This is a genomic window from Streptomyces manipurensis, from assembly GCF_049570255.1.
Taxonomy (GTDB): domain Bacteria; phylum Actinomycetota; class Actinomycetes; order Streptomycetales; family Streptomycetaceae; genus Streptomyces; species Streptomyces manipurensis.
The window spans coordinates 110,508-153,387 of the sequence record NZ_CP186951.1; the positions used below are offsets into that span (position 1 = coordinate 110,508).

Here is a 42,880-nt window from a genome sequence, read left to right on the forward strand (position 1 = left end):
AGCCGCCTCCGACGCGGCCGAGGACGGCGCTCTTGGGGACGCGTACGTCGTCGAAGAAGAGTTCGCTGAGCGGTGAGGTGCGCAGGCCCATCTTCTTGAGGGGTTTTCCGGCGGTGAGTCCGGGGGTGTTGCTGTCCACCAGGAAGGCGGTGGTGCCCAGGGGGCCGCCGTCGGGGTGGGTGCGGGCGTAGACGACGATCACGTCGGCGATGGGGCCGTTGCTGACGAAGACCTTGCTGCCGTTGATGACGAAGTCGTCGCCGTCGCGGACTGCTCTGGTGGTCATGGCCATGGCGTCGGAGCCGCCTTCGGCCTCGGTGATGGCGTGGGCTCCGATGGCTTCTCCGGAGCAGATGTGGGGCAGGTAGCGCTCCTTCTGTTCGATGGTGCCGAACTGCTGGAGGGGGATGCCGGTGGAGCAGATGGAGGTGGTGATGCAGAAGCTGAGGCCGGCGTCGCGGTTGTACTCGCCGAGTCCTTCCAGGACGTACATGGTGGTCAGGAGGGACTGGCCGAGGCCGCCGTGGTCCTCGTCGAAGGGCAGGCCGAGGATTCCGGTCTTCTGGACGAGTTTCCACTTGTCGTGGGAGAAGGCGGCCTGGGCGTCGAGTTCGATGTGGTCTGCGCTGAGTGCGTCTCCCCATCGTTCCAGGCCTTCGCGCAGTTCGGCCTGGTCGGCGTTCCATCGGATCACGAGGGACCCCTTTTGTGGATGCGGTGGCGGGCGGGCGGGCCGGTGGTGGCCGGGTGCCTCTAGTAGGCGGAGGAGGAGTGGGCGTCGAGGCTGTGGACCTCGTCGCCGCGCAGGGCGGGTGAGAAGACGCAGACCAGGCGCAGGTCCTCGTGGGGGCTGGCGACGAGGTAGTGGGCGTCGTGCTGGTCGAGTGCGTACATGCGGCCGGGGACGATCTCGTGGGAGGTGCCGTCGAGTTCGATGACCTCGCCGGAGCCCTCGATGCAGTAGCAGGCCTCGAGGTGGTTGACGTATTCCAGGCGGGACTTGGTGCCGGCCAGGACGGTGGTGTCGGTGAGCGAGTAGCCCAGGCCGTCCTCGGCGAGGAGGAAGCGGCGGCTGAGGCCGTTGCCCCACTCGACGGTCTTCACGGACTCGATGTCGCGAACGATCATGGGATTCTCCCGGTGTGTGGGTGGTTCTGGGTTTTCGGATGAGGGGTGGAGCTCTCTTTCGTGCCGGTCAGGCGGTGTGGTGCGGCTGTGCGGGCAGGACCTGGCGGACGAAGGTCCGCATGGCCTCGGTGACGTCGGTGCCGCTTTCGCGGGCCCGTTCGACGGTGGCGACCGCGGCGGAGCCGATGATCGCGGCGTCGGCGCCGGCTGTGCCGACGGCTTCGACGTCCTGCCGTGTGCTGACCCCGAAGCCGACGGCGATCGGGGAGTCGGTGTGTGCCCGCAGGGCGGTGACCGTTTCGGCCAGTGCGGCGTGGCCGGTGGCGGGGGCGGTTCCGCTGCGTCCGTAGTGGGCGACGAGGTAGAGGTAGGCGGTGGCTTCGGCGGCGGCCTGGGCGCGGGTGGCGGGCGGGCTGTTGGTGTAGCAGGTGGTGACGAGGGGCAGCCCGGCGGCGAGGGCGGATGCGCGGTAGGCCGGGCGCAGGCGCGGGGGCAGGGCGTGGACGAGGAGTCCGTCGGCTCCGGCTGCGGTGATCCGGGCGGTGGTGGTGGCCGGGTCGAGGTGTTTGAGGGTGTGGCTCCAGTCGGCGAGGAGGGCGATGCGCAGCCGGCGCAGGTGGGGGCGTACGTCGGCGATGAGGGTGAGGACGTCGTCGAGGCCGGCGCGGCCGGTGTCCAGGGCGCGGCGGGCGGAGCGGCGGATGACGGGGCCGTCGGTGACGGAGTCGGGGAAGGGGACGGCCAGTTCGAGGCAGTCGACGCCTTCTTCGTCGAGCATGGGGAGCAGGTCGCGCAGGGCGGGCAGGGGCGGGTCGCCGGCATTGAGGAAGAGGGCGAGTCCGGGTGCGGTGCCGGGGCGGCGGGTGGGGAAGAAGGGGGCGGGGCCGGTCGTGGGGGTCGGGGCCGTGGTGGTCCCCGCCCGGGGGGCGGCCGGCGGGGCCGGGTCGTGGGCGGTGCCGGGTGCGGTGCCCCGTGCGGTGGCGGTGGCGGTGGCAGCGCCGGGTGCGGTGGCGGTGGCGGGTGCGGGTGCGGTGGCAGCGCCGGGTGCGGTGGCGGTGGCGTTGGCGGGTGCGGTGGCGGTGGTGGGTGGGGTGGTGGTCCTAGGCACCGGTCACCGCCAGGGTGCGGCGGCCGGGGGTGGCGGCGAGGCGGCGGGCGAGGTCGTGGGCGGCGCCGGAGTGGACGGCTTCCTCGGCGACGGCGACGGCGGAGGGCCAGTCGCGGCGGGCGCCGGCGGCGACGACGAGGGCGGCGGCGCCCAGGCAGACGGTGCGGGTGGCGATGCGGCCGGCGGTGCCGGCCAGGACGGACAGGAAGTGGGGGGCGGCGGTGGCGGGGTCGGCGGGCCGCAGGTCGGCGAAGGAGCCGTCGCCGGGGGTGAGTTCGCCGGGCCGGATGATGCGGGTGAGGCTGTCGTGGCCGTGGATGGTGTTGGTGGCGAAGGGCAGCAGTTCGTCGGCGCCGGTGTCGTTGGTGGTCAGCCAGATGCGGCGGGAGGTGGTGCTGCGGGCGAGTTCGCGCAGGGTGTCGAGGGGTGCGGTGGCGGAGACTCCGGTGACCTGTGCGGTGACGGGGAGTTCGGCGAGGAAGGGGCCGAGTGCGTTGAGGAACCGGCCGAAGGGTTTCATGCTGTGCGGGGCCACGGTGCGGGCGATGCGGGTGAGCTGGGTGGGGTAGACGTAGGGGCCGGCGAAGGCGATGCCGTGGGTGGCGAGGGTGTCCTCGGTCTGGGTGTGGGTGGAGGTGAGACGGACACCGAGCCGTTCCAGCAGGTCGACGGAGCCGAGGGAGCTGGTGTAGGCGCGGGAGCCGGTTTTGACGACCTTGACCCCGGCCGCCGCGGCGACGAACGCCGCGGCGGTGGAGATGTTGAAGGTCTTGGGGCCGCCGCCGGTGCCGACGACGTTCACGGTGCCCTCCCAGCCGGTCGCCGCCGTGGCGGGGCGGCGTTCGGCGAGGGAGTCCAGCAGGTGGCGCAGGGTCTGGTGGTCGGGCAGCCGGCTGGTCAGTGAGGCCAGCAGGGCGAGGACCTCGGCTGTGTCGAGGGTGCCGTCGCCGAGCAGGTCCCACCAGGACCGCCAGGTGTCGCGGCCGACCGGGGTTCGCTGCTCCAGCAGGCCGGTGAGTGCGTCGTGCACGGTCGGTCTCCGTCTCGTCGTGCGTCGGGTGGTCAGGCGGCCGCGGTGCGGCGGGAGGTGGTGATGAAGGCGTCGATGGCCTCGACGCTGCGGAAGTTGTTGGGGTCGAGGTCGGCGTCGCCGATGGCGAGGTCGAAGCGGTCCTCGACCCAGGCGATGAGCTTGAGGACGCCCAGGCTGTCGATGACCCCGTCGTTGAGGAGGTCGTGGTCGGCGGCGAGCTCGGAGGCGGCGGTGCCGGGGAGGAACTCGGTGATGACGAAGTTCTTGATGGTGTCGACGTTGCTCATGACGGGATTCCTTCGGCGAGAGGTGCGGCGGCGGGTGCCGGCGCGTGTGTGGTGGTGGACGGGGTGACGAGCGTGTGCAGTGCCTTGCGGTCGACCTTTCCGGTGGCCGTCTTGGGCAGGGGCTCGTCGGTGACGGTGAGCTGGTGGGGTACGGCGGCCCTGGGCAGGTGGCGGGCGCAGTGGGTGCGCAGCTGCAGGGCGGTGAGGGTGGTTCCGGGGGCCCGGTGGACGCCGGCGAGGAGTTTCTTCCCGGCGATCGGGTCGGGCTGGGCGGCGACGCCTGCTTCGAGGACGTCGGGGTGGTCCTGGAGGACGCGTTCGATCTCGGCGGTGTTGACGGCGACTCCGCGGACCTTGACCTGGAAGTCGGTGCGTCCGGTCAGGTGCAGGGTGCCGGCGGCGTCGCGGTGGACGAGGTCGCCGGTGCGGAACCAGCGGCGGTCGTCGAGGCCGAGGGGGTGGGGGGTGAACTTGTCGGCGTGGCGGGTGCGGTCGAGGTAGCCGCGGGTCTGGAAGGGGGTGGAGACGTACAGTTCGCCGCTGCCGGGTCCGTGGACGGCCTGTCCGGTGTCGGGGTCCAGGAGGAGGGCGTGGACGCCGGGCAGGGGGTGCCCGATGGGGACGGGGGTGGTGGCGGGCCGGGTGGGGTCGACCTCGTGGACGAAGCTGTCGTTGGTCTCGGTGCAGCCGTAGATGTTGTGGATGCGGGCGTGGGGGAAGAGGCCGGGCAGGGCGGTCAGGGTGCGTTCGGCGATGGCGTCGCCGGTGAACATGACGTGGTCGACGCCGGGGAAGGTGTCGCCGGTCTTGGCGGCGGCGTCCTGGAGGAGTCCGAAGGCCATGGGGACGGCCTGGATGACGTCGACGTCGTGGCGCAGGACCAGGTCGCGCAGGTGGCGGCCGTGGGCGGCGAGGGCGGGGTCGACGAGGACGACGCGGGCGCCGCGGGCGAGGGAGGTCCACACGTCCAGGAGGCAGAGGTCGAAGTTGAGGGGTGCGTAGTTCAGGACGGTGCGGCCGGGTCCGATGGTGAAGGCGCCGGCGGCCCAGCGGGTGAAGCGGTCGACGGCGTCCAGGCCCAGGGGGACGATCTTGGGGAGGCTGGTGGACCCGGAGGTGGTGAGCATCAGGGCCGTGCGGGCCGCTTCGGCGGGCGGGAGGGGGCGGGCGGGGGTGTCGGGGTTGGGGGTGACGCGGGCCGCCTGGCCGCCGGGGGCCAGGACGTGGGTGCAGCCGGCCTGGGCGAAGAGGTCGGCCAGGAGGGTGTCGGCGAGGGCGGGTGAGGGCAGCAGCAGCGGCCGGTGGGACAGCAGGCAGGCCAGGACGAGGGCGACGGCGGCCGGGGACTTGTCGGCGAGGACGCCGACGGGGGTCGTGGGGTCGAGGTCGAGGCGGGCGAGGCGGTCGCGTTCGCGGCCGGCCTGCTCGTACAGCTCGCGGTAGGTGGTCTCCTGGCCGTTGAAGAGCAGGGCGGTGGCGTGGGGGCGGTCGCGGACCTGGGTGAGGAATCCGCCCAGGAGGCCGAGTTCGACGGTGGGGGCCGGGGTGTGGGGTGTGCTCATCGCGGGCCTGCCTGCGCGGGGTCGGCGAGCTCGATCCAGCCGGACTTCACGGCGGTGCCGGCGGGGGTCTTGGCGGTGAAGCGGACGACGCGGGCGGTGGTGTCGGGCTGCAGGGCGATCTCGAGGGGGACGCCGGGGGGCACGGGGGCGGAGAAGCGGCAGCCCAGGCCGCGGACGCGGGCGGAGTCGCCGGCGGCGAACCGGTCGACGCTCTCCTCCACGGCGAGGGCGACGACGCTCATGCCGTGGGCGATGACGGTGTCGAAGCCGGCGGCGCGGGCGGCGTCCTCGTCGAGGTGGATGGGGTTGAGGTCGCCGGAGGCGTGGGCGTAGGAGCTGATCCAGTCGGTGGTCAGGTGGTGTACGGCGCTCTGGGGGGTGCCGGCTCCCTGCGGGGCGGGGGCGGGCGGGGCGGCGGTGACGTCGCCGAAGGGTTCCAGGGTGCTCGCGCCGACCAGGAGGGCGGAGATGACCAGTTCGGCGAAGGGTGCCGGGCCGTCCTCGCCGGTGAGGCGGACGTGCAGGGCGATGCGGGCGCCGCGGGGCTCCTTGCGGATGCCGGCGACTTCGAGGGCGACGGTGACCTGTTCGCCGGGGCGGACCGGGCGCAGGGTGCGGATGTCCTGGCCGAGGTGGACGACGGAGACGGGTCCGGGTTCGGCGGCGGTCAGGGCGGCGACGGTCTGTTCGGCGACGGTGTGGGCGAGGACGAAGGTGTGGACGGGGGACGCCTGGCCGGGGCGGGCGGTGGGCAGGCCGGGGCGGGCGGCGCCTCGGTAGTCGGTGATCTCGGGTTCGGTGACGGTCAGGGTGCGGACCGGGCTGGGCAGCGACAGGAGGGTCATACCGGCGTCACCACCAGGGAGGAGTTGTGGCCGCCGAACCCGAAGGAGTTGGTGAGGGCGGGTCCCGGGCGTACGGGGCGGGGTGTGCCGTGGACGACGTCGATGTCCATTCCTGGCTCCTGCTGTTCGTGGTTGGCGGTGGGCGGGACCTCGCAGTGGCGCATGGCCTGCACGGTGGCGACGAGTTCGACGGCTCCGGCGGCGCCGATGAGGTGGCCGATGACCGACTTGGGTGCGGTGACGGGGGGTTGGGCGGTGCCGAAGACCTTGGTGAGGGCGGCGGCTTCGGAGCGGTCGTTGTAGGGGGTGGAGGTGCCGTGCGCGTTGACGTGGACGATGTCGGCGGGGGTGAGTCCGGCGTCGGCGATGGCGCCGGCCATGGCGGCGGCGGCTCCGGCGCCGTCGGGCAGCGGCATCGCGAGGTGGTGGGCGTCGGCGGTGGCGGCGTATCCGGCGACCAGGCCGTAGGTGGTGGCGCCGCGGGCGCGGGCGTCTTCGAGGCGTTCCAGGACGACGAATCCGGCTCCTTCGCCCATGACGAATCCGTCGCGGTCCTTGTCGAAGGGGCGTGAGGCGTGTTCGGGGTCGTCGTTGCGGAAGGAGACCGCGCTGAGGTTGCCGAATCCGGCCAGGGTGACGGGGGTGAGGGTGTGTTCGGTGCCGCCGGCGATGACCAGGTCGGCGCGGCCGGTCTGCAGGAGCATCAGGGCGTGGCCGATGGCGTCGGCGCCGCTGGCGCAGGTGTTGGCGACGGTCAGGGCGGGTCCGCTCCAGCCGAGCCGGATGGCGATCTGGGCGGCGGCGGCGTTGGGCATGGTCATCAGCGGCATGAGCGGGTTGACGCGGGCCGGGCCGCCTTCGGTGAAGTGGGCGGACTCCAGGTCGCTGGTGGCGCGTCCGCCGACGGCGTTGCCGACGACGATCGCGGTGCGGCCGGGTTCGGCGGTGGGTGATCCGGCGTCGGCGTGGGCGGCGAGGGCGGCGGCGGTGCCGTAGTGGGCGAAGGGGTCCATCCGGCGGGCGTCCTTGGCCGGGACGAGTGCGGTGAGGGTCTCCAGGCCGCGGACGCGGCAGCCGATGCGGACCCGGTGGCGGCTGAGGTCGATGTGGGTGAGGGCGGCGGCGGTGGACCGGCCGGCCCGCAGCGTGTGCCACAGCTCGTCCGGGGTGCACCCGCCGGGGGTGACCACGCCCATGCCGGTGATGGCGACGGGCGGTTGGGTCGAGCTGCCCCTGGACGGTCCAGGCATGTCTGCTCCCTTGGGCGGACTGGGTGGTGCGGGGTCTGGGGGTGGTACGGCGTGCCGGGGGTGCGGGGTGCCGGGCGGGGGTCAGATGATGCGGCACTCGCGGGCGGAGTCGATGAGGGCCTCGGCGGCGAAGGTGATGTCGGAGGCGGTGTGGGCGGCGGTGATGGCGATCCGCAGCCGGGCCAGGTCGTTGGGGACGGCCGGGGTGACCACGGGCAGTCCGATCGCACCGTTCTTGCGGTAGGTGGTGGCCAGGTCGTAGGCGGACTCGTCGGAGCCGGCGATGACGGGGACCACGGCGGTCTCGCTGTCGACGGTGCTGATGCCGGCGTCGTTGAGCAGGCCGCGGAAGCGGGCCGACTCGCGCTGGATGAAGTCCACGCGCTGGGGTTCGCGCTGCATGATGCGCAGGGACTCCAGGGCGGCGCCGGTCTGTGCTCCACCGAGGGCGGCGGAGAAGAGGAAGGGGCGGGCGGCGTAGCGCAGGTGGTGGATGAGTTCGGCGGATCCGGCGACCCAGCCGCCCATGGAGGGGATGGCCTTGGAGAGGGTGCCGAGCTTGATGTCGACCTTGACCTCGTGGTGGAAGTGCTCCTCGATGCCCTTGCCGGTGGCGCCGATGACGCCGAGGGCGTGGGCCTCGTCGACCATGAGGAGGGCGTTGTGGGCGTCGCAGACCTTGCGCAGGTCGACCAGGGGGGCGATGTCGCCGTCCATGGAGTAGACGCTGTCGACGATGACGAGGCGGACGCCGGTGTCGGGGGCGGCGGCCAGGCGGCGCTCGAGGTGGGCGACGTCGTTGTGGCGGAAGCGGGTGACGGTGGCGCCGGAGAGCTTGCAGCCGTCGACGATGCTGGCGTGGTCGTACTTGTCGATGAAGACGGTGTCGCCGGGGCCGACGATGGCGCCGACGGTGCCGACGTTGGCGGCGTAGCCGGAGCCGAAGACCAGGGCGCGTTCGCGGCCGGCGACCTTGGCGACCTCGGCCTCCAGCTCCTCGTGCAGGGGGGTGGTGCCGGCCAGGGCGCGCACCCCGTGGTTGCCGGTGCCGTAGCGGTCGACGGCGGCCTTGGCGGCGGAGACGACCCGCTCGTCGCCGGCGAGGCCGAGGTAGGAGTAGCCGGACATCATCAGCAGGCGGCGGCCGTCCTGGTCGGCGTAGGCGGAGTCCCGCTCGGCGGTGTAGGCCACGAAGCTGTTCTTGCGGTTGGGCTCGTACTCCAGGGACCGGACGCGGTCGCGGAAGTAGGCCAGCTTCGGCTGGAGCCGCTCCCATGCTTCGGATGCGTTCACGTGTTTCTCCTCGTCGCGATCGTCCGGCGGAGACGGAGACTCCATCGGCGCCCCGTCGTTTCTCCGGCCGGGCTCTAGTGGAATTCCATTAAGGCTCGGGGGGCGCAATAGCGGCGCAAGAGCGCGGCCACAGGCGGGCTGGAGCGTGGCCGGAGCCGTCCTCGAATTGCGAAGGGGAATGCGTCGACCTGGGGTTTTGTGGGGTGGTGACGGTTCGTCGGCTGCTGTTGACATGCCGAGAAGTCCCGCCGGTATCCTTCGAATCGCACGAACTTATGGGGGACACGGCCGGAAGCCGACCGTTTCGGAGAGTGCATAGTGCTGATCAGACTCATAGGTCTTGTCACGATCGAGCCGGACGGAGCACCGCCTCAACACCTCTCGAGCGCACAGGCGCAGGTCGCGTTCGCCCGGCTGCTCCTGGAGCGGGCCGGCGGTACCGACCGTGACCAGCTGGCCGAAACCGTCTGGCCCGAGGGCCTGCCGGACACCTGGGCGTCGGCGTTGCGGAGCCTGGTGAGCCGGGTGCGTACGTTCGTGACGACGCCTCAGGACCGGCCGGGGGTCACTCCCCTGGTCGCGCAGGGCGGCCGGTACATCCTGCGGGTGCCGCAGGACGCCGCGGTGGACGTGGAGGTCGCCGAGACCGCGGTGAGCGAGGCCGCGGAGGCGTACGCGGAGGGTGCCTTCGCGGTGGCGCAGCAGCTCGCGGCGGGTGCGGTGTCGAACCTGCGGGGTTCGTTCCTGCCCTCGCACGAGGGCGAGTGGGTCGACGCGGTGCGCGAGCAGCTGGAGGAGCTGCGTCTGAAGGCTCTGGAGACGGCGAGTCTTTCGTCGTCGGCGCTGGGTGACGAGCACCATGCGCTGCGGTACGCGGAGGAGGCGGTGCGCCGGGCTCCGTTCCGTGAGAGCGCTTACCGGTGCCGGATGGCCGCGCACACCAGGGCGGGCAACCGGGCGGAGGCGCTGCGCAGTTACCAGCAGTTGCGGGAGGTGCTGGCGGAGGAGCTGGGAATCGATCCGGCGCCGGAGACGGAGGCGGCGTATCTGGAGTTGCTGCGCACTCCGGAGCCGCGGCCGGCGTCGCGTGCGGTGACGTGTCTGGATCCGGTGCTGATGGGGGTGTTCGAGATGGACCACCGGGTGCCGGTGCCGCGGCCGTGTTCGCTGACCGAGCACGGGTGTGTGACGCACCGGGTGGGCTCCTCCCCCGCTGCCTGATCCCGGTCCGGGAGGCGGGAAGCCGCCGTCGCGCTGGTGCGCGGCGGCGGCTCGGTGTGCCCGGGCGCCCTGCCCCACCGCGGCCCTGTGCAGGCTTGCGGCCGGCGGGCCGTCAGGGGCGCCTGCGGGCGGGGCGGGCAGGTGTGCGGGGCGGGTACGGGTCGGCCCCGGCCTCCCTCGTGGGGGTGGGGGGCCGGGGCCGGGGAGGGTGCGGTGGGGCTCAGGTGATGGAGACTCCGCTGTCGATGGAGAGGACCTGGCCGGTCATGCAGTCCTGGTCGAGGAAGAGGCCGATGCTGCGGGCGACCTCTTCGACGGTGACGAAGCGCGGGATCGGCGCCTTGTCCTCCATGCCCTCGATCACCCGGTCGGGCAGGGTGTTGGTCATGCCGGTGATCATGAATCCGGGGGACAGTGCGTTGACGGTCACGCCGCGCCGGCCGCATTCGGCGGCGAGGGTGCGGGTGAAGCCGATCAGGCCCGCCTTGGACGCGGAGTAGGCGGTCTGGCCGGCGGTGGCGATGATCCCGGACGGCGAGACGACGTTGACCACCCTGCCCCACCTCCGGCGCAGCATGTGGGGCACGCTGGCGCGGGCGGTGTGGAAGGAGCCGATGAGGTTGGTCTGGATGACCTGTGCCCAGTCGGCGGGGTTCTGCATGGCCATGAGGCTGTCCTTGCGGATGGCCCCGTTGTTGACCAGGACGTCGACGGGTCCGAGTTCGGCGGTGATCTGCGCGTGGATGGCCTGGGTGGCCTCCCACGAGCCGACGTCGCCGGTGACCAGGACGGAGGGGTTGGTGAGTTTGTCCCGGACGGTTTCGGCGCCTTCGCGGGAGCTGTTGTAGTGCACCGCGACCCGGCAGCCGAGCGCGTCGAGTTCCAGCGCCAGGGCCTGGCCGAGGCCGCCGGAGGCGCCGGTGACCAGGGCGACCGGGGAGTCGGGCCGTACGCCCGCACCGTTCTTGCTCATGCCGCAGCACCCCACTCCATCAGGATGGAACCCCAGGTCATTCCGGCGCCGAAGCCTGCGAGCAGGACCTTGTCGCCGGTTTTGATGCGGCCCTCCTGGAGGGCTTCGCACAGGGCGATCGGGATCGACGCCGAGGCGGTGTTGCCGTACTTGTGGAGGTTGGTGATCAGTGCCTCCTGGCGCAGGCCGGTGTGCGAGAGGATCGAGTTGATGATCCGGATGTTGGCCTGGTGCGGGACGACGTGGTCGATGTCGGCGGCGTCGACCTTGGCGCTCTCGAGGGTCTCGCGGACGGTGCGCACGGTGTAGCGGACGGCGTTGAGGTAGATCTCGTTGCCGTTGATCTGTGCGTAGTGCAGGCCCGCGTCCAGGGTTTCCTGGGTGGTGGGCATGCGGCTGCCGCCGGCGAGGACCTTCAGGGAGCCGGTGCAGGAGCCGTCGGCGCCCAGGTTCCAGGCCTTGACCCGGTTCTCGGGGCCGGGCTGGATGACGATGGCTCCGGCGCCGTCCCCGACGAGGATGGACAGGTCCCGGTCGGCCGGGTTGGCCGTCAGGGTGTGGGTGTCGGAGCCGATGAGCAGGATCGGGCGCGGGTCGAGGGCGATCAGCGCCATGGCGGAGACGAGCCCGTAGACGAAGCCCGCGCACTCGGAGTTGACGTCGTGCGCGCTGCCGGCGATGCCGAGTTCGTGGTGGACGAACGCGGACGTCGCCGGGGAGGGCTGCTCGGGCGTGGCGGTCGCGACGATGAGGTGGGCGATGTCCGCGCCGGTCAGGCCCGCCTTGTCGAGCGCGCGCCGGCCGGCCTCGACGGCCAGGGAGGCGGTGGTCTGCCCCGGGTCGACCGCCCGCCGCTCGCGGATGCCGCAGCGGCTGACGACCCAGTGCTCGTCGACGCCGAAGCGTTCCGCGAGTTCGGAGCTGGTGACGATGCGTTCGGGTACGGACATGCCCCACCCGGTGATGTCGAAGCCGGTCACGTCACCCCCCGCTACGCCTGGGCCGGGACGAGGTCCACGATCTTCGCGTAGACGTCGCGGAGCGTGGTGGTGTCGTCGAGGTCGGCGAAGAGGGACTCGTCGGCCGGAATGTGCGGGTACTGGTTCTGGAATCCGTACAGCCACTCCATCAGGTCCAGCGAGTCGACGTCCGCGATGTGCTGGAGCGGGGCGTCGGGGCTGACCTCCGCGGCACCCGAGACGGCCTCGAGCTGGCTCGCCAGTTCTTCGATGGTGGGCAGCGACATGGGGTCGGTCCTCTCTCGGCAATGCAACTCGGCAGTGCGTGTCTGGTTTTCGAGAGTGATGAAATCCCCGGGGCCGCAAGGAACGCGCAACACGGGCGGGGCGGGTGTCCGGGGGGCGTCTTGCGCGGGCTTTGCGGGCGATCGGGTTTCCTCATCGCGAATTCGGAAAACGACGGCCCGCCGGACACGCAGGAAATGAGGATCAGGATGACAACGGTCGCGCCCAAGTCGGTGGACCCCGAGGTCGATGCGATCAGGCACCACTACGAGGTCAGCAACGATTTCTACCGGCTCCTGCTGGGCCCCACGATGATGTACTCCGGCGGTTACTGGGAGGACGGCGAGGATCTGGTCGCCACCCTGGACGAGGCGCAGGAGCGCAAGCTCGACAAGTTCGCCGAGCTCGCGGGTGTGGCCGCCGGCCGGACGCGGCGGGTGCTGGACATCGGCTGCGGGTGGGGGACGATGCTCAACCGTCTGACCACCGTGCACGGTGCGGAGCAGGCGGTGGGTCTGACCCTGTCGCGTACCCAGGAGGCGTTCATCGCCGGCCTGGACAACCCGCGGATCACGACGCTGGTGCAGAGCTGGGCGGACTACAAGGTCGCCGATGACAGCGAGAAGTACGATGCGGCGTTCTGCATCAACGCGCTGGAGCACTTCGTGTCCTCCAACCTGCCGCCGAAGGAGCGCACCAAGCGCTACCGGTACTTCTTCCAGCAGGTCGCGGGCGCGCTGAACCCGGGTGCGAAGTTCGTGCTGCACACGATGACGGCCGAGGCGCTGCCGATGAACCGGGGGCTGCTGGACGACCTGAAGTTCCTGCAGCGTTCGGAGTTCGAGGGCTGCCACATCCCGCACCTGAGCGAGCTGAGTGCGGCGGCGGAGGGTCTCTTCGAGATCGACGAGATCGTCAACGAGCGCGAGTCGTTCGCGATGGCCTGCCGGGCGTGGCTGGTGCTGCTGGCGGAGCGCCGGGACGAGGCGGTGGCGATGGAGGGCGAGGAGGTCGTCTCCCGTTTCGAGCGCTACCTGGACATCTTCGCGTACACGCTCGAGGACAAGTTCTTCAACAACTTCCGCGTCACCATCACGCGCCGCTAGGGAGGCCGACGTGACGAGCATTCTCGAGCCGGCCAAGGACGGCGGGGCACGTACGGGCGCCGAGGCGCGTTCCGGTGGTCAGGGCCCGACCCGGCATCTGCGGGTCGCGGTCATCGGCACCGGGTTCTCGGGGCTGGGGACCGCCGTGCGGCTGCTGCAGTCGGGCATCGACGACTTCCTGGTGTTCGAGCGGGCCGACGAGGTCGGCGGCACCTGGCGCGACAACAGCTATCCGGGTTGTGCGTGCGACGTCATGTCCCACCTGTACTCGTTCTCCTTCGCCCGGAACCCGAACTGGAAGTCGACGTTCGCCTCGCGGGACGAGCTGTATGCGTATCTGCGGGACACCGCGGACCGTTTCGGGGTGCGTCCGCACATCCGGTTCGGGCACGAGCTGGTGGCCGCGCGCTGGGACGAGGGCGAGCGGCACTGGAGGATCGAGACCTCCCAGGGTGAGTACACCGCGCAGTTCCTGGTGACGGGTACGGGCTACCTCAGTGAGGCGGCGGTGCCGGACGTCAAGGGGCTGGCGGACTTCGAGGGGAAGGTGTTCCACTCCTCGAACTGGGATCACGATCACGATCTGGCGGGCCGGCGGGTCGCGGTGATCGGTACGGGCGCCTCGGCGATCCAGTTCGTTCCCGCGATCCAGCCGGAGGTCGGGCATCTGGACCTCTACCAGCGCACTCCCCCGTGGGTGGGTCCCAAGCCGGACAAGGTCAACAGTGCGCTGCACACGTCGCTGTTGCGGTCGCTGCCGGGTTACCAGCAGTTCCGGCGGGGCTTCAACATGTGGGGCCGGGAGATCCTGGCGTTCTTCTGGAAGCGGCCCAAGCTGGCCGAGAAGGTCCAGAAGATGGCCAGTGACCATCTGGAGAAGTCGGTCGCGGACGAGGCGCTGCGGGCGCGTCTGACGCCCGACTACCTGGTGGCGTGCAAGCGGCTGTTGTTCTCCAACACCTGGTACCCGGCGATCCAGCAGCCGAACGTGGAGATCGTCAGCGAGGGCATCGCCGAGGTGCGGGCGAAGTCGATCGTGGGTGCGGACGGGGTCGAGCGCGAGGTCGACACCATCATCCTGGGCACCGGTTTCCAGGCCACCGACCGTCCGGTGGCGCGGCGGATCTGGGGCCGTGGCGGTGTGCAGCTGCGGGAGGCGTGGAAGGACGGGATGTCCGCGCACCGCGGGACGACCGTCGCCGGGTTCCCGAACCTGTTCATGCTGCTGGGCCCGAACACCGCGCTGGGGCATTCCTCGCAGACGGTGATGATCGAGGCGCAGGTCCGCTATGTGGTGGACGCGCTGCGGCAGGCCGAGAAGCGGGGGCTGGCGAGCATCGAGGTGCGGCGTGAGGCGCAGGACGCCTACAACGACCGGCTCGACAAGCACCTGGAGGGCACGGTCTGGCTGTCGGGCGGCTGCCGCAGCTGGTACCTGGACGCCAACGGCCGCAACACCTCGGTGTTCCCGACGTACACCTGGCGCTTCCGCCGGGGCACCAAGCGCCTCGATCTGAGCGAGTACCAGCTCGCTTCCCAGGTGCGCAGCACCAAGCCGGTACCTCACCAGTAGGAGACGCAGTCAGATGAGCAACACCCACAGAACCGAGGCGGGCACTGCCGCCGAGCCGTCCCGTCGCCGGGTCCTGGGCGGGATGGCGGCCACGGCCGTCGCGGTCGTCGGCTGGAACACCGTGAGCCAGAGCTGGGCGACGGCCGCGGAGGCCGCCGGCAGCGCGAACGTCGTGCCGGTGCCGGGGCTGATCGGCACGCTGGAGACGACCCCGGGCGTGGTGGATTCGTTCGCCAACGACTTCGGGCATCTCTTCGACGGTGCTGCGAGCAAGCCGTGGGCCGTGCTGCGGCCGGGCGGTGTCGAGGACATCGTCACGATCGTCAACTACGCCCGTGCCAACGGCATCAAGGTCGCGGTGAACGGGCAGGGCGGTACCGGCCAGGACATCGAGTCGCACTCGGTGTACGGGCAGGCGCGGGTGCCGGGCGGTATCTCCATCGATGCCAAGGGCATGTCGAGGATCCTGTCGATCGGTGGCGACCACGCGGTGGTCGAGGCCGGTGTGACCTGGGGTCAGCTGACGGACGAGGCGCTGAAGTCGGGCAAGACGCCGCCGGCGTTGCCGGACTACCTGTACATCTCGGTGGGCGGGACGATCAGCATCGGTGGTATCGGCGGGACCGTGCAGAAGTACGGTCTGCTGTGCGACACGGTGCAGTCGATCGACATCGTCACCGGGGACGGCAAGCTGGTCACGGCGAGTGCGCAGGTGCGTCCGGAGCTGTTCAACGCGGCGCTGTCGGGCGGCGGGCAGGTCGGGATCATCGTGCGGGTGAAGGTGCGGCTGGTGCCGGCGCCGAAGCGTTCGGTGATCTTCAGCCTGTTCTACTCCACGGTCGAGGCGTATCTGGCGGACTCGGAGAAGGTGCTGGCCGAGGGCCGGTTCCAGGTCCATGCCGGGGAGATGATGCAGAAGCCGGACGGGTCGGGCTGGCGGTACAAGCTGGAGGTCGGTGCGACGTACAACACGACGCCGCCGGACCGGGAGAAGCTGCTGTGCGGTCTGCAGGACGTGCGGGCGGACGCGGTCATCGAGGACGTGTCCTACCGGGACTACATGTTCCGTCTGGACGCCTACGAGGCGGTGCTGAAGGAGGGCGGTCACTGGTACACGCCCAAGCCGTGGCTGAGCATGTTCCTTCCGGCGTCGAAGACCAAGCAGTTCATGAAGCTGGTGGAGCGGGAGCTGGACGCGAGTTCGCTCGGTGGCGGGTTCCTGCTCTTCTACCCGTTCTTCTCCTCGAAGATCAAGCGGCCGCTGGCGGTGATGCCGAACGAGTCGGTGGTCTACCTCTTCGACCTGCTGCGTTTCCCCAACCCGGGTGAGCCCAACATCCAGGGGATGATCGACCAGAACCGGCGGCTGTACGACATCGCGGTGGAGCTGGGTGCCAAGCGGTACCTGGTGGGTTCGATCCCGATGTCGCCGGCGGACTGGAAGAGGCACTTCGGGAACCGGTGGAGCGGGTTCGTGAACGCGAAGAAGAAGTTCGACCCCCAGAACCTCTTCACTCCCGGGCAGGGCTTCTTCGCCTGACGGCGGGGTGTGGGCGGTCGTGAAGTGCCGGCGGCGGGGGTGGGGGTCGGTCCCCCTCCCCCGCCGCTTGTCCTTTTTTCCAGTGACGAAAGGGGTTTTCCCGATGACCACGTACGACCTGATCGACGAGGCGGTGATCGACGCTCCGGCGGACGCCGTGTGGGAGGCGCTCGTCGCGGAGTTCCGCGGTGCCGGCCAGTGGTGGGTGCCGCACAACACCTTCACGGCCGTGTCCGGGGCGCCGGACACGGTGGGTGCCCGGGTGGGGGTGACGGTGCACACCAAGGGGGTGGACAAGGGCGGTCTGAAGCTGCGTTTCACCTCGCGGACGGTGGCGGTCGAGCCGGGCCGCCGGCTGGACATCGAGTACGTGGACGGGGTGTTCCGTGGTCCGTCGACGTTCCTGCTGGAGCCGTTGGAGGGGGGACGTACGCGGATCTCGATGCATTTCACGGGGCGGCCGCACGGCTGGCTGAAGGTGCTGGCGAAGGTGGCCGATCTGGGGGCGGAGCACTCCCGGGGCACTCTGGCGGCGTTCGAGTCGCTGAACCGGCAGCTGTCGGCGGTGGGGCGGTGACGACGGCCGGGGAGGTCACCCACGAGCTGAGGGTCCTGACCGACGACGGTGCGGAGCTGGCGGTGAGCGTGCTGGCTCCGCTGGCGGGCACGGCGGCGGCCGGGGACGTGGTCCTGGTGCACGGCTGGGCGCATTCGCGGCGGGCGTGGGGGACGGTCGCGGACCGGCTGATCCGGGCCGGGCACCGGGTGGTGCTCTACGACCAGCGCGGTCACGGCGCGTCCACGCTGGGGCGTGCTCCGGTGTCGGTGGAGCGGCTGGGTGCGGACCTGGCGGCGGTGCTGGGCGAGACCGGTGCGCGGGAGGCGGTGGTCGTGGGGCATTCGGGCGGCGGGTTCGCCGCGTTGTCCTACGCCTCGACGTCGCCGTCGGCGGGCCGGCTGCGGGGTCTGGTGCTGCTGGGTACGGCGGCGCACGGGCAGGACACCCCGGACGGGGAGGTGAAGATGATGGGCAGTGCGGTGTTCTCGCGGGCGTTGCGGGTGCCGTGGCTGGGGCGCCGGCTGCTGGGGTCGACGACGGGTGCCGCGGTGGATGCGGTGGTGCGGGACGTGAACCGGCAGATGTTCGCCGCGGCGGCGCCCCGGGTGCGGGCGGAGTTCTTCCGCTGTACGCGGGGCTGGGACGTGCGCGGTGCGCTGGCGTCGGTCGTGGTGCCGGCGGTGGTGCTGCACGGTGAGGCCGACAAGGTGATCGATGTCGCGTTGGCGCGGGTGATGGCCGAGGCGTTGCCGCAGGCGCGTCTGGAGACGGTGCCGGGGGCGGGTCACATGCTGCCGCTGGAGCGTCCGCTGCTGGCGGTGGGTGCGGTGGCCGAACTCGCCGCGCGATGATCGAGGAGCTTCTCCCGCCGGGCGTCGCGTCGTCGGAGGCATTCGACGACGAGGCGCCCGCTGTGCTGTTCACGGCGGAGGCGGCGTTGATGGAGGGCCGCCGGGAGCGCAGGCGGGCGCAGTTCGCGACGGCGCGGGCGTGTGCGCGGCGGGCGCTGGCGGGGCTGGGGCGGGAGCCGGTGGCGTTGCTTCCGGGGCCGGGGGGTGCGCCGCAGTGGCCGTCGGGGGTGGTGGGCAGCATCACGCACTGCGAGGGCTACCGTGCGGCGGTGGCGGCGCCGGCGGGGGTGGTGGCGGCGCTGGGCATCGACGCGGAGCCGGCCGGGCCGTTGCCGCGGGGGGTGCTGGGGCTGATCGCCTCGGCGGGTGAGCGGGCCGCTCTGGCGTCCCTGGCCGCGGCGGACGGCTCGGTGCCGTGGGAGCGGATCTTCTTCTCCGCGAAGGAGGCGGTGTACAAGGCGTGGTATCCGGCGACGGGGATCTGGCTGGGGTTCCGGGACGCGGAGGTGGTGCTGTCGCCCGCGGGGACGTTCCGGGCGGTGCTGCGTCCGCCGGTGCCGGTGCCGGTGGATCCGGTGTACGAGGGGCGGTGGCTGGCGGGCGGTGGTCTGGTGCTGACCGCGGTGGCACGGACGGTGGCGGGCCGGGCCGCGGGCCCGGCCGCGGCGGAGGCCACGGCGGGGGCCACGGCGGGGTCCGCGGCGGGGTCCGCGGCCTGGTAACGGCCGGGTCCCTGCCGTGGCCTGCGCGGCGGGCGGGTGCGGCCGTGGCCCCCGTGACGACTGCGGCCCTGTAGCGGCCGTGGCCCCGTGACGGGCGGGTGTCCGGGGTCAGGCGGGCAGGACGACGGTGCGGGGCGGGCGGGGGGCCTGGGGGGCGGTGGCGGGGGTGGTTCCGGTGCGGAATTCCTGGGGGCTGATGCCGCGGACCCGTTTGAAGGCGGTGGACAGGGCGAAGCCGGAGCTGTAGCCGACGCGGCGGGCGACGCCGGCGATGGTGGCGTCGGGTTCGCGCAGGAGGTCGGCGGCCAGGGCCAGGCGCCAGCCGGTGAGGTAGGCGACGGGGGGTTCGCCGACGACGTCGTTGAAGCGGCGGGCGAGGCAGGCGCGGGAGACGCCGACTTTGAGGGCGAGTTCCTCGATGGTCCAGCCGTGGGCGGGGTTTTCGTGCAGGAGGCGCAGTGCGGGGCCTGCGACGGCGTCGGACTGGGCGCGGTACCAGGCGGGGGCGCCGCTGGAGGGGGCGGCGAGCCAGGTGCGCAGGACGCCGATGAGGAGGAGGTCCAGGAGGCGGTCGAGGACGATTTCCTGGCCGGGTTCGTCTTTGGAGATCTCCGTGGTCAGGAGGGTGACCAGGGTGTTGTCGGCGGCTTCGGCGGGGCGGACCAGGAGGGTGGGCAGGGCGCCCAGGAGGCGGCGGCCGATTTCGCTGGGGGCCTGGTAGGTGCCGCTGAGCATGACGGCGGTGCCGGCGTCCTGGAAGGTGTCGCCCCAGGTGCGTACGCCCAGGGACATGGTGTCGGTGACGTCTTCGCCTTCGCGGGTGCTGCAGCGCTGTTCGGGGCCGACGGTGATCTGGACGGGGGTGTCGGGGGTGTCGGCGACGGTGTAGGGGTCGGGGCCGCGGACGACGGCGACGTCTCCGGGGCGGATGCGGACGGGGTCGGCGTGGTCGGGCAGGAGCCAGGCGTCGCCGTGGACCATGGTGACGACGGAGAGCGGGGCGCGGTCCTCGACGCGCAGGGACCAGGGTGGGTTGAAGACGGATTTGAGGAGGAACGCTCCGCGGGCTTTGGGGCCTTCGAGGAGGCCGGTGAGGGTGTCCATGGGGTGATCCTGTCGGACGGGCGGGGGTGGGCGCGGCGAAGCGCCCGCTCTCCCGCGGGGGACGGATGGAGAGCGGGCGCGGTTCGCGGGTGTGGGGGGGTGGGGGCGGGGTCAGGGGTGCTGGGGGCGGCCGTGGAGGGTGAGGGCGCGGCCGAGGGCGGCGAGGGCGGCGGTGCAGGCGGCGGTGCGGATGATGTTGCCGGTGGTCCAGCGGCCGGCGAAGCGGGTGCGGGCGGCGGTGGCGTCGGCTCCGGCGCGGGCGAGCTGGTTGTTGAGGGGGATGTTGACGATCGCGGTGACGGCGAGGGAGAGGCCGTAGAGGGCGAAGGCGAGCCAGCCCCAGCGTGCGGTGTCGCGGTGGCCGCCGCGTTGTGCCTGGCCGGCGGCGATGCCGGTGGCGAGGAACGCGCCGAGGAAGAGCAGTCCGAACAGGCCGTTGTCGATGGCGTCGTTGATGTTGCGCATGGCGGTGACGTAGGTGTGGTCGTCGCCGCGGCCGAGTCCGGGCATGACGGAGATGTCGAAGGCGAAGTAGAGGCCGGCCATGAGGCCGGTGCCCACGGTCGCGGCCACCAGGGTCACCGATTGTGTGGTCGTGGTGGTCACGTGAGGATTCCCTTCAGGGTGCGGGTGTAGCGGCGTTGCAGGACGGTGGCGCCCAGGAGGCGGACCGGTGGCGGGATGGTGGCGCGGACGTGGTGGAGGTCCTGGCGGGTGGCGCCGTCGAACATCCACGGTTGCAGGCGGGTCATCACGTGCATCGGTGCGCTGGCGACGACTTTGCGTTCCTCGGCGAGGTAGGCGCGTTCGCCGAGCCGGTCGAAGACGGGGAAGACGATGGTTTCCTCGTCGCGCAGGTGGTCGCGCAGGATGTCTTCGAAGGCGGCCGCGGCTTTGACGAGGCCTTCGCCGTGGTGGGTGATGGCGGTGGTGACGGCGTGCATGGCGGCGTCGAGTTCTTCGTGGTCGTCGTGGAGTTCGCGTGCCTGGGCGTCGAAGTCGCGGTCGCGGTGGCGCAGGGCGGGCCACAGGACGTCGTCCTCGCTGGTGTGGTGCCATTCGATGGTTTCGCGCAGGTGGTGCCACCACGGGGTTCCGGCGCCGTTCCAGCGGGGTGCGGCGGCGCGCAGGCGGGCTGCGTCGCGGCGCATCGCGATGTGCATCAGGGCGAATCCGTGGAAGTGCGGGGGCAGTGAGCGCAGTCCGTTTTCGCTGGAGTACGTCCTGTTCGCGGGCATGGGGTCCCTCCGGTGGCCCCGTGTACCGGGCGGCGGCCGTACCAGAGTCGCCGCCCGGTCAGGGGGTGTTGGGGTGGGTGCCGGTGTGGGTGCCGGTGGTGGGGTGTGCGGTGGTGGTCAGACGTTCCAGACGCCGGTGGCGGCGGCTTCGCGGGCGAAGTCGGCGAAGTCCTTGGGCTTGCGGCCCAGGGCTTCTTCGACGCCGTGCACGAGGTGGGCGTTGCGGCCGTCGAGGATCATGGTGAAGAGGTCGGCGAAGTCCTCGGGGAGGTTGTTCTCGCGCAGGACGGCGCGGTACTCCTCGTTGGTGACGGAGATGTACTTGATGTCGCGTCCGGTGGCCTTGGACAGTTCGGCGGCGACGTCGCTGTAGCTGAGCAGGCGGGGGCCGGAGAGTTCGTAGGTCTTGCCGATGTGCTTGTCGTCGGTGAGGGCGGCGACGACGACGTCGGCGATGTCGTCGGCGTCGACGAAGGCCTCGACGGCGTCGCCGGTGGGCAGGGCGATCTCGCCGGCCAGGACGGGCTCGAGGAAGAAGCTCTCGGAGAAGTTCTGGTTGAACCAGCTGGAGCGGACGATGGTCCAGTCGGCTCCGGAGGCCTTGAGGTTGTTCTCGCTGACCTCGGCGGCTTCCTCGCCGCGGCCGGAGAGCAGCACCAGGCGGCGGGCGCCGGCGGCGACGGCGGTCTTGGAGAATTCGGCGACCTGTTCGGCGGCGCCGGGGAAGGCGAGGTCGGGGTAGTAGGTGACGTATACGCGGTCGACGCCTTCGAGGGCGCTCTGCCAGGTGGCGGGCTCGTTCCAGTCGAAGGGGGGCTCGCCGGTGCGGGAGCCGATGCGGACCTGGCGTCCCTGGGCGGTGAGCTTCTCGGCGACGCGGCGGCCGGTCTTGCCGTTGCCGCCGATGACGAGGGTGATCTGGGTGTTCTGCGCGTTCTGAGTCATGAGTACAGTCAAGTCCAGTCTCGCGAGACGGGCCATAGCCACAAGGCTCACTTGTGTGTGCGTGCGTCTACGAGTGGTGGCTCGGAGCGCGGCGTGGAGCCGGGTGGCGTCGGCGTGAGTGCGGGAATCGTAGGCATGGGCCCGGGGGGCGGGCCAGGGCGTATGGAGCGGTCCTGGAGTGGTTGTGGACGGCTCTTCGAGCGTGTCTCGAGCGGGCGGGTGCGGGCGCCGGGTGTGCGGGGGCGGGACGCGCGGGGCGGGGTGCGGGGTGCAGGTGTGCGGGGTGGGCGGGGCGGGGTGTGCGGGGGCGGGGTGTGCGGGGGCGGGGTCGGGGTGCGGTGGGACTTGAGCGGTTCTCGTGCCGGGGGCGGGAGCATCGGCGGGACCCAGTTGGTGTCACGTCGCCGGGAGGCCGTATGAACGCCGTGCCGGATCGTCCGGAGCTCGATCAGTTGTCCGCCGACCTGGCGGGGCTGCTTTCGCGGATGGGGATCGACCCGTCCGGGGGGTGGCCGGTGCGTGGTGACCGGGTCGATGTCCGCTTCGCCGCCGCGGCCGCCCGGGGTGCGGGGCGGGTCGCGGCGAGGGACGCGGAGGGGGAGGTGACGTATCTGGAGCTGGAGTGGCTGGCGGACGACATCGCGCGGCGGTTGTCGGGGCGGGCCGGTGCGGGTGAGGCGGTCGCGGTGCGGGCGCGTCGGTCGGCCGCGGTGGCGGGTGCGGTGGTGGGGGTGCTGCGGGCGGGTGCGGCGGTGCTTCCGCTGGAGGAGGGCCACGAGGCGGGGCTGCAGGAGTTCTTGATGCGGGAGGCCGGCTGCGCGGTGGTGGTCTCCGACTGCGGGCTGCTGGCCGAGGAGATCCCGGTGGCGAAGGTGGGCCGGTTCGTGGTGGCGGTGCGGCCGGTGCCGCGGCGGGGCTGCGAGGTCCCGGAGGGCACGGCGTTCCTGGCGCTGCCGCGGGGCGGGGATCCGGGGCGGGCGCTGGGGGTGCGGCCGGTGGGTCACGCGGAGGTCCTGGGGTGGGTCGACGGCTGTGTGGGCTCCCTGGGGGCGGGCGTGGGTGATGTGTGGTCGTTCTTCCATTCGCTGAGCCTGGACGTGGGGATGCGGGAGTTGTGGGCTCCGCTGCTGTCGGGGGGCCGTGCGGTGGTGGTGGACCGGGAGACGGCCCGCGATGCGGGGGCCTTCGCGGGCCTGCTGGCGCGGGAGGGGGTGACGGTGGCCACGCAGCTGCCGTCGGCGTTCGCCCGCTGGTGCGCGGTGGGCGGTGGCGGGCGGCTGCCGGGGCTGCGGCACGTGCTGCTGTGGGGCGAGCCGGTCCGGGAGGCGCTCGCGGAGCGGTGGCGCGGTGCGGGCACGGGCGGCCGGGCGCTGGTGTGGCAGGTGTCGCAGGAGGGTTCGCTGTCGCTGGTGTGACCGCGTGACCGCCTGGCCGTGTGGCCGTGTGCGGGTCGTGCGGGTTGTGCGGGTGTGGCGAGGGTGGCCGAGGGCCCCGGACGGTGATCCGTCCGGGGCCCTCTTCGGTGTGGTGGGTCAGGAGTTGCCCAGTCCGCCGCAGACGTTGAGGGCCTGGGCGGTGATGGAGGCGGCGAGGTCGGTGGTGAGGTAGCCGACGAGGCCGGCGACTTCCTGGGGGGTGGAGTAGCGGCCGAGGGGGATCTTGGATTCGAGTTGTTCGCGGACGTAGTCCTCGGTGGTGTCCCACACCTGGGCGTAGCCGCTGCGGACGCGGGCGGCCATGGGGGTTTCGACGTAGCCGGGGCAGACGGCGTTGACGGTGGTGCCGGTGGGGGCGAGTTCTTTGCCGAGGGCTTTGGTGAAGCCGATGACGGCGTGTTTGGAGGCGGTGTAGGGGGCGCCGAGGAGGACGCCCTGTTTCCCGGCGGTGGAGGCGATGTTGATGATGCGGCCCCAGGGCTGGGTGGACAGGCCTCCGCTGGTGAGGACTTCGCGGGTGAGGAGGAAGACGCTGTTGAGGTTGGTGTCGATGACGTCGTGCCAGAGTTCGTCGGTGAGGGAGGCGGTGGCGCCGCCTCCGCTGCGGCCGGCGTTGTTGACCAGGATGCTGACGGGGTCGGTGTAGGTGGCGACGGCGGCGGCGACGAGGTCGTGCACGGCGGTGCGGTCGCGGACGTCGGCGGCGGTGCCTTCGACGGTGAGGCCTTCGGCCTGGAGGTCGGCGACGGTCTGCTTGACCTTGGTCTCGGTGCGGGCGCACAGGAACACGCGGTGGCCGCGGGCGCCCAGGTCGCGGGCTATGGCCAGTCCGATGCCGCTGGTGGCTCCGGTGACCAGGGCCACGGGCCGCTCGGGGGCCTTGTCCATCGCCTTCACCGTCATCGTCGTCCCTTCCGTCGCCCGTCGTGTGGTCCCCAGGGTGGGGCAGGCAACTCGTGGCGTGGCGGAAAGGTGATGGAGGCGGGCCCCCGGTGCGGGCGGGGTGGGGTGGGTTGGGGTCAGTGGGGGCGCCAGCTGCCGGGGCGGGGGCCCCGGGCGGGCGGGGTCCGGTCCCAGGTGGCCGGTGGTGGGGGCGGGGTGGCCGGTGGTGGGGCGGGGGCGGATTGCAGGAGGGCGGTCAGGACGGCGAGGACGGCTGCGGTCTCCTCCGCCTCCAGGCGGGGCCCGCGGATCCGGAAGGCCGCCGGCACGGGAGGTGTGGGGGGTGTGGGGGGCGTCGGGTGCGCCTGGGGGCTGCTCATACGGGCGGGTTGCCGTGCTTGCGGGACGGCAGGTCGGCGTATTTGGGGCGGAGCATGGCGAGGGCTGCCACGAGGGCCTCGCGGGTGCGGGCGGGGTCGATGACGTCGTCGACGAGGCCGCGTTCGGCCGCGTAGTAGGGGTGCATGAGTTCGGCGGTGTATTCCTTGATCTTCTGTGCGCGCATGGCGTCGGGGTCGGCGGCGGCGGCGATCTCGCGGCGGAAGACGACGTTCGCGGCGCCTTCGGCGCCCATGACGGCGATCTCGTTGGTGGGCCAGGCCAGTGCGAGGTCGGCGCCGATGGAGCGGGAGTCCATGACGATGTAGGCGCCGCCGTAGGCCTTGCGCAGGACCAGGGAGATCCGCGGGACGGTGGCGTTGCAGTAGGCGTAGAGGAGTTTGGCGCCGTGGCGGATGATGCCGCCGTGTTCCTGGTCGACGCCGGGCAGGAAGCCGGGGACGTCGACGAGGGTGACCAGGGGGATGTTGAAGGCGTCGCAGAACTGCACGAAGCGGGCGGCTTTTTCGCTGGCGTGGATGTCGAGGACGCCGGCGAGGTGGGCGGGCTGGTTGGCGACGAAGCCGGTGACGTGGCCGTCCATGCGGGCGAGTGTGCACACGACGTTGGCGGCCCAGGCGGGCTGGACCTCGAAGTGGTCGCCGTCGTCGACGATTTCCTCGATGACGTGGCGGATGTCGTAGGACTGCTGGGGGTTGGCGGGGACGATCGCGGACAGGGCGGGGGTGGGCCGGTCGGCGGGGTCGTCGGCCTGCTCGTGCGGGGGTGTCTGGCGGTTGTTGGCGGGGAGCAGGGACAGCAGGTGGCGTACGTCTTCCAGGCAGCCGGGTTCGTCCTCGTAGGCGAAGGCGGCGACTCCGGAGACGGTGGCGTGGACGTCGGCGCCGCCGAGGCCGTTGTGGGTGATCTCCTCGCCGGTGACGGCGCGGACGACGTCGGGTCCGGTGATGAACATCTGGGAGGTGTCGCGGACCATGAAGACGAAGTCGGTGAGGGCGGGTGAGTAGGCGGCGCCGCCGGCGCAGGGGCCGAGCATGACGGAGATCTGCGGGATGACGCCGGAGGCCTTGGTGTTGCGCTGGAAGATGCCGCCGTAGCCGGCGAGGGCGGAGACGCCTTCCTGGATGCGGGCGCCGGCGCCGTCGTTGAGGGAGACCAGCGGGGCTCCGGCGGCGAGGGCCATGTCCATCACCTTGTGGATCTTCTCGGCGTGGGCTTCGCCGAGGGCGCCGCCGAAGATGCGGAAGTCGTGGGCGAAGACGAACACGGTGCGGCCCTCGACGGTGCCCCAGCCGGTGACGACGCCGTCGGTGTAGGGCTTCTTGGTCTCCAGGCCGAAGCCGGTGGCGCGGTGGCGGCGCAGTGCTTCGATCTCCTGGAAGGATCCGGCGTCCAGGAGCAGGCCGATGCGTTCGCGGGCGGTGAGTTTGCCTCTGGCGTGCTGGCGTTCGGTGGCGCGTTCGTCGGGGCCGGCGATCGCGTGGGCCTTGAGGGCGGCCAGTTCCGCGGTGCGGTCCAGGGCGCGTACGGGTGGGGCGTCGCTGATGGTCATCGCTGTCCTCCTGGTGGTGGGTGGGGGGTGGTGTCGTGGTCGGCCCGGTGCAGGGTGAGGTGGCCGCGCCGTCCCGCGGTGCGGGTGCGGCGGGGGGCGGGTGCCGGGGTGCGGGGGCGGTGCCCGCCGCCGGAGGCCGTGGGGGTGGCCGGGGTGGGGGTGGCGAGGGCGGGGACCGCGGCGAGGGAGGGGGCGGTGCGGGTGCCGGGACCGGCGGAGCCGGGGTCGGCAGGGAAGGCGGGGAGGGCGGGGAGGGCGGGGAGGGCGGGGAGGGCTGCTGCGGGGGCGGGGACGCTGCGGAGCGCGGGGGTGCTGCGGAGCGCGGGGGTGGCGGTGGTGCGGGGGGTGGGGAGGGTGCGTACGGGGGCCGGGGTGGGGGTGGCGGGGCGGGCGGGTGGGGTGCGGGGGGTGGGGAGGGCGGGGGCGGTGGGTGGGGTGCGGGGGTGGGGGGTGGGGTGGGTGTGTGCGTGGAGTACCTCGGTCAGGGTGTGTGCCAGGCGGTCGATGTCGTGTGCGGTGGTGGCGGGGTGGAGGCTGGCGTGGAGGGCGGGTGCTCCGGTGCGGGAGGCCGGGTGCAGGGGGTGCTCGTGGGCGACGGTCTTGGACAGGAGCACCGCGCGGCGTGCCAGGGCGTGGCGCAGGGTGCCGGCGTCGAGGTGGTCGTGGCGGAAGGCGAGGATGCCGGCCTGGCGGGTTCCGGTGGGGAGCAGGGTGATGCCGGGGATGCGGGCGAGGGCGGCGCGCAGGCGGGGCAGGTGGTCGGTGTGGGGGTGGGTGGCGGCGGGGGTGTGGTGGGTGAGGGTGTCGGCCAGGGCGGTGACGGCGGTGGGGTGGGGTGCGGGGGGCGGGGTGCTGCCGGCGGGGGCGCCCGGTTGGGGGGTGGTGTAGGCGATTCCGGTGTCCGGGGGGCCGTTGAGGAAGCGGAAGGCGTCGGCGGTGAGGAGGTGGCAGCCGGTGGCGGCGGCGTCCAGGGGCAGCAGGCCGGCGGAGTGGGAGGCGTCGAGGGCGTAGCGGGCGCGGTGGGGGGCCAGGAGGCGGCCGATGGCGGTGACGGGGTTGACGGTTCCGCAGGCCGGTGAGAGGTGGGCGACGGAGACGAGGGCGACGTCGTCGTCGAGGTGGTGGCGCATCCAGTCCAGGTCGAGGTCGCCGTCGGGGCGCAGGGGGACGACTTCCAGGCGGCAGCGGGTGCGGTCGCGCAGGGTGTGCAGGGTGTGCAGGCGGGCGACGCTTTCGTGGGGTGTGGTCCAGATGCGGTCGCGGGGGGTGAGGGGGGTGTCGCGGACGAGGGTGTCGAAGGTGTCGTCCGCGCCGGTGGTGAGGTGGGTGTGGGTGGCGGGGACGCCCCAGAGGCGGCCGAGGTGGGTGCGGGCGCGGGTGTGCGGGTCCTCGTCTGCGGTGGGGTGGTGGGGTGTTGCGGTGCCGTGGTGGTGGTCGTGTGCGGTGGTGTGGTGGGCGGGCTCGGCTGCCGTGTGCGGTGTGGGGGCGGTGCGGGCGGTGTCGAGGCGGACCGTGGGTGGTGCGGTGCGGGCCGGTGCGGTGCGGGTGGGTGCGTCCATGGGTGGGGCCTCCCTCCGGGGGATGTCGGGGCGTGGGGTCCACGGCCGTTGGATTACCAGTGGTTGCCAATCGGCTTGGCAATACATTGCCGAGCATTTCCCGGTGTTGGCAATATCGGTGGGTGTCGGCTCAGGCGAGACTCGAGTTCCGTTCTCGTTGGCAACTCCCGGCAATGCCGTTTCGGGTTTCGTTCCGGTGGGATGCGGTGCAGGTCGGGGGTGTTGTCGCGGGTTTCTCCAGGCGTTTTCGAGTGGTTGACGAGCGGATCGCGAGCGGTCGGCGTCAGTCTTCTTGGCAGAGGACTTGCCAAGAACGAATCACAGGGTTGCCACGGAGGAGTCGTCATGAAGAACGTCGTTCGCGTTGTTGCCACTGCTGCTCTGGCCTGCGCTGCCGTGCTGGCCGCTGGGGGTGGCGCGCAGGCCGGTGAGCCCATCGACTGGCCTGTCGTGCCGCGGGCCGCGGCGGGGCCGGCCGTGGCCGACGGTGGGGCGGGCGGGGCGCAGGGAGCGCGGATCGACTGGCCGTGACCGAAGACGGCTCGAAATCCGGTAGAGGAAAGAGATGGAATACCTCCACCCCGGCTAGCGTGCGCGGCACGGGGGCATTTCCTTCGCCACCGGTGGCAGAAAATGCCGGGTGACCGGGTGAATCGACGAGTGCGGAGGGGAGACCGTGAGGATTCAGGTTCTGGGTCCGTTGAGTGCCGAGGTCAACGGGGGATCCATCGTTCCGACCGCGGGAAAGCCGAGACAGGTGCTGTCGCTGCTCTCGCTGTATCCCGGACGTGTCATACCCGTCCCCACCCTCATGGAGGAGATCTGGGGGACGCAGCCGCCGCAGAGCGCGCTGACCACGTTGCAGACCTACATCCTGCAGTTGCGGCGGCGGCTGGGCACCGCGATGGGGCCGGGCTCCCCCGGCGGTGCCAAGGAGGTGCTGGCCACCCGGCACGGCGGCTATCTGCTGCAGGTGCCCGAGGACAGTGTCGACGTGCACGACTACGAGCGTCTGGTGCGCGAGGGGCAGGCGGCTTTCGAGTCCGGTGACGACCAGGTGTGCGCGGGCCGGCTGCGGCAGGCGCTGGAGCTGTGGCGGGGGCCCGCGCTGGTCGACGTACGGGTGGGGCCGATCCTCGACATCGAGGTGATGCGGCTGGAGGAGAGCCGGCTGATGACGGTCGAGCGGCGCATCGACGCCGATCTGCGGCTGGGCCGGCACAGTGAGCTGATCGCGGAACTCACGGATCTGACCGCCCGTCATCCGCAGCACGAGGGGCTGCACTCCCAGGTGATGGTGGCTCTGTACCGTTCGGGGCGGCAGGCCACCGCGCTGGATGTGTACCGCAGGCTGCGGGCCCGTCTCATCGAGGACCTGGGGGTGGAGCCCTCGCCGCAGCTGCAGCGGCTGCATCAGGCGATGCTGGCGGTCGATCCGGCGCTGGACGTGCTCGCCGGGCCGCGGCACACCTCGACGTTCGACCTGTTCGCGGCCTGAGAGCGCTCCCGGCCGACACGGCCGGACGCCCCGGCCGCCCGCCCCCGCGCAGATGCGCGGGGTGAGGCGGCCGGGGCGTTCGCGTGTCCGGGGCGGGGTGGTGGTGGGGCGGCCTGCGTGGGGCTCCGCGGCAACGGCGCGGGGCGGGGCGGGCGTTCGCCGTCTGTGGTACGGGTGCCTGCCGGGGGCGGGGGCGGCGCGGGCGGGGCGGCGTCCGTACGGCGCACGGCCCCGGGCGCGACGCGGGCGCGGCCCGGCCCGGGAACGGGCGCTGCGGGGCGGGGCCGTGGGCCCGTCCGGCCGTCGGCTGCGGGAGGTCCCGTGCCGCCCGGGTGGTGTCTCCTGCGGGCGTGCGCGCCCGGGGCGGTCGCGGCGGGTGGGGAGCCAGGGTTGTACGGGGCCGTGGGAAGCCGGGGTTGTACGGGGCGGGCCGGGGGTGCGCGGGGGGTGAGGCCGTACGGGTTCGTCCGGGCGTGGGGTGGTGGGGGCGTGGGGCGTTGGGCGGGGCCCGTCGCGGGGTGGCGGGAGTGGTGGGGGTGGTGGGGGTGGTGACGGGGGGCTGTCGTCGGGGTCGGGCCGGATCCGGGGGTGGCGGGTGCGGTCGCGGGGCGGAGGAGGGTGTCGGCGGGCGGTGTCGGCGGGGGCCGGTGTGGTGGGGATGTGTGCCGGGCGGGTCTGGCCGGGGTGAGGGGGTGTCAGTGCAGGCGGCGTACGGCGGTGCGGGCTCGCCAGGTGGCCAGGCGCAGGGTGTCGGTGGTGGTGCGGCCGAGGCGGGTGCGCAGGTGGTGGCGGGTGCGGGCGAGTTCGGCGGTGGTGGCGGGGGTGTGCGGGTGGGTGGGGGTGGGGTGGTGGAGCAGGATCTGCTGGGCGCAGGTGACGGTGGTGCCGGTGGCGTGGGGGGTCAGGGACCATTCGCCGGTGTGTGCGGCGATGGGGGCGGGGGTGGTGAGTTCCTTGAAGACGATGCGGGTGGCGGCGGGGAAGCACAGCCGGACGGTGCGGGTGGTGGTGGGCAGGCCGTCGGGGCCGGTGGTCTCCAGGGTGGCGAGCTGGATGCCGGGGGTGTCCTCGGTGACGTCGGCGAGGTCGATGTGGGGGGTGCGGTCGGGCCAGTGCCGGATGTGGTGGAGGAAGTCGTAGACGACTTCTGCGGGGCCGTCGAGGTGGACGGTGTCGTGGAAGGAGAGCAGGAGTTCGTCGAGGTGGGGGTGGTGTTCGGCGAGCCGGGTGAGGCGGGCCAGGAGGCTGTCGGTGCCGGCGTCGGGGCCGGTTTCGGGGCCGGTTTCGGGGTGGGGTTCGGTGGGGTGTTGCTGGTGGAGGGTGAGGCGGGTGCGGCTGTCGCCGTCGGGGTGGACGGTCCAGGTGCCGGTGGTGGGTGTGCCGGGGCGGGTGGTGTCCTGGCGGGTGTGGGTGATGGTGCGGGTGCGGGGGTCCAGGGTGCGCTGGAGGCGGTGGGAGCGGATGTGTCCGCCGGGGGTGAGGTCCCAGGTGCGCAGGCGTTCGCGGGTGCCGTCGAAGTCGATGCGTTCGACGTGGACGGGGTCGGGCAGCAGCAGGGGCCAGCGTTCGGCGTCGGCGAGGAGGCGGTAGACCGTGTCGGCGGGGGCGGCGATGGACACGGTCCGCGTGCTGCTGCTGGTGCGGGTGCGCTGCGGGGGCACGGCGGGCACCTTCCCCTGGGTGTGTGGGTGGTGGCCCAGCCTGCACCAGGGGACTTGAGGCTGCCTCAACCCCCCAGGGCGGGGGCGGCGGGGGTGCGGGTGTGGCCGTTGCGGGCCGGGGCGGGGGTGGTGTGGGTGGCGGGGTCGGGGGCGGCCGGGAGGGCTGCCGGGTGGGCCGGGAGGGGTGCCGGGTGGGCCGGGTGGGGTGCCGGGTGGGCCGGGAGGGGTGCCGGGTGGGCCGGGTGGGGTGTGGGGTGGGGGTGGCCGGCTTCGGTGAGGGCGTCGGCCAGGACGCGCCAGATCTCGGCGGCGAGGTCGATGTTGGCGTCGGCGTGGGCTTGTTGGGCCAGGGTGCGCAGTCCCTGGATGCCGCTGGGGTCGCCGGCGAGGATGAGCAGCCGGTGGCGCAGGATCTCCAGGCGGACCTGGCCGCGGTAGGTCATGCGGGGCTGGTCGGCGGCGAGTTGGCCCAGGAGGGTGCGGGCGTCGTCGTAGCGGCCGGTGGCGTAGGCGAGGTCGGCTTTGAGGGCGGTGAGGTCCTGGCGCAGGGCGGGGGTGCCGGCGAAGGCGAGGGCGGCTTCGGCTTCTTCCGCGCGGTGCTGTGCCTGTGGGGGGTCGGCGGGGGTCTTTTGCAGGTGCAGGCGTCCGGCGGCCAGGCGCAGCCGGATCCACAGGGTGAGGTCTTCCTGGCTGCTGAAGCGGTCGAGGGCGTCGTCGAGGCAGGTCTGGGCTCCGTGGTGGTCGCCCTGGTGCATGCGGATGGCGGCGGCGGTCCACATGGCTTCGGCCCACAGGGCGTCGTGGCGGCCCTGGACGAGGGTGGTGAGTGCGTCGGCGTGGGTGCGGGCTTCGGCGGTGCGGCCGGCTTCGGCCTGTACGGATACCAGGGCGAGCAGGGCGGTGGCCCGGTCCTCGGTGCCGAGGTGGTCGTGGAGGGCGATGCGGTGGGCTTCGACGGCGGCGTCGAGGGCGGGGGTGATCTCGCCGACGGAGCGCAGGCAGCGGGCGAGGCGGGTGAGGCCGCGGACGCGGAGTTCGGGGACGCCGACTTCTTCGCCGAGGGCGACCAGGCGGGTGAGGTGGTCGCGTTCGAGGGTGTGGTCGCCCTGGGTGCGGGCGGCGCGGGCCAGGAGCCAGAGGGCCTGCCAGCGCAGGACGGGGCTTTCGTGGCCTTCGGCGGCCAGGGCCTGACCGAGGGCGTGGGCGGCGTCGGGTGATCCGGTGGAGGCGGCGAGGGTGAGGGCGTGGGCGAGGGAGCCGGTGGCGGGTTCGGCGAAGTCTGCGGGGGTGAGGCCGAGCCGGCCGGCGAGGTAGTCGACGGCGCGGTCGGTGGGCTGGCGGGCGCCGGATTCCAGGCGGGAGAGGTAGCCGGTGGACATGCCCTGGCCGGCCAGGGCCGTCTGGGACAGGTTCCGGGCCAGCCGGAGCTTTCTCAGGCGCTGTCCGAAGGCGGGCTGTCGCAGCATGAGGTTCCCCGGGGGTCGGCGGGCAAGGAATCTGTCGGGAGCGGGCACCGAGCGTAGGGTCGGGGGCAAGGGGCGGGCAAACCTTTGCCATGGTTTCCGGGGTGTCTCTCGTGCGTTCCTGGTGTGTTCCTCGTGCGGGGCTGAGGCGTGTCTCGTGCGGGTGTGGTGGGTTCTTCGAGTGGTTCTCGACCGTGGCGAGGCAGACTCTCCACCGTCCGTGGCCGGTGCCCGGCCGCGGGGTCCTGGCTCGTGACGTGTTCCCGGCGCCCCTTGGAGTCGACGATGAGGCCATCGGTGTGTGCATCCGGCGTGGTGAGCGCGGTGGGCGCGGCGGCGGCGGTTGCGCCGGGCAGGGCCCGGGGCGGGTGTCCGGCGGTGTGGCCGGGCGGGTTCCCGGGTGCGGTGACGGCGGCGCGGTCGGCGGTGCGGGGCGGGTGCGGGGTCGGGGTTGCGGCGGTGCTCCCGGACGACGACATCGGCTGGCCCTGACGCTCCGTCGCCCGGGGCCGGGAACCCGCGGCGTGCCCCCTGCGCCCTGTGTCCCGTGCCCTGCGGCGTGCGTCCTGCGTCCTGCGTCGGCAGTGACCGGGGCGGGGTGTGTCGGGCGGGCGAGCGCGGGCCGACGGCGGCGCGGCACTGGAGGCGCGGACGACGCCCGGGGTGCCCGGGCGGGAGCGCTGTGATCAGCCGGGGTACCGGGGCCGGGCCGCCCGGGATCGGGGGCGGGGCTGTGGCCCGGCCGCAGCATCGGGCTCCTCCCCCAGGGTGACGGTACGGCTGCTGCCCCGCTCAGCCGTGTCCCGGCGCCCGGGGCTGCCCTGCCGGAAGGCACGCGACCGCATCCGGGGGGGGTACGGGCCGAACACCACCGGCGTACGGGGAGCCGGTACTGGTCGGTCGCCCGCGGCGGCCACGGCGACTCCCCCGGCCGGGGCTCCGGCATGACCGGGCCTCAGGAAGAGCTGGTGGCCGGCGGCAGCCGCCGGCGCAGGCAGCCGGGAGCGGGTCTGTGAAAGGTGCGGGAGCCGGTCGGCGAGACAAGGGCGCGGTACGGGCGGGAGCGGGCCGGCGCGGCCGCGGGGAGCGGGGCGCGGTGACCGGCCATCGGGAGGGGAGGTGTCGGTGCGGGCGTCAGGACCGGCCGGGGACGGAAGCAGGGGGGGCTGGGGGTGTGGCAGGCCGGATCGTTCGTGAAGTACGGGCTGCACGGCCGGCAGGCACCCATCTCCGCATCCGCCGGGCCAGATCCGTCGAACACGGCAGCCCCCTCGACACTCCACCGGCCCCTCCCCCACCGGGCACGAGCCGGAGCCGCCCATGGGCGGGTGACCGGCCGACAGGCAAGGCGGGCAGGAGGCTCCGTCAGGTCCGGGGACGGGAGCAGGCCCGGCAGGGGCAGGGCGCAGTACGGGCTGGTGCGGACGGGGGCCGCAGGGCCCGGGTCGTACCGGTGGGGGGCTGCGCGCCAGGGCGTGGGGAGGCCCGGGCCGCGCGGTCGGGGAACCTGCGGCATGCCTCGTACGGATCCGTTGCGCCGGCGGGACGGGACCGGCTGCGGGCAGGCGGCCCGTTCCCGAGCGGGCGCAGGAGCCGAAAGGCGGCCGCGGGCGGGCGGCAGCGGGCGGCGGGGAGCGAGCCTGTGGCGGCCGGCCCGGCCTGGGCCGGGGCGGAGCGGGCCGGGGCGGAGCAGGGTGGGCCGGGGCGGGCCCGGAGCGGAGCGGAGCGGGCCGGGCCAGCCCGGGCGGAGCGGGGTGGCGTGCGTGCCGGGGGCTGGGTGAGTCCGGGGTGGCACGGTGGGAGTGCGTCCGGGTACGGGGGTCCGGGCAGCACGCGTGGGCACCGTGCCAGGGACGGCGGCAGGCGGCAGGCGGCAGGGGCCGGACGGCAGGCGAAGGGCCGCGGGCTGTCGGCCGTGGGCTGCCGGGCAACCCGGGTGCGGGCGGCGGCGGGGTGGCCCGGGCAAGTGGAGGGAATGCTTCGGGGCTGGTTGCCGGGCCGCCGAAGGCGGGCCGGGTCCGCAGGGGCGGCCGGGGCGGGGGTGGTGCCCCTCCCCGTGCGGCCCGGGGGCTCGTCCGGCCGGACGGGGAGGGAGTCGATGGCGGCGGCGGTGTCGGTGGCGGTGAGGGTGGTGCGGGTGTGTGGTGTGTGTCCGGGGGTTACCAGCCGATGCGTGCGGCTTCCGCCTCGATGAGTTCGGCGCCGGTGCGGTAGTGGTGTTCGCGTCCGGCGGGTACGAGGCCGGGCAGCAGCAGGGTCCACAGTGCCGCGACTTTCCTGCGCAGTTCGCCGTAGGACATGCCGGTTCCCGCCATGGTCTCGATGCCGCAGGCCGCTGCCTGGACCAGGGCCTGGGCGCTTTCCCAGGTGCGGCCGGAGGCGGGCAGTTCCCCGGCGTCGCGGGCCAGGCGCAGCAGGGTGCAGACGGCGGAGAGCCAGGCGGCGTGGAAGTCGACGACGACCGGCCGGGTGCCGGCGCAGGCGCGGGGCGGGGTGCCGGCGCCGGTGCCGCATTCCTTGGTGATGCGGAAGCTGGCGGGGATGGCCGGTTCCTCGTGGAGGTTCCAGGCGAGCCAGTGGGTGATGTCGATCAGGGCCTGCAGCGGGGAGAGTCCGTCCTCGCGCAGGGCGCGCACGGCGTCGTCCAGGAGGGCGCTGCCGCGTTGCTGGACGGCTTCGGCGAGTTCTTCCTTGGACGCGAAGTGGAAGTACAGCGCGCCTTTTGTCACTCCGGCCGCGGCGGCGATCTCGCCGAGGGTGGCGTGGGCGTATCCGTTGCGGTGGAACATTTCCGCTCCGGCCCACACCAGTCGCCTCCGGGTACGTTCGGACCTTTCCTGCACCGCGCCCTCTCCTCTCGCCACCGACTGGCTCCCCCGGATCGTCCCCCGGTTCGTCTCCCCCGGTTCGTCTCCCCGGGTTCGTCTCCTCCCGGCTGCCCGCCCGGGAGGCAACCGGGTGTTGGGCCCGGGGAGTTGGACGTGCCGTCGCGTTCTTCAGACGCGGACGAGGCGTTCGCCGCCGGGCTCGGCGTGGGTCTCGGCCGGGTTCTCGGGGCCGGCCATCAGGATGGAGCGCTGCAGGCGCCTGAGGGCCACGGAGGGTTCCAGGCCCAGTTCGCGCACGAGGGTGGCGCGCAGCCGCTGGTAGACGTCGAGTGCTTCGCCGCGGCGGCCGGAGCGGTGCAGGGCGAGCATGAACTGTCCGTGGAGGTTTTCGTGGGTGCGGTAGCGGGTGACCAGCACGGTGAGTTCGGCGAGGAGTTCGCGGTGGCGGCCCAGGCGCAGGTCGGCTTCGATGCGCTGGTCCAGGGCGCACAGCCGGGTTTCTTCCAGGCGGCGGGTTTCCATGTCGAGCTGGACGCCGCCGGGGACGTCGGCGAAGGCGGGGCCGGACCACAGGGCGAGGGCTTCGCGCAGCAGGCGGGCCGCGCCGGGGAAGTCGCCTGCGTCCATGGCGCGGTAGCCGGTCCCGGCGAGGCGGTCGAACTCGCGGACGTCGAGGGTTCCCCCGCCGCTGTTGAGGAGGTATCCGCCGGGGAGGGTGACCAGGATGTCCTTGGCCGTCCGCTGCCCCCCACCCCCGCTGCCCCCACTGCCGCTGCCGGTGTTGCCGCCGGCTCTGCGGTGGGCGGGGTGGCCGTAGCCCCCGGCAGCCGCGCGCAGGCCGTCGGTACGCATCACGTCCGTGCGGCCGGCGGCGGTGAGGGCGGTGACGCCGTCGCCCGTGAGGCCGTCGCCGTCCTCGACGGTGGGGCCGGCGGGGGTGCGGGCGGCCGCGGTCTCCAGGGCGGTCGCGATCAGTGCCCGTAACTGCAGGACGTAGGTCTGCAGGGTGGTACGGGCACTGCGCGGCGGTTCCCCCGCCCACAGCTCCTCTATCAGCGCCGACACGGGCACCACCTGGTCGGCGTGCAGCGCCAGGAGCGCCAGGACCTGCCGGGGCTTGGGGGCGGTCGGCGTGATGGAGACTCCGTTCTCCCGCACGGCCAACGCGCCCAGTACATCGATGTCCACGTTGTACTCCCCTGTCCTTGGATGAGTCGCACAGCCAGTAGAAAACAGGACCGACGGTTTGTCAATATCAAACCGGTCGCGCTGTTTTGGCGGTCGAAAGTGTCCGACAGGTCGTCACAATGCGGCTGTGAGCTGGGAGTTGTGGGCGCAGGTGAGGCAGCCCGGGGGCGCTGCGGGGGCTCGAGCGGGGCTTGACGCGGGCCGGAGCGGGGTGCGGAAGCCGGGTTTTCCCGCCGGAAAGAGACCGTTCAGTCTTCTCTGTGGGGGGTGCGGGGGATGCCGGCGGGGGGCGGGGTGCCGCCGGGCAGCAGGGCGTCCAGGACGGCGGGGGCGGCCAGGCGCGGCAGCAGCAGGGCCCAGATCCGGGTGAGGGTGCGGGGGTGGACCCATTCCGCGTCACCGGCGCCGAGGACCTCCAGCCCCACGGTGGCGGCCACCACCACCCGGGCGGCGTCCCGCGGCAGCAGGCCCTCGGCCAGACAGCCCTCACGGGCCGCGGCCGCCATGGTCTCCTCCACCCAGCGGCGCCACTGCCGGCGCAGGTCCACCCCGCCGCCGAACGCCGGGTCCGCGCACAGCCCGAAACCGGCCCGCACCACCACATCACCCGCCAGCAGGGCCGTCAGCGCATGCGTGGAATCCACCAGCACCTGCAGGGAGTTCACCCCCGCCGCGGCCGCCGCCCCTCCCGCGACCGCCGTCACCTGCCGCAGCACCTGCGCGGCCCGGTCCTGAACCGCCCCCGCCAGAACGGGCTTGCTCGCGAAATGGAAATGCAGCCCCCCGGCACTGATGCCCGCATGCCGGCTGACCGCCGCGATCGACGCGGTGACATACCCCTGCTCGGCGAACACCTCCGCCGCGGCACGCACCAGGGCTTCCCGCGTACGCTCACCGCGTTCCTGCTTGACCATGGACACTCCACAAACCGCCAACGCGGTTTGCACACAAGGGACTGAAGATCTTCGCGGTCCACGGTCGGCCGGTTCACCGGAGCCGCACTCGCGTCCCGCTGGAGCCACACCGGAAACCACCCCACACCACCCACCCCCTACCCGAACCCGACCCAGCCCCACCCCGACACCCCACCCCCCTGGCCCGGGAAGGCCTGGACTGGCGAGGCGAGGCAGAGCGCCTCCGCGCCCAGGACTGGACCGGGCAGGAAGAACGCCTCCCTGGCCGGGACGGGACCAGGCAGGCAGGCAGACGCACAGGCGCAGGCGCAGGCGCAGGCAGGGGTGCAGCCCCGGGCAGGCACGGCCTCGATCCTCCGGCACGGGCTGTCCCCGGCCCCCGGGCCCCGGGAGCGGGCCCCGGGCGCGGGCCGAAGGCCCCGCCGGACCTGGCCGCGCTCCGTGCCTTCCGGCGCGGGGCGGGGAGCTGCCCTGCACGGCATCTCGGCGCAGGCCTGCGCCGGTACGGACCGCCGTACGCGAGCGGCCACCCCACCGGGGCGCAGCCGGACCGAGCCGCGTACCGGCTCTCGCCACAGCCCGGGCACGGCTTCGGACACGGTCTCCACCAGCGCGAACTGCCGTACCGTGAGCCGCCCGTCCCACCGGGACCGCAGCCGGACCGGGCCCCGTACCGGGCCGTCCGCACATGCAGGGCGCGCAGCTCGGCCAGGTCCTCGGGACCGGCACCACCAGCACGGACTGCCGTACGGCCGTACTGCGGGCCGCACACCACACCCGGAGCACCGGCCGCCCGCCTCTCCCCCGCCCCCCTGTCGCCGTGGCGCGAAGCCCACGGCCCCCGCAGGCCCGGCGGCACGCCGCAAGCACCCTCCGCAGGCCACAGGCCCAGTGGCGGCAGGCACAGCGACCGCAGGCCCACCACCAGCCCGACGGCCACAACCCCGAGGCTCCGCCGGCTCGTTGACCTGTGTGAGAACCCGCTGCGGGCACGGGCGGCGGTGGCACGCGGCGCAGGGGGCAGGGGGCAGCGATTCGCAGCGCAGCGGTTCCGGGAGCCCGCACGGCGCCCGGAACCGCGCGGCCGCACAGGGAGCGGGGGATCCACACCCCTGCGGCCGCAGGACCGCACCGAACCGCGACGCACCGCACCGAACCGCGATGGACCGGGCCGCGCCGCGCCGGACCGCGCCGCGCCGGACCGGGGCGGGCCGGGCCGGGCCGGGCCGGATGCCACTGGGCCGGTCGGCCTTCCGGCCGAGAGGCCCGTCGGGCCGGCGCTGTGCGGCTGCTGCGCAGGTGAGCGGCCGGCAGACCCTCAGCGGTACGGGCGCCCGCCCCCGCACGCAACCCCCGTGCAGGAAGGCCTCGTCCGGGCGGCGGTCCCGGGGCTTCCGGGCCCGAAGACCCCGCGCGGGAACGAGGGCTTCCTGCAGGGGGGTTGACGGGCACCGGCCGGGGGCGGGGGAAGGCGGGCCAGGGGGTCAGGAGAGGGCGGGCTGGGGCTGCGGGGGCAGGGCGGCGCTGCCGGGCGTGAGGCCCATCTCGGCGCCGACCCGCTCACCGCGGTCGGCGGCCATGTCCAGGCGGGCCAGAACGGCCGGGGTGGCGATGCTGGGGCAGATGTGCTGGTAGACGGCGGAGACCCGCTCCTCGATGTCGGCCCGGTCGCTGAGGGTCTGGGAGTAGATCTGGGCGCCGGTCCAGCACGCGGACAGGATCCAGGCCGTCTCGGCCGGATCCACGTGCGGCAGGAGCTCGCCCTGCTCCTTGGCCTGCAGCAGCAGCGTCCGGGTGAACTCGATCCACCCCGGCACCGACCCCCCGCCGAAGATGTCACGCATCCCCGGCCCCAGCGAGAGCCGCGCCCCCGCACTCAGCATCGGATCGCGTTTCATCCGGAACGCCAGAACCATCGCCACATCGATGAGTTCCTGCAGCTTGCTCTCCCGGTGCGGGACCCCGCCCTCGGCGAACTGCTCGTCCAGCACACCCTGCGCCAGCTCCTGCTTGGAGGAGAAGTGAAAGTACAGGGCACCCTTGGTGACGCCCGCCCGGGAGAGGATGTCCGCGATCGTCGCAGCGTCATAGCCACGCTCGTCGAAAACCGCCGCCGCCGCTTCCAAGATCGCGCGTCGCGTACGTACCGCACGCTCCTGCCGTGCCACGGGTGCCTCCGTTGTCCATGGGCCGTTGCCTGCGGACCGGTTGCCGCCGATCCACACCCCCATTAAAACCAACCAGAAGGTCCGATTGTTTTCAAGCACGCCCGACACCACCCACACCCCACCCACACCCGACCCCCACCCGAGCCGTCAGCGACCACCACCGCCGGCCGGCACCCCGAGCACCACCGGCAGCCGCGCCAGCCCGTTGGAAATGAACGACTCCACCCGCGGCAACCCACCCACCACACCCTCCCCGGCCACACCGTCCGGGGGCGTCTCCTGGGCCAGGACCGCATCGGGGAACCGCTCGAAGAAACGCCGCAACGCGATCGCGCACTCCGCACGCGCCAGCGCCGCCCCCAGACAGTGATGCGTACCGAACCCGAACGACAGATGCTGCCCCCGCGTGGGACGCAGCACATCGAACCGGTCCGCATCCGCACCGTGCACCGCCGGATCCCGGCCCGCCGCACCGAAGGACACGATGATCGGATCACCCCGCCCGATCACCACCCCCTCCCCCATGTCGATGTCCTCCACCGCGAACCGCAGCAACCCGTAGAACGCCGGCGCATCCACCCGCAACGCCTCCTCCACCGCGTCCTCCCACGACGCATCCCCCCGCCGCACCGCCGCCAACTGCCCCGGATCCGCCAGCAACCGGTGCAACGCCGTACAGATCAAATTCGCCGACGTCTCATAACCCGCCGTGAACAACAAGATCAAATTGTCCAGCAACTCCTTCTCACTCATCCCCCGCCCCACACCGCCACCACCAGCAGCCACACCGCCACCACCACCGCCGCCGCCGACAGGACAGCCCCCCTGCCCCACCCCACCCCACCCCGCCGCCCCGCCACGGCCACCACCAGGACCCACCCCGCCACCCACACCCACGCCACTGCCGTCCCCGCCGAAGCCCCCGACGCCGCCCGGGCCCTGACCGCCCGCACCCGAACCCGAACCGCCGGCGGCGGTGGCGGTGGCGGTGGCGGCCCGACCGTCCCTGCCGGGGCCTTCCCCACCGCAACCGCCGTCCCCACCGGAGGCGTCGCCACCGGGGCCTTCCCCACCGCAACCGTCTCCGCCGGGGCCGTGTCCGCCGGGGCGGCCGTCCCCGTGGCCGTCGCGGGCCGCGATCAGCGCGCTGGTCAGGTCGTCCCCCGGATGCGCACGCCGGTAGGCCACCAGATCCGCCATCGTCACATCCAGGTCCGCGGCATTGCGCTGCGCGTCCTCGGCACTGATACCCGTGTCGAAGAACCCCTTGATGATCTTGTGGAGCGGGGCCCAGGACCGCTCCGGGATCCCGAACAGCTCGAACACCACCCGCGTCGGCAACTCGTGCGCCAGCCGCCCCCGCAGATCCACCACCTCACCCGGCCGAGCCGCCGCCGACGACTTCAGCAGCTCCCCGGTGATCTCCTCGATCCGCGGTCTCATCGACGCCACCCGACGCGTGGTGAACGCCCCCGCCACCGGCCTGCGCAACCGGGCATGCTCCGCACCGTACGCAGTGATCATGTTCTGCACCGACACCCAGATCGCCAGCGGCCACCGCTCACCGACCTCACCGTCGATCCACGCCGGCCAGTGACGGTAGGCATCCTTCGACACCCGCCTACCGCAAGACCTGCGGATCTCCGCACTACCGTTCACCGCCCACGCACCCACCCCACCCGGCAGCACCACCCGCACCGCAGGCCCCCGCCCACGGATCAAAGCAGCCTCGGCATGCACATCCGACCCCGCCGCATCGATCTCGACCGGGCACTGACGACGGTTCATCACAACAACACTCCACAAGGGCGGCGGACTCGGCAACAGGGCGCGACAACCCGTCCACACCCCGCATTTCAAAACCGCCCATCCGGTTCTTGATTCACCGGCGGCGGCCCCGAGTCTGGCACGACCCGCCCCGCATGCCAATGGTTTCCGGGACACCGGGCCCGCCACCCGCCCCCGACACCGCCCCCACACACCCCCACCCCGCCCGCCCACCTGAACACCAGACGGCAACGCCCTTGCGGACCAGGGCATTCAACCCGAAGAACCACCCACGAACACCAGCCACGAGCCGCCCGTCACACCGGCCACAACCCCGCCCGAATTCCCTGGTCCACGCCACGCACCCCCACCCCCGGCCCCCCGCCACCCCCGGGCAGGCCCGCCGGCACCCCACATCCCCACCCACCGAATCCCTTGCAAAAGAAACCGGAGAGTACGTATCTTGCGTCTCGCGAACGCAACCCGACCCATCCGTCGAACGGCTCTGCGGGAGAAGGTCCCATGACCATGCTGACGATTCGCCACAACACACCCGCCCCGCCCCTCACCCCCGCGGGCGAACCCTGGACACGGCACACCACCCCCCGCACCCTGACCACCACCGTCCCCAGGGAATACGTCCACCGACGCTCCCACGCCGAGGTCTTCCTCACCGGCTGCCACCGCACCGGCCCCCACACCTTCACCCTCACCGGCCAGTGGCCCCGCGCCCACACCTTCTTCACCAGCCCCGACGGCACCCGCCACGACCCCCTCCAAGTCGGCGAAACCATCCGCCAAAGCGGCCTCTACCTCTGCCACACCGCCTACGGCGTCCCCCTCGACCACCACATCCTCCTGTGGAGCCTGGACTTCACCACCCACCCCGACCAACTCCACATCGGCACCACCCCCACCGACCTCACCATCACCGCCACCTGCACCGACTTCACCCGCAAAGGCAACCGCCTCACCGGCACCCTCCACGCCACCCTCCACCGCGGCAACCACACCACCGGCCACGGCACAGCACACTTCACCACCATCCCCCCCACCACCTACAACCGCCTCCGCCGCCCCCACACCACCCCACCCACCCACACCCCCACCACCCCCAACCCCACCCGACACCACACCCCCCTACCCCCCCTCACCCCCACCACCACCGGACGACACCACCCCCACGACGTCATCCTCACCCCCACCCACAACCCCCACCAATTCACCCTCACCCCCGACCTCACCCACCCCATCCTCTTCGAACACACAAACGACCACCACCCCGGCATGGTCCTCATCGAAGCCGCCCGCCAAGCCACCCACCACCTCCACCACCCCCACCCCTACACCCCCACCACCATCACCACCCACTTCCACACCTACGCCGAACTCCACACCCCCACCACCCTCACCACCACCACCCACACCCCCACCCACACCACCATCACCGCCCACCAAAACAACAACCCCATCTACACCACCACCCTCACCACCAACCCCACCAACCCATAACCACCAAACAGTGGTCTCGCCCCTCACTGCCGCAACCACCCCACACACAGACCGGCACACGACCACACGCAACACGCCACCCACGCAGCGCCGTCCAAGACCTCATTTCGAGATCTGACATGTGACGACCGGCCGGTGACTGGACTCATAACCGTGACCGCTGCCTTGAGGAACTCGAGCACAACCGCCAGCCCACTCCACCCGGCAACGAAACCGGGCTAGGAAAACGCGCGTCAGCTCCGCACCGGGCTTACGGCAACCGGGCGCAAGCCGATCAGCGGCATGCCGGCCCAAAGACATGCCGCTGCCACACACGCACCACCTGAACCCCGCCCAACCCCCGCCACTGGCGTTGGAAGTACTTCGGGAGCCAAACCAGCGACGGACAGCGACACCCACCAGAACGACCCACCGGCCCGCCACACCCACCAGAAACACCCACACCCACAACCAACCGCCAAAACCCAAACA

At 72.7% G+C, this 42,880-nt stretch carries 38 protein-coding genes (1 of these 38 running past the window's edge); 11 read left to right on the top strand and 27 right to left on the bottom strand.

Annotation, left to right across the window (positions count from 1 at the left end):
• The 9 genes from ACPU2J_RS35875 to ACPU2J_RS35915 all read right to left on the bottom strand — a co-directional run.
• A protein-coding gene (locus ACPU2J_RS35875) for an acyl-CoA dehydrogenase family protein (RefSeq protein WP_361601064.1) crosses the window boundary here: on the bottom strand, positions 1 to 694 show its 5' portion. It extends 452 nt beyond the left edge of the window; only the first 694 of its 1,146 coding nucleotides appear in the window; the start codon lies at positions 692 to 694; the stop codon falls past the left edge of the window.
• Between the two features lie 59 nt (positions 695 to 753).
• A complete protein-coding gene (locus ACPU2J_RS35880) occupies positions 754 to 1,128 on the bottom strand; it encodes an ectoine synthase (RefSeq protein WP_030390275.1) in 375 nt (124 codons plus the stop codon).
• A 67-nt stretch (positions 1,129 to 1,195) separates the two neighbouring features.
• Positions 1,196 to 2,236, bottom strand: a complete 1,041-nt coding sequence (gene trpA, locus ACPU2J_RS35885) for a tryptophan synthase subunit alpha (protein ID WP_423835111.1) — start codon at positions 2,234 to 2,236, stop codon at positions 1,196 to 1,198.
• Positions 2,229 to 3,266 carry a hypothetical protein gene (locus ACPU2J_RS35890; RefSeq protein WP_423835112.1) on the bottom strand — a complete coding sequence of 346 codons (1,038 nt, stop codon included), beginning with the start codon at positions 3,264 to 3,266 and terminating at the stop codon, positions 2,229 to 2,231. The genes trpA and ACPU2J_RS35890 overlap by 8 nt, the downstream gene beginning before the upstream one ends.
• A 32-nt stretch (positions 3,267 to 3,298) precedes the next feature.
• A complete protein-coding gene (locus ACPU2J_RS35895; RefSeq protein ID WP_420078030.1) occupies positions 3,299 to 3,556 on the bottom strand; it encodes an acyl carrier protein in 258 nt (85 codons plus the stop codon).
• Positions 3,553 to 5,118, bottom strand: a complete 1,566-nt coding sequence (locus ACPU2J_RS35900; protein WP_420078031.1) for an AMP-binding protein — start codon at positions 5,116 to 5,118, stop codon at positions 3,553 to 3,555. Before ACPU2J_RS35900 ends, ACPU2J_RS35895 begins: the two co-directional genes overlap by 4 nt.
• Positions 5,115 to 5,963, bottom strand: a complete 849-nt coding sequence (locus ACPU2J_RS35905) for a MaoC/PaaZ C-terminal domain-containing protein (RefSeq protein WP_361601049.1) — start codon at positions 5,961 to 5,963, stop codon at positions 5,115 to 5,117. Before ACPU2J_RS35905 ends, ACPU2J_RS35900 begins: the two co-directional genes overlap by 4 nt.
• Positions 5,960 to 7,213 (bottom strand): beta-ketoacyl-[acyl-carrier-protein] synthase family protein, encoded by a 1,254-nt coding sequence (locus ACPU2J_RS35910; RefSeq protein ID WP_365082019.1) that lies wholly within the window; start codon positions 7,211 to 7,213, stop codon positions 5,960 to 5,962. Before ACPU2J_RS35910 ends, ACPU2J_RS35905 begins: the two co-directional genes overlap by 4 nt.
• Positions 7,214 to 7,294: 81 nt before the next feature.
• Positions 7,295 to 8,506 carry an aminotransferase class I/II-fold pyridoxal phosphate-dependent enzyme gene (locus tag ACPU2J_RS35915; protein WP_361601043.1) on the bottom strand — a complete coding sequence of 404 codons (1,212 nt, stop codon included), beginning with the start codon at positions 8,504 to 8,506 and terminating at the stop codon, positions 7,295 to 7,297.
• A 318-nt stretch (positions 8,507 to 8,824) separates the two neighbouring features.
• Here ACPU2J_RS35915 and ACPU2J_RS35920 point away from each other — a divergent pair, with 318 nt between their 5' ends.
• Positions 8,825 to 9,727 carry an AfsR/SARP family transcriptional regulator gene (locus tag ACPU2J_RS35920; RefSeq protein WP_361601040.1) on the top strand — a complete coding sequence of 301 codons (903 nt, stop codon included), beginning with the start codon at positions 8,825 to 8,827 and terminating at the stop codon, positions 9,725 to 9,727.
• Positions 9,728 to 9,947: 220 nt separating this feature from the next.
• On the opposite strand, the gene ACPU2J_RS35925 is transcribed toward ACPU2J_RS35920, so the two are convergent.
• From ACPU2J_RS35925 to ACPU2J_RS35935, 3 genes are read right to left on the bottom strand one after another with little or no spacing between them, the layout of a single operon-like run.
• Positions 9,948 to 10,700 carry an SDR family NAD(P)-dependent oxidoreductase gene (locus ACPU2J_RS35925; protein ID WP_361601037.1) on the bottom strand — a complete coding sequence of 251 codons (753 nt, stop codon included), beginning with the start codon at positions 10,698 to 10,700 and terminating at the stop codon, positions 9,948 to 9,950.
• Positions 10,697 to 11,680, bottom strand: a complete 984-nt coding sequence (locus tag ACPU2J_RS35930) for a 3-oxoacyl-ACP synthase III family protein (RefSeq protein WP_361601034.1) — start codon at positions 11,678 to 11,680, stop codon at positions 10,697 to 10,699. The genes ACPU2J_RS35925 and ACPU2J_RS35930 overlap by 4 nt, the downstream gene beginning before the upstream one ends.
• Before the next feature lie 11 nt (positions 11,681 to 11,691).
• On the bottom strand, positions 11,692 to 11,946 hold the full coding sequence (locus ACPU2J_RS35935; RefSeq protein ID WP_030390264.1) for a hypothetical protein: 255 nt from the start codon (positions 11,944 to 11,946) through the stop codon (positions 11,692 to 11,694).
• A 207-nt stretch (positions 11,947 to 12,153) separates the two neighbouring features.
• On the opposite strand from ACPU2J_RS35935, the gene ACPU2J_RS35940 reads away from it, so the two are divergent.
• The 6 genes from ACPU2J_RS35940 to ACPU2J_RS35965 all read left to right on the top strand — a co-directional run bounded on the left by ACPU2J_RS35940 (position 12,154) and on the right by ACPU2J_RS35965 (position 18,295).
• Positions 12,154 to 13,050, top strand: coding sequence for a class I SAM-dependent methyltransferase (locus ACPU2J_RS35940; RefSeq protein ID WP_420078032.1), 897 nt, complete (start codon positions 12,154 to 12,156; stop codon positions 13,048 to 13,050).
• A 10-nt stretch (positions 13,051 to 13,060) separates the two neighbouring features.
• Positions 13,061 to 14,623, top strand: coding sequence for a flavin-containing monooxygenase (locus tag ACPU2J_RS35945; protein ID WP_361601028.1), 1,563 nt, complete (start codon positions 13,061 to 13,063; stop codon positions 14,621 to 14,623).
• A 13-nt stretch (positions 14,624 to 14,636) separates the two neighbouring features.
• Positions 14,637 to 16,163 (top strand): FAD-binding protein, encoded by a 1,527-nt coding sequence (locus tag ACPU2J_RS35950; RefSeq protein ID WP_420078033.1) that lies wholly within the window; start codon positions 14,637 to 14,639, stop codon positions 16,161 to 16,163.
• A 103-nt stretch (positions 16,164 to 16,266) separates the two neighbouring features.
• Positions 16,267 to 16,740, top strand: coding sequence for an SRPBCC family protein (locus ACPU2J_RS35955; protein WP_361601022.1), 474 nt, complete (start codon positions 16,267 to 16,269; stop codon positions 16,738 to 16,740).
• Positions 16,737 to 17,573 carry an alpha/beta fold hydrolase gene (locus ACPU2J_RS35960; protein WP_420078034.1) on the top strand — a complete coding sequence of 279 codons (837 nt, stop codon included), beginning with the start codon at positions 16,737 to 16,739 and terminating at the stop codon, positions 17,571 to 17,573. Before ACPU2J_RS35955 ends, ACPU2J_RS35960 begins: the two co-directional genes overlap by 4 nt.
• Positions 17,570 to 18,295 (top strand): 4'-phosphopantetheinyl transferase family protein, encoded by a 726-nt coding sequence (locus ACPU2J_RS35965; protein WP_423834891.1) that lies wholly within the window; start codon positions 17,570 to 17,572, stop codon positions 18,293 to 18,295. The genes ACPU2J_RS35960 and ACPU2J_RS35965 overlap by 4 nt, the downstream gene beginning before the upstream one ends.
• 108 nt (positions 18,296 to 18,403) lie before the next feature.
• Here the strand turns inward: ACPU2J_RS35965 and ACPU2J_RS35970 are convergent, their stop codons facing one another.
• From ACPU2J_RS35970 to ACPU2J_RS35985, 4 genes are all read right to left on the bottom strand, one after another.
• Positions 18,404 to 19,399 carry an AraC family transcriptional regulator gene (locus tag ACPU2J_RS35970; protein WP_365141312.1) on the bottom strand — a complete coding sequence of 332 codons (996 nt, stop codon included), beginning with the start codon at positions 19,397 to 19,399 and terminating at the stop codon, positions 18,404 to 18,406.
• A 111-nt stretch (positions 19,400 to 19,510) separates the two neighbouring features.
• Positions 19,511 to 20,005 carry a DUF1772 domain-containing protein gene (locus ACPU2J_RS35975; protein ID WP_361601010.1) on the bottom strand — a complete coding sequence of 165 codons (495 nt, stop codon included), beginning with the start codon at positions 20,003 to 20,005 and terminating at the stop codon, positions 19,511 to 19,513.
• Positions 20,002 to 20,637, bottom strand: coding sequence for a hemerythrin domain-containing protein (locus ACPU2J_RS35980; RefSeq protein WP_423832396.1), 636 nt, complete (start codon positions 20,635 to 20,637; stop codon positions 20,002 to 20,004). Before ACPU2J_RS35980 ends, ACPU2J_RS35975 begins: the two co-directional genes overlap by 4 nt.
• Before the next feature lie 117 nt (positions 20,638 to 20,754).
• Positions 20,755 to 21,582: an NAD(P)H-binding protein gene (locus ACPU2J_RS35985; protein ID WP_361601004.1), complete on the bottom strand. Its 828-nt coding sequence runs from the start codon at positions 21,580 to 21,582 to the stop codon at positions 20,755 to 20,757.
• Between the two features lie 416 nt (positions 21,583 to 21,998).
• Between ACPU2J_RS35985 and ACPU2J_RS35990 the strand changes: the two genes are divergently transcribed.
• Positions 21,999 to 22,997, top strand: coding sequence for an AMP-binding protein (locus ACPU2J_RS35990; RefSeq protein WP_420078036.1), 999 nt, complete (start codon positions 21,999 to 22,001; stop codon positions 22,995 to 22,997).
• A 117-nt stretch (positions 22,998 to 23,114) separates the two neighbouring features.
• Here ACPU2J_RS35990 and ACPU2J_RS35995 read toward each other — a convergent pair whose 3' ends face one another.
• The 4 genes from ACPU2J_RS35995 to ACPU2J_RS36010 all read right to left on the bottom strand — a co-directional run bounded on the left by ACPU2J_RS35995 (position 23,115) and on the right by ACPU2J_RS36010 (position 27,410).
• Complete coding sequence (locus ACPU2J_RS35995; protein ID WP_361600998.1) at positions 23,115 to 23,921, bottom strand: SDR family NAD(P)-dependent oxidoreductase; 807 nt, start codon at positions 23,919 to 23,921, stop codon at positions 23,115 to 23,117.
• A 116-nt stretch (positions 23,922 to 24,037) separates the two neighbouring features.
• Positions 24,038 to 24,280, bottom strand: coding sequence for a hypothetical protein (locus tag ACPU2J_RS36000; RefSeq protein ID WP_423832397.1), 243 nt, complete (start codon positions 24,278 to 24,280; stop codon positions 24,038 to 24,040).
• Positions 24,277 to 25,851 carry an acyl-CoA carboxylase subunit beta gene (locus tag ACPU2J_RS36005; protein ID WP_365081989.1) on the bottom strand — a complete coding sequence of 525 codons (1,575 nt, stop codon included), beginning with the start codon at positions 25,849 to 25,851 and terminating at the stop codon, positions 24,277 to 24,279. The genes ACPU2J_RS36000 and ACPU2J_RS36005 overlap by 4 nt, the downstream gene beginning before the upstream one ends.
• Complete coding sequence (locus ACPU2J_RS36010; RefSeq protein WP_423832398.1) at positions 25,848 to 27,410, bottom strand: aminotransferase class V-fold PLP-dependent enzyme; 1,563 nt, start codon at positions 27,408 to 27,410, stop codon at positions 25,848 to 25,850. The genes ACPU2J_RS36005 and ACPU2J_RS36010 overlap by 4 nt, the downstream gene beginning before the upstream one ends.
• Before the next feature lie 345 nt (positions 27,411 to 27,755).
• Between ACPU2J_RS36010 and ACPU2J_RS36015 the strand changes: the two genes are divergently transcribed.
• Positions 27,756 to 27,941 carry a hypothetical protein gene (locus ACPU2J_RS36015; protein WP_423832399.1) on the top strand — a complete coding sequence of 62 codons (186 nt, stop codon included), beginning with the start codon at positions 27,756 to 27,758 and terminating at the stop codon, positions 27,939 to 27,941.
• Positions 27,942 to 28,086: 145 nt separating this feature from the next.
• Positions 28,087 to 28,908, top strand: a complete 822-nt coding sequence (locus ACPU2J_RS36020; protein WP_420078039.1) for an AfsR/SARP family transcriptional regulator — start codon at positions 28,087 to 28,089, stop codon at positions 28,906 to 28,908.
• 695 nt (positions 28,909 to 29,603) lie between these two features.
• On the opposite strand, the gene ACPU2J_RS36025 is transcribed toward ACPU2J_RS36020, so the two are convergent.
• From ACPU2J_RS36025 to ACPU2J_RS36055, 7 genes are all read right to left on the bottom strand, one after another.
• Positions 29,604 to 30,569 (bottom strand): SRPBCC family protein, encoded by a 966-nt coding sequence (locus ACPU2J_RS36025; RefSeq protein ID WP_420078040.1) that lies wholly within the window; start codon positions 30,567 to 30,569, stop codon positions 29,604 to 29,606.
• Between the two features lie 65 nt (positions 30,570 to 30,634).
• A complete protein-coding gene (locus ACPU2J_RS36030; protein ID WP_423832400.1) occupies positions 30,635 to 32,035 on the bottom strand; it encodes a helix-turn-helix domain-containing protein in 1,401 nt (466 codons plus the stop codon).
• A gap of 2,156 nt (positions 32,036 to 34,191) precedes the next feature.
• Positions 34,192 to 34,896, bottom strand: a complete 705-nt coding sequence (locus tag ACPU2J_RS36035) for a ScbR family autoregulator-binding transcription factor (protein ID WP_420078042.1) — start codon at positions 34,894 to 34,896, stop codon at positions 34,192 to 34,194.
• A 132-nt stretch (positions 34,897 to 35,028) separates the two neighbouring features.
• Positions 35,029 to 36,048, bottom strand: coding sequence for an AfsR/SARP family transcriptional regulator (locus tag ACPU2J_RS36040; RefSeq protein ID WP_420078043.1), 1,020 nt, complete (start codon positions 36,046 to 36,048; stop codon positions 35,029 to 35,031).
• A 248-nt stretch (positions 36,049 to 36,296) separates the two neighbouring features.
• Entirely contained in the window at positions 36,297 to 36,962 is a 666-nt protein-coding gene (locus ACPU2J_RS36045; protein ID WP_423832401.1) for a ScbR family autoregulator-binding transcription factor, read from the bottom strand.
• A gap of 1,484 nt (positions 36,963 to 38,446) precedes the next feature.
• A complete protein-coding gene (locus tag ACPU2J_RS36050; protein ID WP_420078045.1) occupies positions 38,447 to 39,130 on the bottom strand; it encodes a ScbR family autoregulator-binding transcription factor in 684 nt (227 codons plus the stop codon).
• 147 nt (positions 39,131 to 39,277) lie between these two features.
• Positions 39,278 to 40,918, bottom strand: coding sequence for a cytochrome P450 family protein (locus tag ACPU2J_RS36055; RefSeq protein WP_423835113.1), 1,641 nt, complete (start codon positions 40,916 to 40,918; stop codon positions 39,278 to 39,280).
• 501 nt (positions 40,919 to 41,419) lie between these two features.
• Here ACPU2J_RS36055 and ACPU2J_RS36060 point away from each other — a divergent pair.
• Entirely contained in the window at positions 41,420 to 42,409 is a 990-nt protein-coding gene (locus ACPU2J_RS36060; RefSeq protein WP_423832403.1) for a ScbA/BarX family gamma-butyrolactone biosynthesis protein, read from the top strand.
• Positions 42,410 to 42,880: the final 471 nt, after the last annotated feature.

Coding starts and splice junctions, on each gene's coding strand:
- ACPU2J_RS35880 (WP_030390275.1), bottom strand. CDS start 1,128: ATGATCGTTCGCGACATCGAGTCCGTGAAGACCGTCGAGTGGGGCAAC.
- ACPU2J_RS35895 (WP_420078030.1), bottom strand. CDS start 3,556: ATGAGCAACGTCGACACCATCAAGAACTTCGTCATCACCGAGTTCCTC.
- ACPU2J_RS35900 (WP_420078031.1), bottom strand. CDS start 5,118: ATGAGCACACCCCACACCCCGGCCCCCACCGTCGAACTCGGCCTCCTG.
- ACPU2J_RS35905 (WP_361601049.1), bottom strand. CDS start 5,963: ATGACCCTCCTGTCGCTGCCCAGCCCGGTCCGCACCCTGACCGTCACC.
- ACPU2J_RS35910 (WP_365082019.1), bottom strand. CDS start 7,213: ATGCCTGGACCGTCCAGGGGCAGCTCGACCCAACCGCCCGTCGCCATC.
- ACPU2J_RS35925 (WP_361601037.1), bottom strand. CDS start 10,700: ATGAGCAAGAACGGTGCGGGCGTACGGCCCGACTCCCCGGTCGCCCTG.
- ACPU2J_RS35935 (WP_030390264.1), bottom strand. CDS start 11,946: ATGTCGCTGCCCACCATCGAAGAACTGGCGAGCCAGCTCGAGGCCGTC.
- ACPU2J_RS35940 (WP_420078032.1), top strand. CDS start 12,154: ATGACAACGGTCGCGCCCAAGTCGGTGGACCCCGAGGTCGATGCGATC.
- ACPU2J_RS35950 (WP_420078033.1), top strand. CDS start 14,637: ATGAGCAACACCCACAGAACCGAGGCGGGCACTGCCGCCGAGCCGTCC.
- ACPU2J_RS35955 (WP_361601022.1), top strand. CDS start 16,267: ATGACCACGTACGACCTGATCGACGAGGCGGTGATCGACGCTCCGGCG.
- ACPU2J_RS35965 (WP_423834891.1), top strand. CDS start 17,570: ATGATCGAGGAGCTTCTCCCGCCGGGCGTCGCGTCGTCGGAGGCATTC.
- ACPU2J_RS35970 (WP_365141312.1), bottom strand. CDS start 19,399: ATGGACACCCTCACCGGCCTCCTCGAAGGCCCCAAAGCCCGCGGAGCG.
- ACPU2J_RS35980 (WP_423832396.1), bottom strand. CDS start 20,637: ATGCCCGCGAACAGGACGTACTCCAGCGAAAACGGACTGCGCTCACTG.
- ACPU2J_RS35985 (WP_361601004.1), bottom strand. CDS start 21,582: ATGACTCAGAACGCGCAGAACACCCAGATCACCCTCGTCATCGGCGGC.
- ACPU2J_RS35990 (WP_420078036.1), top strand. CDS start 21,999: ATGAACGCCGTGCCGGATCGTCCGGAGCTCGATCAGTTGTCCGCCGAC.
- ACPU2J_RS35995 (WP_361600998.1), bottom strand. CDS start 23,921: ATGACGGTGAAGGCGATGGACAAGGCCCCCGAGCGGCCCGTGGCCCTG.
- ACPU2J_RS36000 (WP_423832397.1), bottom strand. CDS start 24,280: ATGAGCAGCCCCCAGGCGCACCCGACGCCCCCCACACCCCCCACACCT.
- ACPU2J_RS36005 (WP_365081989.1), bottom strand. CDS start 25,851: ATGACCATCAGCGACGCCCCACCCGTACGCGCCCTGGACCGCACCGCG.
- ACPU2J_RS36010 (WP_423832398.1), bottom strand. CDS start 27,410: ATGGACGCACCCACCCGCACCGCACCGGCCCGCACCGCACCACCCACG.
- ACPU2J_RS36015 (WP_423832399.1), top strand. CDS start 27,756: ATGAAGAACGTCGTTCGCGTTGTTGCCACTGCTGCTCTGGCCTGCGCT.
- ACPU2J_RS36030 (WP_423832400.1), bottom strand. CDS start 32,035: ATGCTGCGACAGCCCGCCTTCGGACAGCGCCTGAGAAAGCTCCGGCTG.
- ACPU2J_RS36045 (WP_423832401.1), bottom strand. CDS start 36,962: ATGGTCAAGCAGGAACGCGGTGAGCGTACGCGGGAAGCCCTGGTGCGT.
- ACPU2J_RS36055 (WP_423835113.1), bottom strand. CDS start 40,918: ATGAACCGTCGTCAGTGCCCGGTCGAGATCGATGCGGCGGGGTCGGAT.
- ACPU2J_RS36060 (WP_423832403.1), top strand. CDS start 41,420: ATGACCATGCTGACGATTCGCCACAACACACCCGCCCCGCCCCTCACC.